Source organism: Rhizobium sp. RM (genome assembly GCF_013390595.1).
GTDB lineage: Bacteria > Pseudomonadota > Alphaproteobacteria > Rhizobiales > Rhizobiaceae > Agrobacterium.
In genome coordinates, this window is sequence record NZ_JACAWV010000023.1 from 344951 (window position 1) to 402621 (window position 57671).

At 56.8% G+C, this 57671-nt stretch carries 52 protein-coding genes (1 of these 52 cut by a window edge); 23 read left to right on the plus strand and 29 right to left on the minus strand.

Annotated features, from left to right (window positions below; genetic code table 11):
• Nucleotides 1-186: 186 nt before the first annotated feature.
• The 4 genes from HWX89_RS24225 to HWX89_RS24240 form a co-directional block, all read right to left on the minus strand.
• Nucleotides 187-804 (minus strand): alpha/beta hydrolase, encoded by a 618-nt coding sequence (locus HWX89_RS24225; protein WP_138792864.1) that lies wholly within the window; start codon nt 802-804, stop codon nt 187-189.
• 241 nt (nt 805-1045) lie between these two features.
• Nucleotides 1046-2257, minus strand: a complete 1212-nt coding sequence (locus HWX89_RS24230) for an acyl-CoA dehydrogenase family protein (protein WP_138792865.1) — start codon at nt 2255-2257, stop codon at nt 1046-1048.
• A complete protein-coding gene (locus HWX89_RS24235) occupies nt 2254-3285 on the minus strand; it encodes an ABC transporter substrate-binding protein (RefSeq protein ID WP_138792934.1) in 1032 nt (343 codons plus the stop codon). The genes HWX89_RS24230 and HWX89_RS24235 overlap by 4 nt, the downstream gene beginning before the upstream one ends.
• Before the next feature lie 106 nt (nt 3286-3391).
• Complete coding sequence (locus tag HWX89_RS24240; RefSeq protein ID WP_138792866.1) at nt 3392-4999, minus strand: ABC transporter substrate-binding protein; 1608 nt, start codon at nt 4997-4999, stop codon at nt 3392-3394.
• Nucleotides 5000-5263: 264 nt separating this feature from the next.
• Between HWX89_RS24240 and HWX89_RS24245 the strand changes: the two genes are divergently transcribed.
• The 7 genes from HWX89_RS24245 to HWX89_RS24275 are packed head-to-tail and all read left to right on the plus strand — an operon-like array spanning nt 5264 to nt 12543.
• Complete coding sequence (locus HWX89_RS24245; protein ID WP_138792867.1) at nt 5264-6253, plus strand: ABC transporter permease; 990 nt, start codon at nt 5264-5266, stop codon at nt 6251-6253.
• On the plus strand, nt 6250-7263 hold the full coding sequence (locus tag HWX89_RS24250; protein WP_138792868.1) for an ABC transporter permease: 1014 nt from the start codon (nt 6250-6252) through the stop codon (nt 7261-7263). Before HWX89_RS24245 ends, HWX89_RS24250 begins: the two co-directional genes overlap by 4 nt.
• Nucleotides 7260-8258 (plus strand): ABC transporter ATP-binding protein, encoded by a 999-nt coding sequence (locus tag HWX89_RS24255; protein ID WP_138792869.1) that lies wholly within the window; start codon nt 7260-7262, stop codon nt 8256-8258. Before HWX89_RS24250 ends, HWX89_RS24255 begins: the two co-directional genes overlap by 4 nt.
• Nucleotides 8236-9171, plus strand: coding sequence for an ABC transporter ATP-binding protein (locus HWX89_RS24260; protein ID WP_138792870.1), 936 nt, complete (start codon nt 8236-8238; stop codon nt 9169-9171). The genes HWX89_RS24255 and HWX89_RS24260 overlap by 23 nt, the downstream gene beginning before the upstream one ends.
• Before the next feature lie 19 nt (nt 9172-9190).
• Nucleotides 9191-10246: an aldo/keto reductase gene (locus HWX89_RS24265; RefSeq protein WP_138792871.1), complete on the plus strand. Its 1056-nt coding sequence runs from the start codon at nt 9191-9193 to the stop codon at nt 10244-10246.
• Nucleotides 10247-10305: 59 nt separating this feature from the next.
• The gene (locus tag HWX89_RS24270) at nt 10306-11547 is read left to right on the plus strand and encodes an acyl-CoA dehydrogenase family protein (RefSeq protein WP_138792872.1); all 1242 of its coding nucleotides are present in this window, start codon (nt 10306-10308) and stop codon (nt 11545-11547) included.
• 21 nt (nt 11548-11568) lie between these two features.
• Nucleotides 11569-12543 carry a LysR substrate-binding domain-containing protein gene (locus HWX89_RS24275; RefSeq protein ID WP_138792873.1) on the plus strand — a complete coding sequence of 325 codons (975 nt, stop codon included), beginning with the start codon at nt 11569-11571 and terminating at the stop codon, nt 12541-12543.
• 15 nt (nt 12544-12558) lie between these two features.
• Here HWX89_RS24275 and HWX89_RS24280 read toward each other — a convergent pair whose 3' ends face one another.
• The 8 genes from HWX89_RS24280 to HWX89_RS24315 all read right to left on the minus strand — a co-directional run bounded on the left by HWX89_RS24280 (nt 12559) and on the right by HWX89_RS24315 (nt 22269).
• Nucleotides 12559-13911 carry an LLM class flavin-dependent oxidoreductase gene (locus HWX89_RS24280; RefSeq protein ID WP_138792874.1) on the minus strand — a complete coding sequence of 451 codons (1353 nt, stop codon included), beginning with the start codon at nt 13909-13911 and terminating at the stop codon, nt 12559-12561.
• Nucleotides 13912-13980: 69 nt separating this feature from the next.
• Entirely contained in the window at nt 13981-15576 is a 1596-nt protein-coding gene (locus HWX89_RS24285; RefSeq protein WP_138792875.1) for an ABC transporter substrate-binding protein, read from the minus strand.
• Between the two features lie 30 nt (nt 15577-15606).
• Nucleotides 15607-15957 carry a DUF3088 domain-containing protein gene (locus tag HWX89_RS24290; RefSeq protein ID WP_138792876.1) on the minus strand — a complete coding sequence of 117 codons (351 nt, stop codon included), beginning with the start codon at nt 15955-15957 and terminating at the stop codon, nt 15607-15609.
• Nucleotides 15958-16237: 280 nt separating this feature from the next.
• Nucleotides 16238-17833, minus strand: coding sequence for an ABC transporter substrate-binding protein (locus tag HWX89_RS24295; protein ID WP_138792877.1), 1596 nt, complete (start codon nt 17831-17833; stop codon nt 16238-16240).
• A gap of 20 nt (nt 17834-17853) precedes the next feature.
• Nucleotides 17854-19059 (minus strand): M20 aminoacylase family protein, encoded by a 1206-nt coding sequence (locus HWX89_RS24300; RefSeq protein ID WP_138792878.1) that lies wholly within the window; start codon nt 19057-19059, stop codon nt 17854-17856.
• Nucleotides 19060-19151: 92 nt separating this feature from the next.
• A complete protein-coding gene (locus tag HWX89_RS24305; protein WP_138792879.1) occupies nt 19152-20321 on the minus strand; it encodes an LLM class flavin-dependent oxidoreductase in 1170 nt (389 codons plus the stop codon).
• Nucleotides 20312-21208 carry an NAD(P)H-binding protein gene (locus tag HWX89_RS24310; protein ID WP_138792880.1) on the minus strand — a complete coding sequence of 299 codons (897 nt, stop codon included), beginning with the start codon at nt 21206-21208 and terminating at the stop codon, nt 20312-20314. Before HWX89_RS24310 ends, HWX89_RS24305 begins: the two co-directional genes overlap by 10 nt.
• An 8-nt stretch (nt 21209-21216) precedes the next feature.
• Nucleotides 21217-22269: an ABC transporter substrate-binding protein gene (locus tag HWX89_RS24315; protein WP_138792881.1), complete on the minus strand. Its 1053-nt coding sequence runs from the start codon at nt 22267-22269 to the stop codon at nt 21217-21219.
• Between the two features lie 297 nt (nt 22270-22566).
• Here HWX89_RS24315 and HWX89_RS24320 point away from each other — a divergent pair, with 297 nt between their 5' ends.
• Nucleotides 22567-23493: a dihydrodipicolinate synthase family protein gene (locus HWX89_RS24320; RefSeq protein WP_138792882.1), complete on the plus strand. Its 927-nt coding sequence runs from the start codon at nt 22567-22569 to the stop codon at nt 23491-23493.
• 66 nt (nt 23494-23559) lie between these two features.
• On the opposite strand, the gene HWX89_RS24325 is transcribed toward HWX89_RS24320, so the two are convergent.
• From HWX89_RS24325 to pxpB, 8 genes are read right to left on the minus strand one after another with little or no spacing between them, the layout of a single operon-like run.
• Complete coding sequence (locus HWX89_RS24325; protein ID WP_138792883.1) at nt 23560-23973, minus strand: VOC family protein; 414 nt, start codon at nt 23971-23973, stop codon at nt 23560-23562.
• A 44-nt stretch (nt 23974-24017) separates the two neighbouring features.
• A complete protein-coding gene (locus tag HWX89_RS24330) occupies nt 24018-25193 on the minus strand; it encodes a M24 family metallopeptidase (protein WP_138792884.1) in 1176 nt (391 codons plus the stop codon).
• Nucleotides 25194-25222: 29 nt separating this feature from the next.
• Complete coding sequence (locus tag HWX89_RS24335) at nt 25223-25861, minus strand: GntR family transcriptional regulator (protein ID WP_138792885.1); 639 nt, start codon at nt 25859-25861, stop codon at nt 25223-25225.
• A gap of 10 nt (nt 25862-25871) precedes the next feature.
• Complete coding sequence (locus HWX89_RS24340) at nt 25872-27113, minus strand: hydantoinase/carbamoylase family amidase (protein WP_138792886.1); 1242 nt, start codon at nt 27111-27113, stop codon at nt 25872-25874.
• Complete coding sequence (locus tag HWX89_RS24345) at nt 27110-28057, minus strand: NAD(P)-dependent oxidoreductase (RefSeq protein ID WP_138792887.1); 948 nt, start codon at nt 28055-28057, stop codon at nt 27110-27112. Before HWX89_RS24345 ends, HWX89_RS24340 begins: the two co-directional genes overlap by 4 nt.
• On the minus strand, nt 28054-28704 hold the full coding sequence (locus HWX89_RS24350; RefSeq protein ID WP_138792888.1) for a GntR family transcriptional regulator: 651 nt from the start codon (nt 28702-28704) through the stop codon (nt 28054-28056). Before HWX89_RS24350 ends, HWX89_RS24345 begins: the two co-directional genes overlap by 4 nt.
• Nucleotides 28701-29669: a 5-oxoprolinase subunit C family protein gene (locus HWX89_RS24355; protein ID WP_138792889.1), complete on the minus strand. Its 969-nt coding sequence runs from the start codon at nt 29667-29669 to the stop codon at nt 28701-28703. Before HWX89_RS24355 ends, HWX89_RS24350 begins: the two co-directional genes overlap by 4 nt.
• Nucleotides 29666-30415: a 5-oxoprolinase subunit PxpB gene (gene pxpB, locus HWX89_RS24360; RefSeq protein WP_138792890.1), complete on the minus strand. Its 750-nt coding sequence runs from the start codon at nt 30413-30415 to the stop codon at nt 29666-29668. Before pxpB ends, HWX89_RS24355 begins: the two co-directional genes overlap by 4 nt.
• A gap of 207 nt (nt 30416-30622) precedes the next feature.
• Between pxpB and HWX89_RS24365 the strand changes: the two genes are divergently transcribed.
• From HWX89_RS24365 to HWX89_RS24400, 8 genes are all read left to right on the plus strand, one after another.
• Nucleotides 30623-31396, plus strand: coding sequence for a LamB/YcsF family protein (locus HWX89_RS24365; protein ID WP_138792891.1), 774 nt, complete (start codon nt 30623-30625; stop codon nt 31394-31396).
• Between the two features lie 14 nt (nt 31397-31410).
• Nucleotides 31411-32265 carry a D-amino-acid transaminase gene (locus HWX89_RS24370; RefSeq protein WP_138792892.1) on the plus strand — a complete coding sequence of 285 codons (855 nt, stop codon included), beginning with the start codon at nt 31411-31413 and terminating at the stop codon, nt 32263-32265.
• Nucleotides 32266-32598: 333 nt separating this feature from the next.
• Nucleotides 32599-34389, plus strand: a complete 1791-nt coding sequence (locus HWX89_RS24375; RefSeq protein ID WP_353505720.1) for a mechanosensitive ion channel family protein — start codon at nt 32599-32601, stop codon at nt 34387-34389.
• 184 nt (nt 34390-34573) lie between these two features.
• Nucleotides 34574-35197: a TetR/AcrR family transcriptional regulator gene (locus HWX89_RS24380; protein WP_138792894.1), complete on the plus strand. Its 624-nt coding sequence runs from the start codon at nt 34574-34576 to the stop codon at nt 35195-35197.
• Between the two features lie 28 nt (nt 35198-35225).
• Nucleotides 35226-35669 (plus strand): SRPBCC family protein, encoded by a 444-nt coding sequence (locus HWX89_RS24385; RefSeq protein ID WP_138792895.1) that lies wholly within the window; start codon nt 35226-35228, stop codon nt 35667-35669.
• Between the two features lie 381 nt (nt 35670-36050).
• On the plus strand, nt 36051-37037 hold the full coding sequence (locus HWX89_RS24390; protein WP_246705268.1) for a TRAP transporter substrate-binding protein: 987 nt from the start codon (nt 36051-36053) through the stop codon (nt 37035-37037).
• A 77-nt stretch (nt 37038-37114) separates the two neighbouring features.
• A complete protein-coding gene (locus HWX89_RS24395) occupies nt 37115-37648 on the plus strand; it encodes a TRAP transporter small permease subunit (protein WP_138792896.1) in 534 nt (177 codons plus the stop codon).
• Between the two features lie 3 nt (nt 37649-37651).
• Nucleotides 37652-38953 carry a TRAP transporter large permease gene (locus HWX89_RS24400; RefSeq protein ID WP_138792897.1) on the plus strand — a complete coding sequence of 434 codons (1302 nt, stop codon included), beginning with the start codon at nt 37652-37654 and terminating at the stop codon, nt 38951-38953.
• Nucleotides 38954-39003: 50 nt separating this feature from the next.
• Here HWX89_RS24400 and HWX89_RS24405 read toward each other — a convergent pair whose 3' ends face one another.
• On the minus strand, nt 39004-39990 hold the full coding sequence (locus tag HWX89_RS24405; protein WP_138792898.1) for a GlxA family transcriptional regulator: 987 nt from the start codon (nt 39988-39990) through the stop codon (nt 39004-39006).
• A 131-nt stretch (nt 39991-40121) separates the two neighbouring features.
• Between HWX89_RS24405 and HWX89_RS24410 the strand changes: the two genes are divergently transcribed.
• The 3 genes from HWX89_RS24410 (at nt 40122) to HWX89_RS24420 (ending at nt 42319) form a co-directional block, all read left to right on the plus strand.
• Entirely contained in the window at nt 40122-40949 is an 828-nt protein-coding gene (locus HWX89_RS24410; RefSeq protein WP_138792899.1) for an alpha/beta fold hydrolase, read from the plus strand.
• A gap of 66 nt (nt 40950-41015) precedes the next feature.
• Nucleotides 41016-41807, plus strand: coding sequence for an SDR family NAD(P)-dependent oxidoreductase (locus HWX89_RS24415; RefSeq protein WP_138792900.1), 792 nt, complete (start codon nt 41016-41018; stop codon nt 41805-41807).
• Nucleotides 41808-41818: 11 nt separating this feature from the next.
• Nucleotides 41819-42319, plus strand: coding sequence for a hypothetical protein (locus HWX89_RS24420; RefSeq protein ID WP_138792901.1), 501 nt, complete (start codon nt 41819-41821; stop codon nt 42317-42319).
• A gap of 77 nt (nt 42320-42396) precedes the next feature.
• Here HWX89_RS24420 and HWX89_RS24425 read toward each other — a convergent pair whose 3' ends face one another.
• The 8 genes from HWX89_RS24425 to HWX89_RS24460 all read right to left on the minus strand — a co-directional run bounded on the left by HWX89_RS24425 (nt 42397) and on the right by HWX89_RS24460 (nt 52195).
• On the minus strand, nt 42397-43209 hold the full coding sequence (locus HWX89_RS24425) for a DUF481 domain-containing protein (RefSeq protein ID WP_246705269.1): 813 nt from the start codon (nt 43207-43209) through the stop codon (nt 42397-42399).
• A gap of 76 nt (nt 43210-43285) precedes the next feature.
• Nucleotides 43286-44353: a linear amide C-N hydrolase gene (locus HWX89_RS24430; protein ID WP_138792902.1), complete on the minus strand. Its 1068-nt coding sequence runs from the start codon at nt 44351-44353 to the stop codon at nt 43286-43288.
• 252 nt (nt 44354-44605) lie between these two features.
• Nucleotides 44606-46123: a 2,3-bisphosphoglycerate-independent phosphoglycerate mutase gene (gene gpmI, locus HWX89_RS24435; RefSeq protein ID WP_138792903.1), complete on the minus strand. Its 1518-nt coding sequence runs from the start codon at nt 46121-46123 to the stop codon at nt 44606-44608.
• A gap of 202 nt (nt 46124-46325) precedes the next feature.
• A complete protein-coding gene (locus HWX89_RS24440; protein ID WP_138792904.1) occupies nt 46326-47576 on the minus strand; it encodes a dihydrolipoamide acetyltransferase family protein in 1251 nt (416 codons plus the stop codon).
• A gap of 3 nt (nt 47577-47579) precedes the next feature.
• Nucleotides 47580-48593: an alpha-ketoacid dehydrogenase subunit beta gene (locus HWX89_RS24445; RefSeq protein WP_138792905.1), complete on the minus strand. Its 1014-nt coding sequence runs from the start codon at nt 48591-48593 to the stop codon at nt 47580-47582.
• Nucleotide 48594: 1 nt separating this feature from the next.
• Nucleotides 48595-49827 (minus strand): 3-methyl-2-oxobutanoate dehydrogenase (2-methylpropanoyl-transferring) subunit alpha, encoded by a 1233-nt coding sequence (locus tag HWX89_RS24450; protein WP_138792906.1) that lies wholly within the window; start codon nt 49825-49827, stop codon nt 48595-48597.
• A gap of 52 nt (nt 49828-49879) precedes the next feature.
• On the minus strand, nt 49880-51007 hold the full coding sequence (locus HWX89_RS24455) for an acyl-CoA dehydrogenase family protein (protein WP_138792907.1): 1128 nt from the start codon (nt 51005-51007) through the stop codon (nt 49880-49882).
• A 9-nt stretch (nt 51008-51016) separates the two neighbouring features.
• Nucleotides 51017-52195, minus strand: a complete 1179-nt coding sequence (locus HWX89_RS24460) for an acetyl-CoA C-acyltransferase (RefSeq protein WP_138792908.1) — start codon at nt 52193-52195, stop codon at nt 51017-51019.
• A gap of 210 nt (nt 52196-52405) precedes the next feature.
• On the opposite strand from HWX89_RS24460, the gene HWX89_RS24465 reads away from it, so the two are divergent.
• From HWX89_RS24465 to HWX89_RS24480, 4 genes are all read left to right on the plus strand, one after another.
• A complete protein-coding gene (locus HWX89_RS24465; RefSeq protein WP_138792909.1) occupies nt 52406-52879 on the plus strand; it encodes an Lrp/AsnC family transcriptional regulator in 474 nt (157 codons plus the stop codon).
• A gap of 80 nt (nt 52880-52959) precedes the next feature.
• Nucleotides 52960-54132, plus strand: a complete 1173-nt coding sequence (locus HWX89_RS24470) for an isovaleryl-CoA dehydrogenase (protein ID WP_138792910.1) — start codon at nt 52960-52962, stop codon at nt 54130-54132.
• An 8-nt stretch (nt 54133-54140) separates the two neighbouring features.
• The gene (locus HWX89_RS24475) at nt 54141-55742 is read left to right on the plus strand and encodes a carboxyl transferase domain-containing protein (protein WP_138792911.1); all 1602 of its coding nucleotides are present in this window, start codon (nt 54141-54143) and stop codon (nt 55740-55742) included.
• 7 nt (nt 55743-55749) lie between these two features.
• Nucleotides 55750-57671: the 5' portion of an acetyl/propionyl/methylcrotonyl-CoA carboxylase subunit alpha gene (locus HWX89_RS24480; protein WP_138792912.1), read on the plus strand. 67 nt of this gene lie beyond the right edge of the window; the window shows 1922 of its 1989 coding nt (coding positions 1-1922); it begins with the start codon at nt 55750-55752; the stop codon falls past the right edge of the window.

Sequence of the window (57671 nt, forward strand, 5' to 3'; positions counted from 1 at the left end):
AAGGGTAGAAAGAAAGCGGCGGCACGCGAAGAAACCATTTTCCATATTATCGATAGGAAAGGAATAACTCGGTCAAAAACAATCAAAACGAGAAGATTAATTCACTATGCCAATTTATCTGCATTAAAAAATCCCGTAGGTTGTATATCGTACCCTACTGGGGATCAAACCCTTTGCTCAGTCTTTTTATCGGGGCAGAGCCTCGGTATAGGCGCGGTATGGAGGCGGTAATGTGTGGCGGTCGCGCCCGATAGCTGGAATGTTTTCGACAGAAACGCTCTTCAATCTGTCGAGCAATCCGTAGCCCTGCGACCAGCGTCCGAAGCCGCTGGCAATGTTGATATGCCCGACATCGCCGAGATTAAGGAGATCGCTGCCCCAGGCGGCGCTTGTTGATGCTAGCTCTTCCGGCTCCATGTAGGGGTCAGACATGCTACCAACAACAAGGCTCGGAAACGGGAGCGGATCGGTCGGAAACTCACCAAACCGCACGATGCATGGATGGAGCGCCTCGACCTTTTGAAGGTGGGCGGGTGCGACTAACAACGCAGCCTTTATCTTGGCAGCAAGGGGACGCGCAGCCATATTGGCGACCAACAGGCAACCAAGGCTATGAGCAACGATGTAGGCGCCGTCACTAGCCGCGATCGCATCCTCCAGCCTCACCAGCCAGTCCTCTAGGACCGGGCACTGCCAATCATCCTGATCGACTAGGCTCGCGTCCGAATGATCCAGCAGCCAGTGCCGCTGCCAATGTCCTTCATCCGAACCATTGAGGCCAGGCACGATCAAGGTGGTACACATGTTTGCTCCGTGGATTGCTTGCGTCCCACAGCCAAGATGATGAATTCCACTATTTTAGTCGACTATTACATTTTCATGCGCCCGAGAGATCGGGAAAAAAGCATCCATTCATTTTCAAAAGCGTGAAAAAAGCATCGCTTCAGATTTCTGCGATGAGCGAAACCGGCAAACTAAGTGTGATATCTCTCAGTCGGCGAGACGCTTGCAAGGCGCCTGAAGGCGCCTGCAAGCTCCAATCTTGTTAGCGAACTGTATGACGCACGTCAGCGGGGTTTTCGGCCGCGCTTTTCCTGATCAGTTCACGACCGATGATCGTACGGATCATATGGCTCTGCGGCGCATGTGCTCTTGCAGTGATCGCATTCCGGTGATGGCGCTCCAGATGATAATCCCGGCGCAAACCGCGATTGCCGCCAAGCTCCAGTGCCAGATCGGTGATCGTTACCGCATTCTCGATGACCACATGGCGCACGGCCAGCGCATCGGTGCCGACCTGCTTCTTGTCATCGATATCGCGCCCGACAGAGGTCAGAAGGCGCCTGTTGGCGGCAATCAATACCTCGATTTGCCCGAGCGCTTCCTGAATTCTCGGTATCGATGAAAGTGGTGCGCCGAGGCTCGCCGGCACATGGCCGTTCAGATGCTTTAGCAGATCGTTGCGGGCTGAGACGGCGACGCCATGGTAGACAGCCGCCAGCATAACAAAGAAGTTATACCCGTCGACCTCATCCCGGCGAAGAGGCTCACTCGCTGGCTGCTCGGCAACGACGTTTTCCAGAGGCACCCGGACGTCATTCAAAAGCAAGTCATCACTCGCGGTCGCAAACATGCCTGTCGCGTCCCAGGCCTTCTCACGGCCGATACCACCGAGGTCGAGAGGAACTAGCAACTGGATCAGTCGCGGCGTCTCCTCATCCGTTGTCGCCAGAACGATCGCCCATTTCAGACCGGGTAGCCCGGTTACGAAACTCTTGCGACCGTTGACGACCCAGGCCTCTCCTTCGATGCGCGCGCTCGTCTCCGGCAAGCCACCGTGGGCTGGAGAACCAATGCCTGGCTCGGCCTGCGCATTATTGAGCAAAGCCGTTCCGGAAAGATTCGCCGTCAAGACTTTGGCAGCAAGAACATCAGGCCACTTGCCACGGCGAATGCTGCCGTGAACACTATAATGCATCGCGAGAACAAGGGCGGTAGAGGGGTCACCTTCAGCAATCGCAGCGATGACAGCCTGGGCTGTCTCGATCCCTTCGCCCCACCCCCCGGTTTCTTTAGACTGGATCAGGCTGAGAAGGCCTGACCTGAACAGCTCGACAAAATTCTCTGCAGGAAATTCACCTGTCCTGTCGTGAGCGGCCGCGGTCGTACCGAAGCCCTCAGCAAGCGATCTGGCAATATCGACCGGGTCTAAAGTGGGCCTTTGTGACGACGCCACTGCGGAAATCTGGACCGTCATGCAACTGCCCTTTCATCCGCCGGGACAAAACGGTCATCGATCCAGGTGTGAATGTCGAAATTGTCCTCAAGAAAACCCCATTCGTGCAGGAAATCCTTGTAGTGGCTGATGGCCGCTAGGAGCTCCTTGTCGAGGCCAAGGCCGAGATGGCGATGAACATCGGGGCCATTGGCAGCCAGAACCTGTTCTTCAGTGGCACCGGCTTCACGCGCAATGAAGCGCCTTGTCTCTTCCGGGTGCTCTTCTGCCCAGATAGACGCCTTGCGGATTGCGTCAACCAGGCGCTCGACAAGATCCGGACGTTCATCGGCCAGGCGAGCATCAACTGTCAGAACCCGCGGCGAACCCGAGTTAATGCGGATTTTCGGGTCGGGATGAAACCCGAACTCAATCACCTGGACTGCGCCAATCAGATTTGCTGCAGAGACACCGGCCGTCCCTTTGACAAAGATCGCATCGACCTCCCCGCGCAAGAGTGCAGCGATCTCCTCTCCGAACGATTGTCGGCGCTTCAGACCGAACAGCGAAGGTCCCTCCTGCGTTTCCAACACGGAATGGTCCTGGACAATGTCGATAAGCTCAACATCGCCGATCCGCAAACCTCCAAGAGACAAGGCCGAGACGACGCCCTTCAGCGCCGTTGCCCGCATGAAATCGACAATGCCCTCCGGCCTGCGCGGTACGCCAATGCGGCGCCCCGCTAGATCAGCAACCGTTCGAATACCTGTTTGCGGCAGCGTAATGATAGCCTGAAACTCGTCCGTCCATGTAATGCCGACGAGACGTGTATTGCGTCCTTCCGACCGGGCGCGAATGGGCGGTACGTTGCCACCGTGCCTGAATGACCATTCCAGCGTGTGGTTGAAATGGCTTTGCCTGATGGAACGATCCGGCGAATCGATGATCGATTTCAGGGCAATACCGACATCGCCAAAGGTTTTTTCGAGATAACCGAGCTGGACGGCCAGACCGACCGGGGTCGGAACCGGGCAGCGCGTATACCAGATTTCAGATAGTGGAGTGCTCATCGCTTGACCCTTCATGACAGGCGGAACATCGACAGCGTCTGATGTCCGCGAATAGACCATTTGCTGAAGGCCCGCCGTTACCGGGCGGGCGATATTGCTGTTGAGTTCAGGACGCAACGATGTGCGCAAAGGCAAGGCTTCCTGAGACCCCTTCAGCCCCGACCGTGTGGCCCGATATCCGTTTGTTGAAGATGGTAATCTCAGGGGCAGCGACGATATCGATCGCAGGGACATCCTCGATCAGGATCTGCTGGATCTCTTTCCACTGCGCAACGCGTTTGTCCGGATCAATTTCGACCGCCGCCGCTTCCAGCAGGGCATCAACCTTCGGGTTGCTGTAGGCCGCACCATTGGAAAAAGGCACGCCTTTCTTGAAGTTCTTTGACCAATAGAGACGCTGAACACCAACCGTCGGATCGAACAAATTGCTCATGCCCTCATAGGCAAAATCGAAATCGCGATCGGTGTAGATGCGTTTCGTATAGGTCGCGAAGTCCTGAGTACGCACCGTGACATCAATGCCGACCTTCGCCAAAGCCTGACGGATATAATCCGCTCCGCGCGGATAAGCCTCGGTACTCGGAACGTAATCCAGATTGAGCTTGAAGCGAATTCCGTTTGCGTCTCGTTTGTAGCCTGCATCATCCAGCAGCGCTTCCGCAGCTTTGAGATCGATCGGATAGGTTTTCAGATCGTCGACAAACCATCGCGTCAGCTTTGGGTTGATAGGCCCGGTGATCGGCGATCCGTATCCGTAATTGACAGTATTGAAGATGACGTTGCGATCAATCACATGGGCAAACGCGCGACGAACGCGCACATCCTTGAACACCTCTTTCTCAAGATTGAATTCAACGCGGCTGATGGAATTTGAGTACTGATAGCCATTGGTCTCAAAAGCCAGGTCCGGCAACTCCTTCAGCCGATCGAGGTCACTGTAGGCCACCGGCGTGCTTGGTGCGAGATCGATCTCCCCGGTTTCGATCGCAATAGCTCGGGCGGCCGCGTCCGGAATGAAACGAACGATAAGTTGATCGATGTAGGGGCGTGGCGCATCCCAATAGTCTGGATTGCGCTCATAAACGACATGGCTGCCACGCACCCACGCCTTGAATTTAAACGCTCCCGTGCCGATTGGTGCCAGATTGACCGGGTTTTCGGTCACCTTCGTCCCTTCATAGAGATGCTTGGGTACGATCGGCGTTTCAGCGGCTGCGAGCGCGGTGATCAGGTAAGGTGCGGGCTTCGATAGAACCAAGACTGCCGTCAGCTCGTCCGGAGTTTCCACATCAGTCAAATTCAGGAACGTGTTGCGCCCGCGCGGATGGACCTCCTTGAGGGTCCGGATTGAGAACGCGACATCGGCAGCGGTAAACGGCTTGCCATCATGCCACTTTACACCAGACCTCAGATTGAAGGTGTATCGCAGGCCATCGTCACTGATCGCCCAGGATTTTGCCAGAAGTGGTTGGGGGTTGAGGTCGAAGTCGTAGGTCAAAAGCCCCTCGGTGACCTTCGGCGATACATAGACGGAGTTGTAGGCGGTGTGGGCGATCGTTGTCAGAACAGGTGGCTCGGATGATATCAGCAACGTCGCAGTGCCGCCGCGTGCCGGCTCAGCGGCACCCACCTTCAAACCCGACAGTGATGCCGCGCCGAGCGCGACCGATGCCAGAAGGAAACTCCGTCTCGTCGTGCGATTGAAATCAGTCATGCGATATCCTCTCCTTTTGAGCGGTAAAAACCGGCAAACCAAACGCTGGCGCATTGAGAGAAGTTTCTTTCGTCATTGAGAGCCGTCGCGCCAAAAAACACTACAATTCACATTTTGTAGAAATTATCTTTTCTAATGCGGGTTATTTCCTGTAATTTAAGGAAAATAATTCCATTACTCTTTGACAAATTCCATAAAATTAGTCAACTAATGGCGCACTCCAGATGGAGCATAAGCGACTTGGACGGTTACGGATGGGAGCCGATGTCAAATTCGAAACGGATTTTCTCTCAGGCACGTCGTGTCGCCATTCAGGCGGTTCCGACAGTCCTTGGAATTGTCATTCTGAACTTCTTTCTGCTGCAACTCGCACCGGGCGACGCAGCCGATGTCCTCGCTGCTGAAGCTGGTTCGGCGACGGTGGAGACCATGGCCGAAATCCGCTCGCGCTTCGGACTGGATCTGCCTGTTCTTCATCAGCTGATGAACTATCTGGGCAATCTGGCGCAGTTCAGCCTCGGTTATTCTCCGCGCTACGGCATGCCTGTTGCAGATCTCATCGGCCAGAGACTACCCGGGACCCTTGCGCTGATGGGCGCAGCACTCGGGATCGCCATCGTCGCAGGCGTATTCCTTGGTGCGATCATGGCGCTTTTCTCCGGCAAGCTGCCAGACCGGATTATCTCGATCGGATCTCTGATCTTCTATTCCGTGCCGGGGTTCTGGATCGGGTTGATGCTGATCCTGACATTTTCGGTAAAGCTCGGCTGGCTTCCGTCGGGCGGGGACAGCACGATTGGTAGCAGTCTCACAGGCTTTGATGCGGTCGTCGACAGAGCCCGCTATATCGTCCTACCGGCTTTGTCGCTCGCCTTATATTTTCTGGCGATCTATGCGCGGCTGACCCGTGCCGCGATGCTGGAGGTCAAATCGCAGGACTACGTCCGCACGGCACGCGCGAAGGGTGTTTCGCCCTGGCGGCTGACAATTCGCCATATCCTGCGCAATGCACTCATTCCAATCACCACGATGGCCGGCATGCATATTGGCGGCCTGCTTGGCGGCGCCGTCGTCGTCGAGACAGTCTTCAGTTGGCCAGGCCTCGGTCGGCTGGCGTTCGAAGCCGTCATGGCCCGCGACTTCAGTGTCCTGCTTGGCATCCTGCTCCTGTCCTCTCTGGTCGTCATTGTCGTTAATGTAGCCGTAGACCTCCTGCAGGCATGGCTAGACCCTCGCATTGGAGAAAGCCGATGAGTTCCACGAACACCACCGCGCTCCTGCACGCTCCCGAGATCACCGCTCAGGCAAAGGCCGGCACGCTCGACACCCAAAACGCCTTGCCCCCCAAGGAAGACAAGACCTGGCCTTACCTTCATGCCCCTGACGCCCTGTCGGCCAGGACCGCATCGGTACCGCGCAGAGGATTGCGGCGGGAAATCAAGGTCTTCCTGAAAAACCCGAATGCGATTGTCGGGTTGCTCTTCCTTGCGACCGTAATCGTCACCGCACTTCTCGCCCCGCTTCTCTATCCCGGCGATCCCCTGGAGATGGTAGCGCGTCCGTTCCTTTGGCCCGGTCAGAACGGAGCCTATCCGCTTGGCACGGATTCCATGGGCCGCGATGTGCTGGCCGGGATTGTACATGGTGCACGCATCTCTTTGACCGTCGGCGTCGTTGCCACGCTGATCGGGCTCACGATCGGCATTTCGGTCGGCGCCTTTGCCGGATATTTCGGCGGCGTCATCGATGACGTCCTCGTCAAGCTGATCGAAATCTTCCAGACATTGCCAAATTTTGTACTGCTCGTTGTACTTGTCGCCATTGCCCAGCCATCAGTGACGACGGTGACTTCCGCAATAGGCATCATTACCTGGCCCTTGGTCGCCCGGCTGACGCGCGCCGAATTCCGCGCAATCCGCGAAAAAGATTACGTCCTGGCGGCCCGCAGTCTGGGATACGGACACGCGCGGATTGTCTTCACCGAAATCCTGCCCAATGCCCTGCCTCCCATCATCGTGACGTCGTCGGTCATGGTCGCCGGTGCTATCCTGATGGAAGCAGCATTGTCCTTTATGGGCCTCGGCGATCCCAACCGTGTCTCCTGGGGTTCGATGATCGGATCGGGACGCGACGTGATCAGAACCGCCTGGTACCTCACCGCACTGCCGGGCCTTGCCATCGTCTTCACCGTCATATCGCTGAACCTCATCAGTGACGGGCTGAACGACGCCCTCAACCCGCGCTTTTCGGAGGAACGCAGTTGACCCCTTTGGTGGAAGTCCAGGATCTGTCCGTTGGCTTTGGTACGGCACAGCCCGTAAAAGGTGTGAGCTTCAAGGTGCACTCCGGTGAGATGCTGGCAATCGTTGGCGAAAGCGGCTCAGGCAAGTCCCTGACGGCCCTCTCTCTGATTGGACTGTTGCCATCGAACGCAAAGACCGGTGGCCGCATTTTACTGGAAGGTAAGGATCTTTTACCTCTTTCCGAGCGCCGCTGGCGGTCTATTCGCGGCCGAGACATCGGCATGATCTTTCAGGAGCCGATGACCTCGCTCAACCCTGTGCTGACGGTTGGCGAACAGATCATTGAGGTCCTGCGCATCCACGAGCGCATTAATAAGCACGAGGCGCGCAAACGGGCAATCGAACTCCTGGAACTCGTCAACATTCCTGAAGCGCGACGCCGTGTCGACGACTACCCGCATCAGCTTTCAGGGGGCATGCGCCAGCGTGTGATGATCGCCATCGGCGTCGCCTGCAACCCGAAACTGCTGATCGCCGATGAAGCGACAACAGCGCTCGATGTCACGATACAGGCACAAATCCTACAGCTCCTCGACAATCTTCGACGCGACCTCAACATGGCCGTTGTGCTTATCACACACGACCTCGGCATCGTCGCACAATGGGCTGATCGGGTTATGGTGATGTATGCGGGACGAAAGGTGGAAGAGGGCTTGCCGGAGCCCGTGTTTTCCCATCCCTATCATCCCTATACGCGGGGATTGCTTGCCGCCTCGCCAAGAGCAGAGGACGGACAACACTACCGGGATGGTCCACTGATCGAAATCCCGGGGTCCATCGTCTCCGCAACGGGTGAACGAGGCTGCGCCTTCCGTCCGCGCTGTCCGGACGCCCGCGGTTTCTGCGGGCAGTTTGTTCCCCCGCTCCGCTCCATTTCCGAAGGGCGTTATGCCGCCTGCCCGTTCGTATCCGAAATTTCAGGGGAGGTCTCCGATGGCGCTTTTGTCAGTGCATAAACTGTCCACCGAATATGCTGGAGGGCGCGGAACGGTTCGCGCCGTCGATGACGTCTCCCTAGAGATCGAGGCCGGTGAAACCGTTGCGCTGGTGGGAGAATCCGGCTGCGGCAAGTCTTCGCTCGGCAAATCTTTGATGCGCCTTGTTGAACCGTCCTCGGGACAGGTCGTGTTCAATGGCGCCGACGTAACGGCGATGTCATCGACTGAACTGCGTAGCATCCGCCGGCGCATACAAATGATCTTTCAGGACCCATTCGCCTCTCTCAATCCTCGCCAGACAGTCCGCACGATCCTTACTGGCCCACTGAAAGTGCACGGCATCGGCGACAGGCGGCAACAACAGGAAATTGTCGAGGCAATCGTCGCGCAGGTCGGTTTGCCCGAGGATTCCCTCGATCGTTATCCGCACGAATTTTCCGGCGGTCAGCGTCAGCGCATCGGCATCGCCCGTGCCCTGATCCTCGAACCTGAACTGGTCGTCTGTGACGAACCGGTTTCCGCGCTCGATCTATCGATACAGGCGCAAATTCTCAACCTTCTGGTAGAGATGAAGAGCCGGCTTTCGCTGTCCTACCTCTTCGTCTCGCACGACCTGTCCGTGGTCCGTTATTTTTCTGATCGTGTGCTCGTCATGTATCTTGGAAAAATTGTTGAAAGCGCACCGACTGCGCAACTGTGGGCGGCACCTCGCCACCCCTACACCCGTGCCTTGCTGGCTGCAGTCCCCGACCCTTCACGCCGCAAACAGACCGCACCGATTTCGGGCGATCTTCCAAGTCCTCACAACCCGCCATCAGGCTGTCGCTTTCACACCAGGTGCCCATTGGCGAGCGACCTCTGTCGCGACAAGGCACCAGAATACCAGTTCTTCGGCAAGAACCACGCTGTGGCTTGCCATCACGCACAGTAACCTCAAGGAGTACTTACCAATGGTCGACTATCGTTATCTCGGGCGCAGCGCGCTGAAAGTTTCACCGCTGAGCTTAGGCACCATGATGTTTGGCGGCCCGACACCGGACGAGACTGCATTCCGGATCATCGACAAAGCCCGCGAACAAGGCATCAACTTCATCGACACGGCGGATGTCTATCACGACGGAAAGTCCGAGGAAGTTGTGGGCCGTGGCATCAAGGCACATCGCGATCATTGGGTGCTGGCGACGAAATTCGTCAACTCGCACACCAAGGGCCCGAACCTTGGCGGCCATTCGCGTAAATGGGTCATCGAAACAGTTGAAAACTCCCTGCGGCGTCTCAATACCGATTACATCGATATCCTCTATTTCCACCGCGCCGTATTCGATGCTCCGCTGGAAGAGCCGGTTCGTGCCATCGCCGACCTGATCCGCGCGGGCAAGTTGCGTTACTTCGGCGTTTCGAATTTCCGTGGCTGGCGTATCGCGGAAATATCGCACCTCGCAGATCAGCTTGGCATCGATCGCCCTGTCGCCAGCCAGCCGCTTTACAACATCGTCAACCGCACGGCGGAAGCCGAGCAACTGCCGGCCGCCCATCATTATGGTCTCGGCGTCGTTTCCTACTCGCCACTGGCGCGTGGCGTTCTGACTGGCAAATACCAGCCTGGTCAGGAGCCTGGCGCCGACACACGTGTTGGCCGTGGCGACAAGCGCGTCCTGGAAACGGAATGGCGTCCAGAGTCTGTTGAAATCGCCCAGAAGGTTGCAGCGCATGCCGCTGCCAAGGGCGTCTCCGCTGCGGACTTCGCGCTTGCATGGGTGCTGAACAACAAGTTCGTCACCGCCGCCATCACCGGCCCCCGCACAGAGGAGCACTGGGACAACTACGTTCGCGCCCTCGACGTCACGATCGATGCCGACGATGAGGCACTGGTCGACAGCCTGGTCACGACTGGTCACCCCTCGACACCCGGCTTTAACGATCCAAGTCACCCGGTCGAAGGTCGCGTTCCGCGCAATCTGGCACCCGCGACACGCCCGGCTGTAAAGCCCCGCGCCGTCGCGTGACAACGGGCCTGCGGCAGGAAACGTGCCGCAGGCTTTTCCAATTTTCAAGGAATAGCGCGATGTCCAAGACCAATATAGTGACGACCGGCACTGCTTCCCCCTCCGAGGTGCCGAGCCGCGACGAAATACTGGAGAGGGCGAAGGAAATCGCAGATTACGCGGCCAAGAATGCTGCGTTGCGTGAACGGGAGCGGGTTCTGCCGTTCGATGTTTTCAAGCTGATCAAGGACGCAAAACTCGGAACTCTGCGTATTCCGGAAGCCAAAGGCGGACCTGGCGGATCAATCTCCGACTACATTGAAGTACTGATGATCCTCGGGGAGGCGGACAGCAATATCCCCCATGCGCTGCGCAGCCATTTCAACTTCACTGAACATCTCGCCCTCACACCTGTCGAACTTGAAGATCGCCGGCACCTCGAAAGCGTTCTGGCAGGCAAGCTTTTCGCAGGCGCCAGCACGGAACAGGGCACCAAACGACCGGGTGAAATCACCACACAACTGAGTACCGATGGCGATCGCTACAGGCTGAATGGCAGGAAGTGGTACGCGACCGGCACAGCGTTTGCAGACTTCGGCACTTTCAGTGCTGTCGACGAAAAGGGCGACCCGATCGGTGTCTTGATACCCCTCGACCGCGAGGGCATCACAATCCTCGACGACTGGGACAGCATGGGCCAGAGGATGACTGCAAGTGGTGGCGTTCGACTCGACAATGTGGAGGTACTACCGCACGAACTTACGACACGGCGGCTTTCCAGCCAGGTCGGGCGTCACTCATCTGCCCTGCGTCAGCTTCATCTGGCCGCATCGGCAACCGGTGCTGTTCAAGGCGCGGTCAATGATGGCATTGATTACGTTCTCAAGCAGGCTCGCACTACCCTTCACAGCTCAGCCGAGATAGCCAGCCAGGACCCGTTCGTTCAAAAAACTGTCGGTGAACTGAGTGCTGGCGCTTTTGCCGTCAAAACACTCATTCGAGAAGCTGCACGAACACTCGACAAGACAGCTGCCGCGTTTGCCGCAGGCGAGGAAGAGGCAATAGAAGCCGCATTGCTGGAAGGCTCACTTGCGACGGCGCGCACGCAGATTATTGCCTCCCAGATTTCCCTGAACGTGGCGACAAGCCTCTTTGAACTTGGCGGCGGCTCGGCAACCTCGGCGGAACGGAACTTCGACCGGCACTGGCGAAATATCCGCACCGTCTACAATCACAATCCACTGCTGCACAAGGCGCGCGTGGTTGGAGATTACTTTCTGAACGGCACCACAACGCATCTTAGGGAGGGCCGGGTTTTCTGACGCCGGCGAAGAGTAAAGCCCATGCCAACAGAACTCGCCTCCTCCTCCAACACAGTCGCAGCTCTGCGGCTGCCAACCCTTTCCCGATTGCCGCCGCTGACAGCTTTGCGAGCATTTGTCGTCGCCGCCAGACATGCGAGCTTCGCGCGCGCCGCCGATGAGCTGCATGTATCGACGACCGCAATTGGACAACAGGTCCGCATCCTCGAAGGCCACCTCGGCCAGCCCCTGTTCAACCGCCAGCGTGGAGAACTCAGGCTGACAGATGCTGGGGCTGCTCTTTATCCTGGCCTCGCAAACGCTTTCGACACAATGATCGACAGCATTTCCGATCTATTGCGTTCGGGCTCCAGACCAAGGCTTCGTATGTTGGTCTGTCCGTCCTTGGCGGCACGCTGGCTTGCACCTCGGCTTGGCAACATCAGCCAAGCTCTGGGCGATGTTGAGCTCTCGGTCGAAACAACCGTGAACGGGCCGCTTGGCCTGCAGCAACTTGATGATGTCGACTGTGCCATCGTCGCAAGCGATGAACGTATCCCGGGCTTCACCTATGAGCCGCTTTTCGATGATGCGGTCATTGCGATCTGTGCCGCGGATTTCGCTTTGCGCCACCAGCTAGCCGGTGAGCCCGAAAGACTAAAGCGCAATTCCATTCCGATACTGCGCGGCGCCGACCCCGATCCTGTATTTGAATGGCCACATTGGTTGCGCGCTAACGGCATCCATTCCCGCATACCCACGACGGGTCCGCGCTTTACCCACCCGCAGGTTCTCATTGAAGCAGCCGCTGCTGGCCATGGCATTGCGCTTGTACGATATTCTCTTGTGGCCGGAGACCTGAAGACGGGTCGCCTGGTTTCTCCATTCGGCACGCCACAGCCTACGGTCAATCGTTATCATCTCATCGCAAGCCATGAGAGGCGGCGGCAGCCAGAAATAACCTCACTCATCGCTATGCTGCGCGAGGATGTCCCCTCTTTTGCCACCGCCGCCTGACGCGCCCGTCCCACTTCAGGCGCGAATTCTGCTTGTTTCATTGATGGTGTGGATGTTCTGCGGCCGTGGCAGGCCATAGTGGTCGCGAAGCGTGTCACCGGAATAGTCGGCGCGAAACAGTCCACGCTTTCTCAGAAGTGGCACAACCTCATCAATGAAGATATCAAATCCGCCCGTGAGCCACGGCGGCATGATATTGAAGCCATCGGCAGCTCCTTCCCGGAACCAGGTCTCGATCCAGTCGGCGACCTGTTCTGGGGTTCCTGCAATGACCTTGTGGCCGCGACCGCCAGCAAGCCGGTGAAGCAGTTGCCGAATGGTCGGGTTTTCACGATCGATCACATCAAGCACCAGTTGATGCCGGCTGCTGTCTGCACGGGCTCTCGTCGCTTCCACAGCCTCGCTTGGTAGCGGCTTGTCGAGATCGGCATCACCAAGATCGATACCTGTGATCCTGGTCAGTTGTGTCAGCGAAAAAGCGGGCTGGATGAGATCGTTGAACTCGGCTTCGAGCTTTTTCGCATCTGTTTCCGTACCGGCAATAAAAGGACTGATCCCCGGCAGGACCTTCACATGGGCCGGATTGCGACCAGCACTCGCAACCCTCTTCTTGATATCCGAATAGAATGCCTTTGCGCTTTCAATTGTCTGATGCGCGGTGAAGATCGCTTCGGCATATTGGGCGGCAAACCCGCGCCCGTCATCTGAGGAGCCAGCCTGTACATAGACTGGCCGACCCTGCGGCGAACGCGACACATTCAGCGCACCCTGGACACGATAGAACTCGCCTTCGTGATTGGCGGGGTGAATACGATCGGTATCGGCGAAAAGCCCGCTTTCTTTGTCTGCAACAATAGCGTCGTCTTCCCAACTGTCCCATAGCTTTGTTACGACATCAACGAACTCGCTCGCCTGTCGATACCGATCCGCATGCGACGGGTGTTTTTCAAGGTTAAAGTTTGCGGCGGCCGCATCCACTGACGTGGTCACGATGTTCCAGCCGACGCGACCGCCACTGATGTGATCGACGGATGCAAACAGGCGCGCGAGGTTATAGGGCTCATAATAGGTCGTGGACGCGGTTGCGATAAACCCGATCTTCTCCGTGACAGCCGAAAGGGCGGCCAGCATAGTGATTGGCTCCAGCCGGTGTTTCGCGGAGTATCTGATATTCCCGTCGAGAACTGGCGCATCGGCAAAGAATATCGCATCGAGCTTTGCCGCTTCAGCACGCCTTGCGATATCCTGATAAAGCCGGATATCGGTGACGCGATGCGGTTCGGACTGCGGATGCCGCCACGCAGCCTCATGATGGCCGCCGGGATAAACAAATGCGTTGAGTACGAGTTTTTCGGACGATCTTGCCATGAGATCCTCATCCTTTTGCCGTTTGCGGAAAAATGTGGCGCGTCCGGACAATCCGACGCGCCGCAGTCATCAGGCTTCTTTCGCGAGCCAAGCTTTGGCGAGATTGCCGCTTAAGCCCTCAGCACCAACGGCGTAGTCCTTGACCTTGACGTTTCCGACCACCGGCTGAACAGGAGATACGAGGTTGATGACCGGGAGATCCTTTGCAACGATGGCCTGGAATTCCTTGAAAAAGGCCGCGCGCTTCTCGATATCGGGCTCCACAGATGCAGCCTCCAACAACCGGTCTACCTCCGGGTTCTCGTAATGGCTGGCATTGGAGAACGGCAGTCCGATCTTGAAGTTCTTGCTCCAGTAAACACGCTGCACGCCGGCAGTCGGATCGAAGGTGTTCGAAAGCGACTCGACCGACAAGTCCCATGCCCGATCAGTATAGACCACCTTCACATAGGTTCCGAAATCGAACTTCTGGATTTCGGCTTCGATGCCGATCTTGGCGAGAGCCTGGGCTATGAAATCCGAATAGGTCTGAGGGTTGAATGGGTTCGTCGTCACACGCAACTTGAAACGCTTGCCGTTTTCCTTGCGTGGGAAACCCGCCTCATCCAGGAGTTTCTCGGAAAGCGCGGTGTCGAACTTCGCAAAGCCGATATCGGGATTGTGAAATTTCGGCAAACCGGGGCTGATCGGCGTTGGAGACGGAACGGCATATCCGTAAAGCACCACATCGATGAGCGCGGGAACATCGATCGCATGTGCGATTGCCTGCCGCACTTTGAGGTTTTTCAATATCTCGTTTTCGAGATTGATGACGAGCTGGTTCTGTTGGCCCGCATAGGCATAGATGCGATCATCCACCTTAAGGTTTGGAACTGATTTCAGTCGCTCGAGGTCAGCAAGCGCGACTGGGTTTGGGCCAATATCGCCCTCTCCTGTCTCGAGCGCTGCGGCACGCGAACCTGCATCGTTGATCAGACGGATGATAACTCGTTCCAGATAGGGACGCGGCGCATCCCAATAGTCCGCATTCCGTTCTAGCAGGATATGGCTGCCTGGCACCCACTCCTTCAACACGAACGGTCCACTACCTATGATTTGCTCCGGCTTCGGATTATCTGTCGGCTTGAACGTTTCGAAGATGTGCTTCGGCACAATCGGCGATTCCGATGATGCGAGCGCTGTGATGAGCCCCGGTGCAGGCTTCGCAAGCTTGACACGCGCAACCAGCGGGTCTGATGAATCGACACTCTCTACCTGTGAAAAGGTTGCGCGGCCGCGGGGATGTGCTTCCTTTAGGCGCAGGATAGAGAACGCGACGTCTGCAGAGGTTAGCGGCTTTCCGTCATGGAATTTTGCCCCAGGCTGCAAATGAAAAACATACTCCAGTCCGTCTGCAGAAACCGACCATTCCTTCGCGAGACTTGGCTTTGGAGAAAGGTCGTAGTCGTAGGTGAGAAGTCCATCGTAAATCTTCGAGCCAATAAATTGCGGACCGCCCGCACTGGTGTTGATCGCGACAAGCTGCGTCGGCTCGGGGAAATAGACAATCTTCAGCGTCCCGCCGGAAACTGGCTCTTCCGCTGCTGCAAAAGCACCGCCGGGAAGTGAGACGATAGTGCCGGCAGCAAGCGCAATCTTGTGAAACTGACGTCTGGAAAGGTTCATCTTTGTCTCCGAAAAAAGTAGGGCCGTCCTTCAGTGGAGGCGCGGAAATCCGTGGCGATCAGCCAGCAATTCGAGAATGCGTTTGGTGTCCCGCACAAAGCGTCTGTCTCCATACGCGGCGGCATCATCCGGGGGATTTTCGCCCAAGATCAGGAGTGGCAACGACTGATTGTTCTCCCCGACCTCGGCAATGACAGCAGCCCGTGGCCTTTGGAAATCGACCCGCTGGATATCCAGCGAAGCAGCAATTTCAGGGAACGAAGCGAGCAATCCTTCAACCTGATTGCAATGCGGGCAGACAAACCGGACACCTGGTTGTTTGGGATCTTCGAAACCGGGAGAAATCAGAAAAAGTGTATCTTTGGCCATGCCATCCATCATTGCTAACTGCGATGGAGCGAGAGTGCCGGGAGGTTGGGAGAGCGTCCAGAAACGTATTCTTGCCTCGAAAAGAAGAATAAATTTGCGAACCAGCCACCCAGAAACGGCTTTCTTCAGAAGAATTTTCCGATGCGAATTTATTCCGGTACCGCTCTCCATCAAGCAATGCGATTGCCGGAAATTTCAAAGGGACGCGAATGCCGAAAACCGTCGCCAATCAGGCCGAGGCATAAAAAAACCCGGCGAAAACGCCGGATTCTTGGGAAAGAGGCCTATGACCTCAGCTTTGGGGCTGTTTCCAGGCGTTGGCGAGGTCGCCGTAGGCGATATCGATGGTGGTCACAAGCGATTGCAGGCTGGCATTTCGCAAGATGACCGTCGGTAGCGCGACAATGGAGAAGTTCGGCAAATCATCACCGGTGATCGTTTGGATCTCCTTGAATTGCGCCGCGCGCTTTGTCTCGTCCACCTCAACGGCCGCAGCACGGAAAAGGTCATCGACTCTAGGGTTGTTGTAGTGCGCTGCGTTGACATAAGGAGCCGGGTTCTTGATCCCGTCCGACCAGTAGAGGCGCTGGACCCCGGCCGTCGGGTCAAACAGGCGGCTGATCCCGTTTACGTTTATGTCGAAGCCGCGCTCAGTATAGACCCGCTTGATGAATGTCGCGAGATCGCCTTCAAGGATCTCCACCTTCACTCCTATCTTGCCGAAAGACGAACGCAGGTAATCGGCAGTTTTGCGGAAGGCATCCGATGGCAGGAATGCAAGCCTCAATGTAAATCGCGTGCCATCCGCCCCCTTCGGGAATCCAGCCTGATCGAGCAGCGCATTCGATTTTGCGAGGTCGAAGGGATAGTTGAAAGGCGCCTCATCATTATAGGCAGTGAACACCTTGGGGATGTTCGAGCCTGCCGGTTTTGCCGTTCCAAAAAAGATTGCGTCATTGATAAAATCACGATCGATCGCGTGCGCCAGCGCGTGGCGCACCTCTTTCTTGGCCAGAACCGGATTTTCGAGATTGAATTCGAAGACTTCGGCATTGTTCAGATAGGCATCGGTATAAACTTCGACGGCGAGTTTGGGGTTTTGCCGCAACCGCTCCAGATCGCCGTAAGACACATCCGCCGCGTAATCCGCTTCACCGGTTTCGACGGCAATCGTCGCAGATGCCGCATCGGCAAAAAAGCGCGCGACAAACCCGTCGAGATACGGCAGTCCTGCCTGCCAATAGTTGGGGTTACGCTTCAATTTGACGTAGCTACCGCGTTTCCATTCCTCAAAGACGAAGGGACCGGTACCGATCGGGGCGTTGCCATTCGGGCTTTCGTTGAAGTTTTCCGACGGATATGCGTGTGCTGGCAGGATTGGCGTCTCACCGCCCGTCAGTGCCCTTAACAGATAAGGCGCGGGCTTTGACAATACGACCACCGCAATATGGGGTTCAGGTGTTTCCACATCGGCAATATTGTCGAATGTGATGCGCCCGCGAGGGCCAACCTTCTTGAAGGCAAGCAAGGAGAACTTCACATCCGTCGCGGTGAAATCCCTCCCGTCATGCCATTTCACGCCTTTACGCAAACGGAATGTATGACGCAGACCGTCGGCAGAGGTTTCCCAGCTTTCTGCCAGGACCGGATGCGGATTGAACTCGCTGTCAAAGCGCACCAGACCTTCCAGGATCTTTGTTGAAATCGCTCTGGTACGGGTATTGCTGTCGGAGAGCGGTACGAGCGTCGTTGGCTCACCAAGACCGGCAAAGGTCACGATGCCGCCCTTTGAAGGCTCGTCGGAGGCGGCAAACGACACGGATGGGAGCAATGCTGCTCCACCAAATGCGGCTGTCAAAAGCAATGTCTTACGTCTTGTCAAATCCATGATTGTTTCCTCTTCGTGTTTTATGCCGGAACCGCCGTGAGGCGCTGCTCGATCAGACGCGCAAACAATGTGGCCCCCACCGGCAAGATCGCGTCGTCGACAATGAAACCTGGGTTATGCGCAGGAACGTTTCCCGCATGACCAAGCGTGAAAAAGGCACCAGGAGCGTGCTTCAGGAAGTCTGCGAAGTCCTCGCTGCCCATGAAGCGACCAGGCTCGGTCGAAACCCTTGCGTCGCCCAGGACATCGCGTGCGACCTCCGCAACGATATCGACAGACGCGTCGTCGTTGGTGAGGACCGAGAAAATGTCTCTGATATCGACGTCCGCTGTCAGGCCGTGGGCGGCAGCAACATGTTCCGAAATCGTTGCGATCCGCTCGCGGATCGTCGCGCGAACTTGATCGGAAAACGCCCTCACCGTTCCGGCAATCGACGCCGTTTCTGGGATGACGTTGTAGGCCGAACCGGCCTCAATTCGAGTGATCGATAGGACCGCTGGATCAATCGGCGAAACGTTGCGGCTCACGATCGTTTGCAATGACTGGATGAGTTCGCCGATTGCCGGTACCGGGTCATGGGAAACATCCGGATGTGCGGCATGTGCACCTTTGCCCTTCAGCCTAATATCGAAGAAGTCAGCACCAGCGAGAATTATGCCGGGAGAGACTTTGAGGTGGTTGGGCGCGGCATGTGAGGAGTTATGCAGTCCATAAATCTCATCGACGGGAAAGTCCTTGAACAACCCATCGGCGATCATGGCACGCGCACCGCCAAGACCTTCTTCCGCAGGCTGGAAGATGAAAACGACGGTGCCGGCGAAATCGCGAGTTTCGGCCAGATAACGCGCAGCCCCCAAAAGGATCGTCGTGTGCGCATCGTGACCGCAGCCATGAAATTTGCCGGGATAGATCGAGGCATAGGGCAAACCCGTCTCCTCCGGCATCGGCAGGGCATCCATGTCGGCGCGCAGACCAACCGAGCGATTACCCGCATGTTTTCCACGCAAGATACCGACCACGCCTGTTTTGCCATATCCGCGATGCACCTCGATACCCCAGGACGCAAGTTTCTCGGCGACGATCCCGGAGGTTCGAACCTCTTCAAAGCCGATTTCCGGGTGCTGATGCAGATCGTGACGGATCGACACCAGTTCGGGAATGTAGGTAACAATCCTGTCGATGACTTTCGGTGCTGGGGTGTTTGTGGGGTCTACGGCGATATTCACGGCATATCCTTTGGCAATAGAAGTCCCTGCCGCTACCGGAAGGTGGCGAGTGATCAGGGACGTTTGATGGTGAAACAGAGGTGGCGAAGGCGTCAGAGCCTTAAGCCGGCCTCTTTCATCAGTGGCAGGATCCGGTCGGCGAAATATTCGAGGTCTTCCCGGAAATCGTAGAAATTGAGCTGAACGCCGTCGATCCCCGCTTTCTTGAGGCCAATCAACTGTTCAACGACCTGTTCAGGCGAACCGATAATCTCGATATTGCCGCCGAGATTGCGTCCCTGCTTGTGGCGCGCATCGCCACGTCCCCGCCAGGCATGCGCATCGCTCTCATAATTGTTGGTAGCAAAAGCACGTGTACCCGGCTGTGGCTTTCCTGCCTCGATGGCGTCAGCATACGCAAAGGCTTCAGCTTCAGTATCACGGCTGACAATTATCGGATTGATGAGTGTCTTGACCTGACGGCCATGTGCGATTGCACGGTTTTTAACATTGGCGACATGGGCCGGGAGTGTTTCCAATGCACTATCGATGTGCGCGCCACCAGGCGATGTCACGAAAACCAGGTCGGAATGACGTGCGGCAAAGTCAATCCCGGCAGGCGAACCCGTCGCGGTTACCAGAGGTGGACGACCAAAGGACGGCTTTGGTGTGATCCAGCCGTTGTTGACCGCCCAGGGATTGAGCTTTCCTTCGTAGGAGTAGTTTTCGGTTTCACCCCACAATCGGTGCAGCACATCAAACAGTTCACCCGCCATGTCGTAACGTTTGTCGTGTTCGATCCTTTGCCAACCAAACATCTCATGCTCGATGGCCCGGTGCCCGGTGACGATATTAATGCCCCAACGGCCATTGGCGATGTGATCCAGTGTCGCCCCGTATTTGGCGAGATGGAGGGGATGCAAGGGGCCATAAAGGACGTGGATGGTCGAAATTAGCAGGATGCTTTTCGTAACCGCCGCCATAGCACCAAGCGCGATAAAACTGTCGAGGGAGGAATCACCGTCATAGCCGCCCTTCGGCAGCCATTGCGTGCGACTGAAGGCGATTTCGAAACCCAGCTCCTCAGCGCGTTTGACCAGCTCGACATTGTAATCGAATGTCCAGCTATTGCTCGTTGGCAGGCTGGAAAAGTTGATATCCTGCAAATTGAGAAAGAGCCCGAGCATCAACGGCTGTTGTGCAGCACGGCTTAACGGGCTTTCCTCAAAATCGAACGGTGCCTTCAATTCGAGTGTATCGCTGACCGGCGCTGTCAGTGCCATGATTTTTCTCCCTTCGGATTATGTGTAGGAATGTCGGCGCCTGCCAGGCGCGCGCTGAGGTAAGCGTCCACGGTGCGTGGTTCGCGGCCGGTGATCCGACGAACGTCATCACTCAACGAGGACGCCAAACCTTCCGCGATCAGCACGCCGAACTCACCAACTGCCTTTTGCTCAAAGGCGCCAGGATGTAATGGCAGCGCGGTGCGAACGGTCTGAGACACGCCGATCGGGCGATGCAAGATACGCGCGGCAATCCGCCCGATTTCGAGTGCTGTCAGCGCTTTGCCACCCGTCAGGACAAAGGCACCGTTCAACGGTGTCTCTTTCGTCAATGCCGCAACGGAAACATCCGCGATATCATCCGCATCGATGTAGGAGACGGCGGCACCGGAGTAACGGTCAGGCAAATCCTCCCGGCTGAGAATTGCCGCGATTGTGGGCTCAAGTGCGACCTGCATCCACGCATTGGGTCTCAGGATCGTGTGTGCGACACCGCTTTCAGCCAGATGGGCTTCCACCAAGGCGTGAGCCGATCCGGAAACCGAGCGATCTGCATTTCGTATCGTCCAGTCCGAACCGGATACCTTGACGATACGCTCGATCCCGGCAGAAGCTGCAGCATCAACTGCCGCGTTTTGATGTGATGCCAGCGCTTCGCTGATCGGCGACAGCAGAAAGAGTGCATCGATATCAACCAATGCCTCTTTCAAGCTGGGTGGATCCGCAAAGTCACCTTGAGCGACCTCCACAGCATCTCGCCACAAGCGACGCGCCTCCTCTGGTCTGCGCGTCAGAATGCGCACCTCGGAATTCTTTTTCAGAAGGCGCTCGACGACAAGTTTTCCGAGTTTGCCTGTCGCTCCTGTGACGAGAATTCTCCGAGCCATGTCCGACCTCACAAATCGCGGGACTGATGTGCCGCCAAGGGGCGTGCATCAACCCAATCAAGAACGTCGAAATCCGCAGATATGAAGTGCCACTCCAACAGGAAGTCCTTGAAGTGCACGATCGCTTCTACCTCTGCCGGATCGAGAGTGAGGCCAAGGTTTTGACTGACATTCGGACCATTGGCGGCGAGCACCGCATCCTCGCTTACGCCAATTTCACGCGCGATAAACCTGACGGCGTCGCCGGGATTTTCTTTCGCCCAGCCGGAGACCCGCTGCACCGTCGCGACCAATTCCGTTACGAGGTCCGGACGTTCATTTGCAAAAGTCGCGTCGACCGTGAGTGGTCGCGGCGTGCCGTTGTTGATGCGAATTTTCGGGTCAGGGTGAAATCCCGTCGACACGACAACAACAGCACCGATGAGGTTGGCGACCGTTATCCCCTCCGCACCCTTGACGAAAAACGCATCAATGTCACCGCGATGCAGAGCTGCAATTTCCTCCCCATAGGGAAAACGCCTTTTCAGCCCAAGAAACCGCTCGTCATCTGGACGGAGCAAGACCGACTCGTTTGCAACGAGGTCGACAAGCTCGACGTCGCTCGTTCTCAGCCCGGAAATCGTCAGCGCTGAAACAATGCCCTTTAACGATGTCGCGCGCTGAAAATCGATTGTCTCGTTCGGCCTTCTGGGAAGCCCAACACGCCGCCCCTTCAGATCCGCGCCATTGCGGATACCGCTCGCGGGCAATGCGATAACAGCCTGAAACTCGTCTGTTCTTGTCAGACCGATCAGGCGTGTCTGACGACCACCCGATCGCGCCCATATTGGTGGAATGCTACCCCCCTGCCGAAACGACCACTCCAGACTGTGATCAAAATGGCTTTGGCGGATGGAAGGGTCTGCCGCATCGCGTATTGAGGAGACATGGATGGCGTGGTGAGCGAAGTTTTCCGCGACCCAACCAAGTTGAACGGCGATCGACAACGGCGTCGGCGCAGGACAGCGTGTATACCAGATTGTCTCCGGTTGGAGAGTTTTGCGTAGTGCCGCCTCGACCATGTCATATCCTCAGTGATGATCATGCGCGATAGGCTATAGGCTTAAAAATATTTTCTATAGATAAAGTGTACTATTTAAATTGCCCACTGGAGAATTCGGTTCCGCATAGATGGCGCTTAGCGTCGTAATCCCGGATCAGCTTCTCGTGTGGAGCATGTGACTGCGTGCAACTGGGACTGAAAGAACGGTTGTATATTGTTTCCACGATTATATTCAGTATACCATTGGTATGTTTTATTCGCAGAGCGATCAAATTGCTCCAGACGCAAGTCCCGTCCGTTCCAGAAGGAGACCACCGTGCCATTGATTTCTACGGAGACGAAGGGTGTCTTCGTCATCGCTGTAACGCCCTTTCACGAAGACGGCGCTCTCGATCACGAAAGCATCGATCGCATGGTCGACTTTTATTACGAGAAAGGTGCCGATGGCCTGACAATCTTGGGCATGATGGGTGAAGCACCCAAGCTGACACAGGCCGAATCCATCGAAATAACCCGGCGCACCCTGAAACGTTCACCAGGCAAAGCGGTCGTTGTCGGCGTATCAGCTCCGGGTCTGGCTGCTATCGGTGAACTGACCAAGGCTGTTATGGATATGGGGGCAGCGGGCGTCATGGTAGCGCCGCCATCAAACCTGCGAACCGACGAACAGATCATTACCTATTACCGTAATGTCGTTGAAACCGTCGGCACTGAAGTCCCTCTCGTCCTGCAGGACTTTCCGCTATCGACAGGCGTTCAGATATCCTCAAAAACACTCGGCGTTATTTTTGAAAACCACCCCAGCATCGTCATGCTGAAACACGAAGACTGGCCGGGTCTGCAAAAAATAACAGATCTGCGTGAGGCCGAAGCCAGAGGGCGCCGCCGTATCTCGATACTCTGCGGCAACGCCGGCGTCTTCTTGCCGGAAGAAATGCAACGCGGCGCTGACGGTGCGATGACAGGTTTCGCCTACCCGGAGATGATGGTCGATGTCGTGCGGCTCAGCAACGAGGGCAATCATGACGCCGCACAGGATATGTTCGATGCCTATCTGCCGTTGATGCGCTACGAACAACAACCGGGCATGGGACTGGCGATCCGCAAATATGTGCTCGCACAACGTGGTGCGATTGCTAATGCTGCACAACGTCGTCCTGGAGCGGCCCTCAGCCCACGCGCGGCTAACGAAGTTGACCGGCTGATTGACCGCCAGACCCGTAGGCTTGCCAAGCTTGCCTGATTGGCACGAAAGAGGGATGAAGAGATAGGCGATGTCTCAACACCACCTATCTCCGCCATCTTCATCTCATTGAGCAAATACGCCGTCGAAGTCCTTGAAACCCTTGACCTCGATCGGATTGCCGCTCGGATCAAAAAAGAACATCGTGCGCTGTTCGCCGGGTTCTCCTTCGAACCGCACGACAGGCGGTATGTCAAAGGCAATACCGGCATCTTCGAGGCGTTTTGCCAAAGCAAACCAGTCATCAAGGCGCAAAATGACACCGAGATGCGGCATCATCACCATATGGTCCCCAACCTTGCCGGTCCGCGTCACTTCGAATGGCTTTCCGAGATGAAGCGAAATTTGATGACCAAAGAAATCGAAATCAACCCAGGTGTCGGTGGAGCGGCCTTCCTCACAACCCAGCACATCACCATAGAAGCGGCGAGAAGCATCAAGGTCGGTGACGTGATAGGCAAGATGGAACAATGAACGCATGGCTGTCTTCCTTTGGAGGGTAAAATCAATCCGGACCTGCCGGATTATCGGATGCTCATATCGCGCGGCAGGCTGGAAAGAGGCTCTATGCCATTGTCTGTCACGATGACCGTTTCGGATGCGCCAACGGTCCAGACGCCGTAACTGCGCAATGTGGCTGGGAGGTGAAAGACCATTCCGGGTTCGATCAAACGCTCAACGCCAGAAAAAAGACTAAGCAGAGCGCCCTCGCCCCAATCAGGTGCAAACGCAATGCCCATGGAGTACCCGATGCGCTTGCGAAACGCAGCTTTGTAGCCGGCCTCATCGATGATCTTTTGCGCCGCCTCGTGTGGCACGGAGCACGCGACGCCTGGACGCATGACCGACAATGCAGCATCCAGCGCTCTCAGGGCGCAATCCATCATCCGCCTCGCCTCGTCAGGCGGGTTACCGATCCACGCACAGCGCATCAGCGCGGCGTGATACCGTGCATGGCTCCCAGCGAGCTCGAGAAAGATGGGATCGCCATCTTCGAGCTTTCGCCGCCTCCACGTCATGTGTGGAAGTCCGCTGCGATAACCGGACGAAACCAGGGGCTCCATCGCCATCGTTTCGGAGCCTGCGAGTGTTGCTGCTTCCAGCATCGCTGCCGCAACGGCATTTTCATCCGATCCGAGGCTGCAACACGACAATCCGGCCATCAACCCCTTTTCCGCATATTTCGCGGCTGTCCGGATGGCCTGCAATTCGGCAGATGACTTGATGATGCGCAACGGTGGCAAGACAGCCGACCCATCCTCGATTGCGGCAAATCCCGCTTTCTTTGCAATGTCTGCAGCGAACCGCGGCGAGACGAACCAACCGTCCAGCTCCATCGCCAGACGACTTGCACCAATGCCACGAAGCACGCGCGAAAGAGCCTCTGCCGGGTCCTCACCGTCCTGGTAGCTGACGATATCGTCGAGCCAGGTGTTGGCGACGGCACCGGGCATTTCAAGTTGCCGGACGAGCAGCACCGGCGGCCCGCCTGTCGGCATAATGAAGGCTTGAAACGCAAAATATCCGGCAGTCTGACGACCCGTCAGCCAGTAGATATTCTCAGGGCTCGTGACAACAAGGGCGTCAAATCCGGCCTTGTCGATCGCAGCACGCGCCCGTTTCTGCCGCTCAGCGAACTCCGCCGCAGGAAATGCGGCCTCGCAGCCCTGAAAACCTTTATATTCATGCACTGTCGTCATCGATCCAGGATTGTCCTGCGCCATCTGCCTCATGGTCGGGAAAGCCACCCGAGAAAACGGTTCTTGGCACTGTCGAAATGCGCCTCCATGGCAGCGGCTGCCCGGGGGGCGTCACGCTCCTCGATTGCGTCGATCACGGCAATATGCTCCCGGGCCTGATCAGCAAAACGATCATGGGTTCGGGTAATGGTACAGCGCCGTGCAATGCTGCGCAGTTCGTTCAACATCCCGGGAAGAAGTGCGAGGCCCGCGGCATCTGCCACAGCCTCATGAAACCGGTCGTCATCCATCCAGAAATTGTCGAATGCAGTGTCCTTGCCGTCGGCATAATCCTGCATGACCACACGCGAGGTGTTCAAAGCGTCAGTGAACGGACGTTCTGCCGCACGCGCAGCGGCCGCTGCTTCCAGAAGCCGTCGGATCTGGATGATCTCGAGAAGCTGTTCCAGCGTGACAGGCCGAACCATCAAGGCGCCATTGGCCAATCTGGAGACAACTCCCTCTTTTTCAAGTCGGGAAATGGCTGCCCTGAGCGGCGTGCGGGAAATGCCGGAATCACCTGCGAGCGTCCGCTCTGTCAAAAGGTCGCCCGCCTTGAACGTTCCTTGCAGTATGCGCTGTTTGAGATCCTTGTAGGCCTGCTGAGCCAAGGTTTCCTTTTCACTCATGTCGCCCCCTTCAAAGACCCGACCATGCACGGTGAAGAACCTGTACGGCCAATGCTAGATCGGCCGGGTTCATCGCCTCATCCGGATTGTGGCTGCCATTCCAGTTGCGCAGGAACACCATGACGGAATCCCAGCCAGCCTGTGCGAAGGCCGCCGCATCGTGGCCACCACCGGACAACATTGTCCGCGGTGAGAGGTTCATTTTTGCTGCGGCACCGGAAATTTCAGCAGCAAGACCGCTGGACAGTTTCGTTGGCTGGCTGCGAGATTGCGGCCCCAAAATGAAACGCACACCCCGGGCCTTTTCGATGCGCGCGATCTCGTTGAGCAGGACAGTATCTACCCGGTCCAGGACCCTATCGTCGTCGCTTCGGATATCGACACAGAAATCCAGGCGACCCGGGACCTTGGCGAAGGCATGTTCATTGCTGGCCGCATCGACCCGGCCGAAGGTCACGGCGAGATCTTGACCATCCTGCAAGACACGCTCCCAAGCCGCGTCCATACCCACGACAAGATCGGCAAACGCAAACACCGCATCTGACCTCGCTTCGCGCGGTGCACCGCCCGAATGCGCCCAGGCGCCCTCAATCGTTGCCTTGCGATAACGCAAACCGCCACGCACGCCGTGGACGATGCCGAAGGCTTCGCTAGCATTATCGAGGACTGGACCCTGCTCGATATGCAGCTCAACAAACCGCGCCGGCGCCAAGCCAGGCCCCCGCAGGACAGCCTCCGGATCTCCTCCAAGTTCTGCCATGTGATCGGCGAGTGTGCGTCCAGTATCAGCCCGCAGCGCTTGCATTTCTGGTGCGGTCAGCCTGCCGAGCGCGGCACGCGAACCGACGTACGAGACCGGAAACCAGACACTTTCTTCCGCCCGCGTCACCGTCACCACTATATCGCTTGACGGAACTTCACCGCTTTTGACGAATGCCGCGGCCAGTGCCACGGCGCCTGCCACCCCCGCCTGTCCGTCAAAAGCACCGCCCATAGGCACGGTGTCGAGGTGAGAGCCAATATAAAGCGGCGGGGCGGTTCGATCCTTGCCCGGCAGGCGCGCAAACAGGTTGAGCGCCGGATCACGCGTCACCTCGAGACCGAGCACCCCGCATTCCTCTGCAACAATCTGATGTGCGGCGCTTTCCAGTGCACTGTAAGATGGACGGGTAAAGCCTGGTCCCGGTTCGGATATCGCATTGATGCGATCTATCATCCGGTCGATCGTGTCCTTGATGAAAACCTCTGTCATGCCAGCAAACGCTCCGGTTCATTGAGTGCCGTCACCGGACGTTCTCCAGAAAGCGCGGTCAGAACATGCCTCGCCGAGCCGATGGCGACACGTTTCAAGGCTTCCAGCGTGGTACCCCCGAGATGCGGTGTGAAGATCACCCGTCCGCTGGCAGCAAGAGGACCAATCGGTGCATCGTGGGAATAAACATCCAGCCCCGCAGCTGAGATACGGCCGTCGGCGACGGCATCAGCCAACGCGTTCTCGTCGACCAGACCGGCACGCGCTGTGTTGATCAAAATGGCCCCTTTCTTGATCATGGAAAGGGCTTGTTGGCCAATCAGTTCGCGGGTCTCCTGCCTGAGTGGAGTGTGAAGCGACACCAGATCGCATTGGCGCAACCCATCCTCGAGTGTTGGTGCCCGCTCGAAACCGTCGATGTCGGCAACGCGTGGCGAATACACGAGAACGCGCATGTCCAGTGCCGCTTTCAGCATCTTGCCGAGGCCTGCACCTGTTGCGCCCCAACCAACGATAAGTGCCGTTTTTCCAGACAGCTCCGAAAAGGTCTCACGCTCGCGAAAACCGAAAAGACCTGCACGCTCATCACGATCAGCTGCGGCTATACGACGGGCGGCCGCAAGCGCGAGCCCGAGTGCCAGTTCGGAAACGGAGCGAGCATTGGCGCCAGGTGTGTTGCAGACCAGGATTCCTCGTGCCGTCGCTGCCTCCTTGTCAACCGCATCGTGCCCGGCACCGTGTACCACGATAACCCGCAGCCGATCGGCCGCCTGTATCGCTTCCGCCGACAAACCTCTGTCCCGCGTGATAACGGCATCGCACCCCTGAACATACTGCGACACCACGGCCATGTCAGGGCTCGGGCATATCACCGGTTCAACGCCCGCGGCTTTCAAGATCTCCAGACCGTCGGAGTGGACCGGTTGGACAATAAGACACTTCATCCCTCGTCTGTCCTTTCGGGAAATTGCTCCAGTTTTGCGAGAACGGCGTCACGCGCGTGTACTATGTGGTCTGCCATTATCCGGCCGGCCTCATCTCCACGGCCGTCACGCAGTGCCGCAATCATGGCTAGATGCTCATCGCAGCTTTTCAGAAACCGGTCCGGAACCTGCGTGTGGTCAAACATGCAGGTGCGACGGCGCAAATCCTCGATCATAGCCGCCATTGTCTCGCTGCCTGTGGAAAGGGCGATCGTTCGATGAAACTCGTCATCCACCTGACGCTGCTCATCATCCTCACCCGGGCCGTTCTGCTGCAGGTGCCTGACACGCGCCTCCAGACCATCAAGGATGCCTGGCGCGACCGCGGTTGCGTGCCGCGCACAATAGGATTCAAGCACCTGTCGTAAAAAGAAGATTTCCTCGACTTCCTTAGAGCTTAACAGGCGGACCCTCAGAAACCGGCCATCCTGTGAGACCAAACCTTCCGCCTCGATACGCTTGATCGCCTCGCGTACGGGTGTGCGAGACATTTCAAGCGCTTCGCCCAGCTTGGCCTCCTGCAAAGCGTCGCCTGGCGTCAAAGCGCCTGACAGGATCATCTGGATGATTTTGCCATAGGCTTGCTTTGCAAGCGGTTGCGTCGTCATGGCATGTCTCCTCGAACATTTTGCCGGTTCGGCTTTGTTACCAGATTCCCCAACACGTTGCGCAACGCAGCACGCTCGAAAATCAGCAACGCCTCCGCCTCATCTTGCGAGACGTAGTTGAACCGCACGCTGCGGCCGCTTGTAACCTGCGCAAGCCTTGGGAGATCGACGGATGCAACCGTGCCTATCTTCGGATAACCACCTGTGGTCTGCCGCTCCGCCATCAACACGATCGGCCGGCCGGATGACGGAACCTGAATGGAACCGGCAGACGTCCCGTCGGAAACGATGTCATGGCCACGCTCGGCATGAATTTTCTGTCCATCCAGTATTTGTGCCATCCGGTCTCGCGCAGCAGAAACAATGAAGTCCGCCTGCGTGAAGGCCTTGCGTGTCTCTGCTGAGAAATAGTCGTCCTGTGGACCCGGGACGACCCTGATCGGGCGCACTGATCGTCTCCACATACCACTCAACGCCATCTCGTTTTTCGAATGGGCTTCGTGAAGAGACAAGCGATCTCCTGCCTGCAGCCGGCGGCCGTCCAAGCCACCGACACCGCTGCGCAAGTGTGTGGAGAGCGAGCCAAGCACGGATGGCAAGTCTATGCCACCCGCGAACGCCAGATACCCCCACACGCAGTCGCGCAAAGCACCGATATGCAATTGCTGCCCCGGCTCCATCCTGTAGCTTTCCCACGGGTGCAGGGCCGTCCCATCGAGATGAATGCTGACATCGCCGCCCGTTACCGAGAACAGTGCAGGTTGCGAGACGGAAAACCTGCCACCGACACCGGCAAACTCCAGAGCGGCCGCATTGCCATGATTGCCGACGAGTGCATTGGCAATCCGGAAAGAGGGCGTATCCATTGGGCCGCAGCCGGATACGCCCGCATGGTGCAGCCCTTTCCGCCCAAGATCCTGAACGGTCGCCATCGGCCCGACCTGATGAATATCGAGCACATTCATGGCTGCAACCCCATGATGTTTTCACCTGCGGCGATAGCGCGATCGAGCTCGGCCCCCTCGCTCTCGCTGACAGGACGAAATCGAACGCGGTCACCTGCCTTCAACAGGAAGGGTTGAAGCCGTTGCGGGTCAAAAAGCTTGAGCGGGGTACGCCCGATAAAACGCCAACCACTTGGCCCGGCAACCGAGTTGACGCTCGCCTGCTTGCCGCCGATACCAACGGCACCCGCCTCGATGCGTTGACGCGGCGTCGCAAGGCGCGGTGTGTGCAGGGCCTCCGGCAAGCCGCCGAGATAAGCAAATCCTGGAGCAAAACCAATCATGTAGACGCGGTACTCGACAGAGCTGTGCATCTGAATAAGGGCATCGGGCGACAAGCCCTTCATTCCCGCCAACTCTTCGAGATCGAGACCGACGGTTCCGCCATAGACGACAGGAATTTCGAATTGACGGGATGGACGCGCATCCGCAATCAGCGAGGACAGACGCTGAAGCAATGCTCCAGAAAGCATCCGGCCCCGAACGATTTCAGGATCATACATCACCATCAGGGATCGGTAAGTCGGAACGAGCTCGTCAATTCCGTCGATGGGATTGACGGCAAGATCATCAGCAAGAGCAATAACGCGCGCGCTTACGCTTTCATCGATCTCGTCGGACAACTCAACAGATATGGCGCTATCACCGCAAGCAAGAATGCGCGGAAACTTGTCAGCCTCTCGAATCCGTATTTCCTTACCGGTCATGCACGCTCGATTCACGATATTAGTTTCATCGATATATTTCAGTATACCAGCAGTATGTCAACGATAACAGTGTGGTGAAGCGCTCGGCTCCTGAATCTGAAACCACGCGACAAGCTCGCTTGAATTTTGAGTATACCACCTGTATGTCCGAATGGATACATCTGCGGCGCGCACCGCGAAACGCTCAACAATAAGGGGAGCCGACCGATGGCAACAATCGATCTGAACTGCGACATGGGCGAAAGCTTCGGTGCCTGGACGATGGGCGAGGATGCGATCATGATGGACCTGATCACCAGTGCCAACATTGCTTGCGGCTTCCACGCCGGAGACCCGGTCGTGATGCGCGACAGCATTCTGGCAGCCAAGGCACGCGGAGTTTCCATCGGCGCCCACCCGTCATTCATGGATCTTTACGGTTTCGGTCGACGCCGCATCTATGGCGAACGCCCCGCCGATGTAGAGGCGCAACTGATTTATCAGATTGCCGCAATGCAGGGCATGGCGACATCGCTTTCCTGGCCCATGACGCACGTCAAAACCCATGGTGCTCTGGGCAACATCGCCGCCATTGAACCCGAACTTGCCAAGGTCTGCGTGAGCGCCATCAAGGCTGTCGATCCGTCGCTGACCTTTATCACCCTACCTTACTCCGAAACGATGAAAGCAGCCGAGAAAGCCGGGCTGCGCGTCGCCTGCGAAGTCTACGCCGATCGCACCTATGACGATAATGGCATGCTGACCTCGCGACAGACCGAAGGCGCAGTCATTCACGATCCGGCGCAAAGCGTCGAGCAGGTCTTGTCGATGGTCTGCGACGGGATTATTCCAACGACGGGCGGCAAGAAACTGCCGGTGGAGGCTGCAACGATCTGCGTTCATGGCGACACCCGCGGCGCGGCGGAAACTGCGCGCGCACTCCGCACGACATTAACACGGCACGGGCTGGAATTTGCCCCCTTCGCCAAACCAAACATCTGAACCGGAGATCCGCATTGACACGTACAGTTTACCTAAATGGAGAATGGCTTCCCGAGGCTGAGGCAAAGGTTTCAATTTTCGATCGCGGCTTCCTTTTCGCCGACGCCATTTATGAGGTCACTGCCGTCATCGGCGGCAAGCTCATCGACTATGCCGGCCACTCCGCACGCCTGCAACGATCCCTTTCCGAACTTGGCCTGACCAACCCGCTTTCGGCAGATGATTTGCTTACGGTTCACAGGGAGATCGTGCGCCTCAACAATATCGATGAAGGCCTCATCTATCTTCAGATTTCGCGCGGCGTCGCTGATCGCGACTTTGCATTCCCGGTCGACGCCAAACCTACAATTACACTGTTTACTCAGGCCAAGCCTGTTCTGAACAATCCGCGCAGTGCGACAGGAATAAGCATCGCCACAGTGCCTGACAGACGATGGGAGCGACGCGACATCAAGACCGTTCAGTTGCTTTACCCGTCAATGGCGAAGATGGAGGCGCTTTCTCGCGGCGCAGACGATGCCTGGCTTGTCGAAGACGGCTACGTAACCGAAGGCAGTGCTGCAAATGCGCATATCATCAAGAAGGACGGCACACTTGTCACCCGGGAGCTCTCCACTGCTCTTCTGCATGGCATCACCCGCGCCAGTATTCTAGACCTCGCCGTACAGGCAGGAATTCCGGTTGAAGAGCGTGCCTTTACGGTGGAAGAAGCGAAGGAAGCGGCGGAAGCCTTTGTGACATCGGCAACCAATTTTGCCACATCCGTCGTCAAAATCGACGACACAACGATTGCGGACGGGAAACCCGGCCCGATCGCTGCCAAATTGCGCGATCTCTACATTGAAAGCAGACTTGCCTCTGCAATCTGAGCACTAGCAAGACAATCATCTTGAGGACCGGCGCGAAAGCGGCGGTCCGTTCTGTTACACCAGCCATGCCTCCGTAATACATAGCCGGCCACGCACTAGAGACGCTGATTTTCCTTATATTCGTTATTGTTAATTAACAAACAAATCGTATTCGTGACCAGGGGAGAATATCATGGCCCTGCACACGATGACTTTGGGATTCGACGGTAGCGCGACATGAGACGGATTAGCCTAATTCTTGTGCTCTTGATAATGCCTGCGAATTCTCATGGTCAGGATGTCGCACGCCCAGCAAAGGTCGATGATCTCGTCCGCCTTCTTCAGGACCCCGAAGTGAGATCTTGGATCGAACGCGCTCCAGTCGCTTCGACGGTGAGCGAGACCGATCCACTCGACGTTTCGGCTTGGCAGGAATCGACCGGCAATCGGATTCATAACACCCTTGCTGCTGTCCCAAGCATACCTTCTGAGTTGGCAGGGGCCGCCGCCCGAATCCGACAGGACGCCATGTCGGGGACGGGAGCACCAATCTTCCTTTTTCTGATGGGGCTAGCTGCCGCAGGATTGATCGCCGAACGCTTCTACAGGCGATCACGTCAACGCAGGCTTGACCTTGTTGAGCGGATGCTCGCGGTGGGTGTTTTCTCCGTGACCATGGCCGTTGGTTTCTTTGTATTCAAATGGCCGCCGGTTGCCGGAAGCGTTCTATTCGTGGCCATCGTCGGAATTGTTGCGTACCGCTTCCTTTCTGCAGCATTCGCGTCAACTCCCTTGCAATCACCGGTCCGTTTTCGGCTTCGATTGTTCTCCGGAATACTGATCGTCGCTGTGGCTCTGGCATCCTTGGGGATGACTTTGTCCATCCCGCCGCAAGTGTCAGCCGCAATCGCCCTTTGCTTTTCAGCCATTCTGATGGTTATCGCAGTTGAGGGTGTCGTCTCGACATCGCAGAGAAGTCCCCGAATGCGGTTGGCATTATGCCTCGCTCTCGTGGTCGCCTGGAGTCTCTGGTTCTTCGGATTGAAGGGACTGTTCTGGCTTCTGATCTATGCGCTCGTCTTGCCTGGAATTTTGCGTGTGGTCGGACGGTCGGCGGAAAGCCTTGGCGGGACAGAGCCCAACAGCACAAAACGTGTTCTGATCGTGCGTGGCAGTAGAGCTGGCGTGATCGTACTTGCTATGGCTTGGTTATCGTTGGTGTGGCAGCTTAACCCTAATTCTCTCGTGCACATTAGTCCTGCGGTCACGGCACTAAGCTATGGTCTTCTAAAAAGCGTTGTCATCCTCCTGCTTGCGGACCTCGTCTGGCATCTCATTCGCTCGTGGATAGACCGGAGCCTTTCCGCGTCCGCAGACGCCGAGGCTGACGCAATGCATCTGGCTCGACGCTCACGACTTCGAACGCTGCTTCCCATACTTCGGAACGTGCTTGCCGTGGTCGTCGCAGTCATTGCTGGGTTGATCGTGCTCTCCGAACTTGGCGTCGAGATCGGCCCCCTTGTCGCCGGGGCAGGGATTTTTGGCGTCGCCTTGGGCTTCGGTTCGCAGACACTCGTCAAGGATGTCATCAGTGGCGTGTTTTACATGCTAGACGACGCTTTTCGAGTTGGTGAATATATACAGTCGAAAAGTTACAAAGGAACAGTGGAAGGCTTCAGCATCCGTTCCGTTCGTCTGCGACACCATCGCGGACCGGTATTCACGATCCCATTTGGTGAACTCGGTGCGGTACAGAACATGAGCCGTGATTGGGGTGTCGTGAAGTTCAGAATCTCGCTTGGCTATGGAACTGATGTTGAAAAGGTCCGGAAACTTACAAAGAAGATCGGTGCTGGTCTGATCGAAAACCCGGAATTCGGAGAACTCTTCATCGAACCGCTAAAGATGAAGGGTATCGAGGAATTCGGAGATTACGGCATACAGGTAAGCTTTGGAATGACGCTCCGCCCCTCACCCATGCAGTCTTTCGTTCGACGACGCGCGAATTTTCTTCTGAGGGAAGCTTTCAAGGAAAATGGCATTGAGTTTGCCACACCTTCCGTACATGTCGGCGGTGACGAGAAAGGTGCAGCAGCTGCAACCGTGATCATGGCCCATCAGGCAAAAGAGATACAAGCGCCCTGAAATTGAATGACCTGGCGGCCAGCAATTGCCGCCAAAGAAAATCCCGAGCTTTGCAGAAGAAACTCAGGATGTAATCCATCTTGCCAAATTCCTTGTCGTTTATCCTCGAACCCGTAACAAACTAAGGATTTGCCTTGATTAAATACCAACTAGTCTGTATTTAATTTATTCAGAGGAGATTGGGATGGCACGCAGGCAAAATCCATCGACGAGACCGAGTCTGCTGGAGGCAGCCTTTGCGGTTATCCGAACCAAGGGCTACACCGCGACAACGGTTGATGACGTCTGCGCAAAAGCCGACTTGTCAAAGGGTGCGTTCTTCCATCATTTCTCCAGCAAGGAAGAAATGGCGGTTGCCGCAGCGGACCACTGGTCGCAAGTCACAGGAGCAGTATTTGAAGCAGCGCCCTATCACAGTGCCGCCGACCCGCTTGATCGTCTGCTGGCCTATATCGAGTTCCGAAAGCATCTGATCGCAGGAGAACTCCCTGATTTCACCTGCTTTGTCGGCACGATGGCGCAAGAGGTCTACGAAACGAGTGCGCCGATCCGGCAAGCCTGCTGGAATAGCATTTCGGGTCATGCCGACACACTCGTTCCCGACATCAAGGCGGCCATGGCTGAACATCGGGCGATCGGTTCATTTACGGCAGAAAGCCTCGCCCTGCACATCCAGGCTGCCATCCAGGGCTCCTTCATTCTCGCCAAGGCAAGTGGCGACCCGAAGCAAGCCGTCGAAAGCCTCGGCCACCTTCACCGGTACATCGAGCTATTGTTCGGCCGACCGGCAGTTGGCCATAAAAATTGACTGACCTTGAAACCAATGGGAGGAAATCATGCCAAGCACTATCCGTCTACATCGCGTCTTTTCGACCAAACCCGAAAAGCTCTATCGTGCATTTATTGAACCGGACGCCATCGCCAGTTGGCTCCCACCGTTCGGCTTTACGTGCACGGTTCACGAACTGGATGCAAAGGTGGGAGGCAAGCACCGGATGTCATTCAGGAACTTCACCACGGGCGACAGTCACTCATTCGGCGGCACCTATCTCGAACTCGTGCCTGGTGAGCGCCTTGTCTACACCGACAGTTTTGAAGATCAGAACCTGCCAGGCGAGATGAAAGTGACGATCAGCCTGAAGGCCGTTCCGTCCGGGACTGAGGTCAACATCGAGCAACAAGGCGTGCCAGACATCATACCCGCTGATGCGTGCTACCTCGGTTGGCAGGAATCGTTGCGAAAACTCGCCAAACTCGTTGAACCGGACATTACGCAATAATCCACCATCACTACTCACTGGCCGCCTCATGAAAAATTACAGGCGGCCAGCGCTGCATTTGCGCCTGCTTGAGCGTGTCTGCAAAGACAGGAGCCAGCCAATAGCGCCCATGCTCCCCTATCCGAGAAAAACCTCTTAAGCCCCTGCTTTTCCGTTTCCTTCTTTGTTTTCGACACGGTGTTTGCGCAAGCGACTGACGCGTGACGCCATGCCTCCATGCGGCCACAACCCTTCTCGCAGAACAAATATTCATCACCTTATTGCGTCGCACAAAAAACGACCATATAGTCCTGATGCTCGGAACACGGCTGGTGTACCGAAATAAATCGACGCCAGATCGATCCTGCTACATGCGAGCCAGAAACAATAATGAAGGGGTTCATGACGATGAAAAATGCAATTCTTGCCGGGTTGGCTCTGACGCTTGCCAGCTTTGCAACCTCTGCTTTTGCCGAGACAGCCTGGGACATGTCAGTCGTATGGCCGGAGGGTAATTTTCACACCAAGAATGCGATGAAATTTGCCGACACGGTCAAGACCGTAACTGGTGGAGAGGTTGTCATCACCGTTCACTCCGGCGGTGCGCTCGGCATCAAGGGGCCTGAAGGCATGACCGCCGTACGCGACGGCATTGTGCCGATAGCAGACATCCTTATGAGCCAGCAGGTGGGCGAGGCACCCGTGCTCGGCGTCGAGACGCTGCCTTACCTGGCGCCGACAATGCCCGACCTTGCCCTGTTGCACAAATTCTTCCGCCCCAAGATCGAGGAAGTCGCCACCTCGATGAACCAGAAGCTTCTCTACATGGTTCCGTGGCCAGGACAGGCCGTTTACTCACCCAAACCCATCGAAAAGATTGAAGACGTCAACGGGCTGAAAATCCGCGTCGTCGATTCCAACGGACACAACTTCTTTCATGCGCTGGGAGCCCTCCCCGTCCAGATGCCATGGGGCGAAGTCGTGCCGTCGCTTGCCGCGGGCACCATCAATGGTGTCACCACCTCTTCATCTTCGGGCGTCGATGGCGCCTTCTGGGAGTTCATGAAGGACATGAGCACCTTCAACTGGCAGGCATCATCCAACATCGTCACCGTCAATCTCGACGCCTGGAATGCATTGTCTCCAGAACATCAGGCAGCCATTGAACTCGCCTCCAAGCAGCTTGAAGGCGAATTCTGGCTTGTGAGCCGCGCCGAAGACGAAACCAAGCTCGCTACACTGAAAGAAAAGGGCATTACCGTCACCTCGCCATCGCCGGAGCTCAAGGCAGCGCTGATCGAACGGGCCAAACCGCTATGGGACGACTTCCTCAAGCGCGTGCCGGATGCCGCACCTTACGTTGAAGCCTACCTGAAGGCACGGAACTAAGTTTCTCCTCGTCGGACATGAAGGGGTAGCCGGTCCGCCGGCTGCTCGCCCCATTCTGCGCATTCTGGAGAAGCATCATGCACAGACCACCCAATCCTGCATTCAATGCCATCATTGACCCGATCGATCGCCTGACCGAGGTTGGCAACACACTCGCCGCCATCTCGCTGCTTGGTATCTTCACTCTCATCGCCTGCGAGATATTTCTCAGGAACGGTGTTGGCTATTCACTACCCTTCGCTTGGGATGTTGCAGCCTATCTGATGGCGGCCAGCTTCCTTCTTGCTGGTGCAAGCGCTCTGAAATCCGGCTCCCACGTCCGCGTAACAGCAATCGGCGAGATGCTGTCTTCGTCCGGTGCGCGCTGGCTGGACGTCGTTGCCTGCCTCGTCGGTCTCGCTATCTGCGTTGCCCTATCCATCGCGCTCACCGACATGGCTTTCCTTTCCTTTCAGCGCGGCTCGACCTCCTCGTCCGTCATTCGCATTCCGCTTGTTTATCCGCAGGTCGCCCTGGCAGCCGGCGCGATCATCATGAACTTGCAAATGCTGGCCCAATTGTTGCGGCTTCTCCGCGGTGAGACCCTTTCAACCGGCCCAGGACTGGAATGAACCATGGGAAAAATTACCTTCAGCCTGCTCGGCCTGATGACACTCATTCTGGGAACCGGCGTCTGGATCGGACTTGGCCTTGTCGGTACGGGGGCTGCCCTCGCAGCACTATTTCGCCCGACCCTGCCTTTGTTCAAGCTTCTCGCCCAGCAGGCGTGGAACACACTTGTTTCGCCGGAAATGTTGGCACTACCACTGTTCATCTTCATGGCGGAAATTCTGTTCCGTACGAAGATCTCCGAAGCGCTCTTTTCCGGCCTTGCCCCTTGGCTACGCCATGTACCCGGACGCCTCGCACACATCACGGTGCTTGGCTGCACACTTTTTGCGTCTGTCTGCGGTTCTTCTGCCGCCACGACGGCAACGGTTGGGCGCATCACGGCCAAGGAGTTGATCTCACGCGGCTATAACCGCGACCTTATCACCGGTAGCCTCGCGGGAGCCGGAACCCTCGGCTTTCTCATTCCGCCATCAACGATCATGATTATCTATGGGGTCATGGCTGAGGAATCGATCCTCAAGCTTTTCATGGCCGGTATTCTTCCAGGTCTCCTGATGGCCGCTTCCTACATGGGCTATATCGGCATCAGGGCGTTGATGAACCCTGCGCTTGTCGGAGAAGCGCTTCCACCCACGACATTCCTGCAAAAGCTTATCGCATTGAAGGACCTAGGACCGCTGTTGCTGCTTATCATCGGCGTGGTAGGCTCCATGTATGGCGGTATAGCCTCGCCAACCGAAGCTGCAGCTGTCGGTGTGGGTGGAGCAATCATCATCGGTGCTCTGCAGAAGACGTTGACGTTCAAAAACCTGATGCAAGCTGCAAAGCAGGCTGCTGACTCCTGCGCCATGATCGGCCTCATCATGGTAGGAGCCATGTTCCTCTCGACCGTTATCGGTTACCTTGGCATGCCACGTTATATTGCGGGTACGATTGAAAGCTGGGGGCTGTCGCCTTTCATGCTCATCCTCGTCCTGCTGATCTTCTACATCATCCTCGGAACGGTCATGGAAGGTCTCGGCTGCATTGTCATGACGCTGCCGATTACCCTGCCTCTGGTTATGGCCGCAGGCTACAGCAAAGTCTGGTTCGGTATCTTTATCGTTATCGTTGTGGAGATGGCACAGGTTTCTCCGCCTGTCGGGTTCAATCTGACCGTCATACAACGCCTCACCGGAGACAGCATGGCTCGCATCACCCGCGCCACCATGCCGTTCTTTTTCATCATGTGCGCATTCGTACTGCTGATCGCGCTGTTCCCGGAAATCGTGTCGATCGTTCCGGACATGATGGCGAAGAACTGAGACGAAGCAAAAAACCGGCCAGTGGAAGAAACTGGCCGGCGATGACACTGTCAGGCTGCAGCCATGACAGAGTTGCTCGAAAACCGGCTGCGATATTCTCCAGGCGAAAGACCGAGAATGCGATGGAACACGCGCCGAAATGCGGCCGCGTCCTCATAGCCGACGGACCACGCGATCTGATCGACCGATCGCTTGGTGAATTCCAGCAGTTCGCGGGCCTTGCCGACGCGGAGATGTTGAACATATTCGATCGGCTTCATCCCAGTTGCAGACTTGAAACGCCGCAGGAAGGTCCGCTCCTCGAGCCCGGCCTGATCTGCCATATCGGACACGCTTGTTGCACGCCCGGCACGCGCCTGAAGCCAATGTTGCACTTTCAGGATAGACTCATCGCCATGCGTCAGGCGTGGCGCGAAGCTGCTGTAGTGTCGCTGCTCGCGGCCTGACGGATCGATCAGCAGAAATTTTCCGGTTTCGATCATTACCGATGGCCCCAGAAGCCGGTCCACGATGCGCAAACCAAGATCGGTCCATGCCATCAACCCGCCAGCCGTGATGATGTCACCATCCTCGATGACGATCTTGTCGATCTCGACGCGGACGTCCGGAAAACGTTCGCGAAAACGCTCCGCAAACAGCCAATGTGTTGTGGCTGGGCGACCGGCCAGCAGGCCTGTCGCCGCGAGAATGAACGATCCTCCACAACTCGCGGCCAACGTCGTGCCCTGTGCGTGACGGTCGAGCAGCCAGCGAGCGTAAGGCGCAGCTTCTTCGACTTCGGCGGGCCCCGTCAGCCTGCCTGGCACCACCAGTATGTCCGGATGTCCAGCCGCATCAGGACTGGTGTCGTAACAGCGGCAAAAACTACCGTTCTCTTCCATGCTCCAATGGCTGACACGTAACTCCGGTCCGCCACGATCCTTGGAAAATAGTGACGCGATGGCAAAAAGGTCGGTTATGCCGTGCACCATGGCAATCTGACAGCCCCGGTAGAGAACAAGGCCCACCTCCAAAGCACTCCCTGAAGCTCCTGCCATCTCTGTTTTCCCCTTTTTGTCAGTTTTGGCTCGTCTTCTGTCAGAAGCGCCAATCCTGCGCTCGCTGGCTCCAGAGTATCTCTATTCCCACGGGACGCAAGCAAGCTCCCTGAACCAAAGGAGAGAGAGAAATGAGCACGATCACCACCAAAGACGGCACGCACATCTACTACAAAGACTGGGGCTCCAAGGATGCTCGGCCGATCATCTTCTCGCACGGCTGGCCACTCAGCGCCGATGCCTGGGACGCGCAGATGGTGTTCTTCGCCAATCACGGCTTCCGCACCATTGCCCATGATCGTCGCAGCCACGGTCGCTCCGATCAGGTATGGGATAACAACAACATGGACCAGTATGCTGATGACCTTGCTGAACTGATCGAACAGCTTGACCTGCACGACATTATTCTGGTCGGCCACTCAACTGGTGGCGGCGAAGTGACCCGCTACATTGGACGCCATGGAACAGCGCGTGTCGCCAAGATCGGCCTGATCGGCGCTGTACCGCCGCTGATGCTGAAAACGGAAAGCAATCCCGGAGGTTTGCCGATCGACGTCTTCGACGGCATCCGCAAAGGCACCTACGACAATCGCAGCCAGTTCTTCAAGGATCTGACAATACCCTTCTACGGTTACAACCGTGACGGCGCGGTCATCTCCGAAGGTATTCGCGAAGAATTCTGGCGCCAGGGCATGATGGGCGGCCTCAAGGGTCAACTCGACAGCATCCGGGCCTTTTCCGAGAGCGACTTTCATCAGGATCTGAAGGCTTTCGACAAGCCGACGCTGGTCTTGCACGGGGATGACGATCAGATCGTCCCGATCGGGGCGTCGGCACACTCGACGGTCAAGATCGTCAAGCACGCTGTCCTGAAGGTCTACGAAGGCGCCGACCACGGTTTGACGCAGACACATCAGGACCGCTTCAACGCCGATCTGCTCACCTTCATCAAAGCCTGAAACACCAACGGCAAAGCACTGGCGCCTTGAGGCGCCAGCCCGCCGCTTTCAAAAGGAACATTCGAAATGACCAAGGAAACATTTCTCGTCACCGGCGCATCGGATGGTATCGGCGCCGTTTATGCCGATCGTCTGGCAGGGCGCGGTTACAATCTGGTGCTTGTCGCGCGCCGCGCTGAAAAACTGCAGTCGCTGGCTGCGCAACTCAAGAAGGTACACGGTGTCTCGGTGGAGGTTTTGGCCGCTGACCTTTCGAACGCCCAAGGTCTCGAAAAGGTAGAAAACCGCCTGCGCGAAGACAGCCAGATCACTGGCCTCGTCAACAATGCCGGCATTGCGGGCGAAGGCAACATAACCGAACTCGACCCGTCCTATGTCACTGGCATGATCCACCTCAATATCCTCGCCGTCACCCGTCTCACAGCAGCGATCGCCCCACGCTTGTCTTCCCGTGGTAAAGGCACGATCATCAACATCACCTCCGTCACGGCACTCATGCCGGCCGCATTCACGGCGGTCTATCCAGCGACGAAAGCTTTTGTACTTGCTTTCACGGAAGCACTGCAGGCACAGCTCGCTCCCTCCGGTGTCCGCGTCCAGGGCGTTCTGCCGGGAATTACACGCACAGCAATCTGGGAAGAAGAAAAACTCAGCACCATCCCTGCCGCAATGGTCATGGACGTCAACGACATGGTCGATGCTGCCATGGTTGGTCTCGATCTCGGCGAAGTCCTGACCATTCCCTCGCTGCCAGACAGCGCCGACCTTGAAACCTATCTGAGTGCGCGTTCGGCTTTGCGACCCAATCTGTCGCTTGCAAATCCGGCCGCCCGCTACAGCATCACCGCAGTAAAGTAGAGGGCACCGCCATGATCCTCGGACTGACAATTTCCCAATTCACTTTATTGCATGTCGCCTTGAGCTTCATCGGCATCGCTTCCGGCCTGATCGCGCTGCCGGCTTACGCATCCGGAAAGTGGATGCCGCGCATGACCGGTCTTTTTCTCGCGACGACCCTGGCGACAACGCTGACGGGATTTCTCTTTCCCATCAGTACATTTACCCCGGCACTTGGGGTAGGCATCATTTCCACCATCATTCTGGCGGCCGCACTCGCAGCCCTTTATATTTACAAGCTCAACGGCAAGGCACGAGTAATCTACGCTGTCACGGCGACGACAGGCTTATATCTCAATATGTTCGTTTTGATTGTTCAGTCATTTTTGAAAGTCGAAACGCTGAACGAGCTTGCTCCGAACGGTAACGAACCGCCGTTCCTCGTTGCCCAAAGTGTGCTTTTGCTCGCCGCAATCATTCTCGGTCGCAAGGCATCTACGACGAGCCGACATCTCGGGATATTCGTGAAATGACTGGCCAGCCCCCTTCCGCAGAGCTCCCCAACAGGTCGTTCTGCGGAATTTACATGAGGGAAGCTCCGGTTCTAAAATCAGAAACGATAGGTCAAGCCGAGAACGGGGCCTTTGAGCGTTGAATCGAACACGTGGCCATCAGAATCATAGTCCACGTCGAGAATTTTATAACCCGCAGACACTGAAAGGTGGTCGGTAAACGCATAATTTGCCGTGGCAAGCGCCTGCCAGGTGTGATCCGATCCCGCTCCAAAACCACCGATGTCGGCCTGCGCGTGAACAGAGAATTTCGGTGTAACTTTGTAAAATGCCCGGAAACCAATCACCGGATCGACCCAGCCGAAATCCTCTCCGTAACTGCGTGAAAATGTGCCGTAATTGACAGTCACATCGTTGGAAATATGCCAGATACGCATGCCGGCAAGGACATCGAGCGTCAGATCCTGATCATCGTAGACCCGGTATCCACCTTTCAACGTCGCAGAAAACTGGACCGTATCGACGTCCGCACTCAACCCAGGCGTCGCCCCAATGACAGGAAGCGCGCCGATCACATGGCTGTCCGTCGTGTTGACGTACATCATGTCGCCGGAGAAAACGAGACGGTCATATCGCCCCCAAACGTCAAGGAAACCTCCGACATTGAGGTGATCCATCACGTCCGAGAAGGACTTTTCGACCGAGATTGTCGGTCCACGGCGAAATGGGGAGATATCGCCTTTGAGCCCTGCGGCCCAGAGATACGGGGTAATCTGCAAAGCCCAGCCTGGCGGAAGGCTGCTATCTTCGGTTACGCCAGCTACCTCTTGCGGCAACGATGGATCAGCCGCCTCGGCGCTGACTGCCAGCAACGGCAAAAGCACCAAAGCCCATTTCAAACCATTCCCCATTTATACGCCCTCTCGTTCCACCAAACCGCTAGGAATCGGACGGGCGAAACCGCCCGACAACCACGCTATCATTCTGTCAGAGCCCTTGAAACGGGAAAGGCTTTGCGTCCTCGAAATCTGCCGTTGCATCACCGGAAAATGTGTGGACCTGATCTGTGCCAAGATCGAGCCGTTTAACCTTGCCCGTCTCCTTCGAAAAATCGATCTTCTTCAGATCGACCCAGAATGTATTGGGCGTCATGGCGGATTCGAAGAAATAGAGCTTGCGCTTGTGATCGTAGACGGTGCGCCACCGGGTGGACGAAATCTCCGGCTGGTCCGGTGAGGAAATACCAAGCGGAACCGAGACGTTGCGGATCACTCCGAAAACGCTCGCGAGCAACCGGTTCGGCTCACCGCTTTGCGGTATTGCATTCACATAGAAGGCTGCGCGTGTGAAACGATCGGCAGCCCGGTTCGTACCAGGCAGCATGACGGTACCACCGATGTCCTGCCAATAGGACGTTAACGCGAGTTGCTTGTCATAAGTCGGGGAGTTGGTCATGACCTGGTACTGGCGGCCATGATGGATGACCTGCTTTCCGTCGATATATTCGATAATGGCACTGTCGCCACTTGAATCGGAAAGAGACAGATGCAGCGTCGTCAGTCGATCCTGCCCCGGCACATTGTCCGTGACTATCGTGAACGGCTGCGTCTCCAGAACCTCGACGGCTTCCGCGACCGTGGCAAAGCGATCAAGGACATATTGCGCCCAGGCAGCAATGGTCAGGCCGGGTTTGCTGCTCGCCTCAAACTTCGGATACTCCGATTCAGTCAGCCACAGGACATTGGCGACGAGCCCGGCTTCGTTTGCACCGTCGGTTGTTGAAACATCATAGCCCGTCGTCACCACGGACCCATATTTGGCAGTCCATTTCAGGGAATTCGGACCTGCTTCTCCGTTGCGCTCGATACCACGAGGCAGGATGTAGAGATTGCTGCCAATATCGTATTTCCAGTCCATCGATCGGGCGGTGACAATGTTGTCATCCTGCCCAAGGAACACGAACCGCGTGCATGCGTCTGCTGTTAGCGGTGACGCGACGGCATAAAAACCAGCCAAGCCGAACGTGAATACGCTCCGGAACGCTTTCGAAATCATCGACAACCCCCTGACGAAAATGATCGCCAAAGGACAATGGATTTCCTTCTATCGTCCTCAGGCGATGCGAGAGTGCACCAGGTTTACGACAACCTCAAGATGAGAACGACCTAATCAAACCCCTGATTATCTCCACACATTCAGGCAGTCATGTTCCGGCCATAGCGTCATCATCGCATGGGTATTACTGAAGATGTCAAAAGCTGAAAAGGAATGGCTCGCGAACGCAAAGGTATTCACGAGCCATAACCATCACTTTTCGATCAGGCTTTTTCCAGTCATTTCAGCAGGTTGCGGCAGGTTCATGAGTTGCAGGATCGTCGGCGCGACATCAGCAAGAATACCGTCGCGCACCGTTGCACCGTTCGGTCCACCGAACAGGATGACCGGCACCGGATTGGTGGTGTGTGCCGTGTGCGGTCCTCCGGTTACCGGATCGACCATGGTCTCGCAATTGCCGTGATCGGCGATCACCAGCATGGCGCCGCCAACCTTTTCCAGCGCTGCAACAACTTGCGCCAGTCCGCGATCTACTGCTTCGCATGCCTTGATTGCGGCATTCAGGTCACCGGTATGCCCAACCATATCTGGGTTAGCGTAATTGGTGACGATGAGATCGTAACCCTTGCCGATCGCCTCCACGAACTTCTCCGTGACTTCAGGCGCGCTCATTTCCGGTTGCAGATCATAGGTTGCAACCTTCGGCGACTTCGGCATGAACCGATCTTCGCCCACTTCCGGCTCTTCCTTTCCGCCATTCAGGAAAAACGTCACATGCGGATACTTTTCCGTTTCTGCCAGGCGGAACTGGCGCAATCCGTGACTTGCCACCCAGGCACCCAGAGTGTTGGCAATATCACGCTTGGGATAGGCCGTGGCCATGAAGGCATTGTGTTTCGTGGAGTATTCCACCATGCCCAGCAGCGCAGAAAGTTGCGGCTTCTGACGCGCAAACCCGTCGAAATCTTCGGCACCGATGGCAGACAGGATTTCACGGGCGCGGTCCGCGCGGAAATTGAGGCAGAACAGGCCGTCACCGGCCTTGAAGCCTTCATACCCACCGATCACAGTTGGCAGGATGAATTCATCCGTCACGTTGTTTTTGTAGCTTGCCGTAACGGCGCTGACAGCGTCTGGCGCATGTTCGCCCTTGGCGAGAACCATCGCATCGTAGGCTTTTTCGACACGCTCCCAACGATTGTCGCGGTCCATGGCATAATAACGCCCGATCACGCTTCCGATGCTGGCCCCCTCGGGCAAGCTGTCAACAAACGTCTGCACGAAGCCCTCTGCCGATTTAGGGGCAACATCGCGTCCATCTGTCATGACGTGGACAATGACCTTCAGCCCAAGATCCACCAACAGTTTGACGGCCGCCTGAGCATGCACGATATGGCCATGCACGCCACCATCGGAAATAACGCCCATAAGGTGCGCGGCACCGCCGGCAGACTTTACCTTCGAGGCAAAATCCAGAATGGAAGCGTTCTTGAAAAAGCTGCCGTCCTCAATGGCAAGGTCAATTTGACCGAGATCCATCGCAACGACCCGGCCCGCACCGATATTGGTGTGACCAACTTCGGAATTGCCCATCTGCCCCGTCGGCAGTCCGACGTTCGGTCCAAAAGTGGTGAGCGTCGCATGTGGGCACGTCGCAAACAGCCGGTCCATGGTTGGGGTGTTGGCCAGGGCGGGCGCGTTGCTCGACCGATCCTCGCTCAGCCCCCAGCCATCGAGAATGGTCAGAACAACGGGTTTCGGAGTGCTCATGAATGGACCTTTTCTTCGTTAATCGTCTGCGGGCGACAAACAGAAAGGCCGCCGGAGCGTGCCCGTTCGCCGTTTTGTCATGGTGAGAAGCAGCCTTCCCGTTCCCACTCTTCTATACTCGAAGACCATGAACGCAAGCCCATATCGTTGCCGGATCAGCCTTCACAGATCCGACGTCCCTGGGCATGACGGGCAGACGATATCAGTCCTCGATGAAGATCAGTGCCGGTTTTTCCAGCAAGGTTTTGATCTTCTGAATGAAGACTGCGGCATCCCAGCCATCCACCACCCGGTGATCGAAACTCGACGACAGGTTCATCATCTTTCTCGGGACAAACTGACTGCCGTCCCAGACCGGCCGCGTGACAATCTTGTTGACCCCGATGATGGCGACTTCGGGATGGTTGATGACCGGTGTAGAGGCGATACCGCCCAATGCACCGAGCGAACTGATGGTAATTGTCGAGCCGGACAGTTCCTCACGTTTGGCAGTGCCGTTGCGAGCGGCCTCGGCAACACGGCCGAGTTCTTCTGCACATTCCCACAACCCGCGCGCTTCTGCATGGCAGACGACCGGTACAATGAGACCAGCCGTGGTCTGTGTCGCGATACCGATGTGAACAGCGCTGTAGTGATTGATCACCCCGGCCTCATCATCGAAGGTTGCATTCATTCCGGGTTGATCAGAAACCGCCCGTACCATTGCGCGCATCAGAAAAGGCAGGATCGTGAGTTTCGGTTGCCCACTCCTGCGCTTGCCGTTCATGATGGCGCGCAATTCCTCAACGTCAGTGACATCGATTTCCTCGACATAGGTAATATGGGGAATACGCGAGACCGAAAGCACCATCTTCTCGGCAATCTTGCGCCGTAACCCTGTCATCCTCACCTGTTCAACCGCACTATCGCCGGGCGATGCCCGAAGACGCTGCTCAGTTGTGGAGCGCGACAAAAGGAACGCATCAAGATCGGCGTGTGTGATATGCCCATCCGGACCAGTCGGCTTGACCTGATGGAGATCAAGATCGAGATCGTCGGCACGTTGGCGGACAGCGGGAGAGGCGAGCGGTTTATGATCGTCCTGCAGTACCGGCGGGACATCGGGTTTAATATCGGCAACGGGTGGCGGTGTTTCCATTTGCGCGGGCTCATCAAGAGCAAGTACGGCATCTTGTGCCTCAGGCTCGTCCTCTGCGACCGTCGCAGCGTTAACCTCGGTCTCTATGCGCAGCAGTGGCGCCTTAACCGCGACTGTGTCTCCAATTTCAGCGGCGATCCAGGTTACGACGCCTGAAACCGGCGATGGAATTTCGACTGTCGCCTTGTCGGTCATCACTGCGGCAAGGACCATATCTTCATGGACCGGATCACCGGGCTTGACGTGCCATTCGACCAGTTCGGCCTCCGCGACACCTTCCCCGACATCGGGCATAGTGAGAACGTATTCCGTCATCCTTCAGGCCTCCATGACGTCTATAAGTGCACGCCCGACACGGGCTGGACCGGGAAAATAGTCCCACTCCTGTGCATGCGGATAAGGCGTATCCCAACCGGCGACGCGAACGATCGGTGCCTCCAGATGATAGAAACAATGTTCCTGAACCAATGACACGACTTCCGCGCCGAAACCGGACGTAAGCGTCGCCTCGTGGACCATGACACAACGTCCGGTCTTGGCGACCGAGCGCGTGATGGTTTCGAGATCAAGCGGCAACAGACTGCGCAAGTCTATCACCTCGGCATCAACACCTGTCTCCTGCGCTGCCGCCAACGCAACATGCACCATCGTTCCATAGGCAATGACCGTGACGCCAGCGCCAGCACGCCTCACGGCAGCCTTGCCGATGGGAATGGTATAGTGCTCGTCCGGCACTTCACCCAGCTCATGTTTGGCCCACGATGTTACAGGCCTGTCGTGATGCCCATCGAATGGGCCATTGTAGAGGCGCTTCGGCTCCAGAAACATGACCGGGTCAGGATCTTCGATCGCTGATATCAGCAGGCCCTTCGCATCATGCGGGTTGGATGGAACGACGACTTTCAGACCGCAGACATGTGTGAAAAGCGCTTCCGGACTTTGGCTGTGCGTCTGACCACCGAATATGCCGCCACCGGTTGGCATGCGCAAAACGATCGGGCAGGTAAAATCACCGTTAGAGCGGTAGCGGATGCGTGCAGCCTCCTGGGTGATCTGATCGTAGGCGGGATACATGTAATCGGCGAACTGTATCTCGACACAGGGACGCAGACCGTAGGCAGCCATACCGATCGCCGTTCCGACAATACCGGATTCACTGATCGGTGCATCGAAACACCGGGTCTTGCCGTATTTTGCCTGCAACCCCTGAGTTGCCCGAAACACGCCGCCGAAGTAGCCGACGTCCTCACCGAACACGACAACATTGTCGTCACGTCCCATTGATACGTCCATAGCGCTCCGGACGGCTTCGATCATTGTCATTCTTGTCATATCAGTACCCCGCCTTTTCACGCTGGCGACGAAGATGCGGTGGCATTTCGGCATAAACACCTTCGAACATGTCCTTCGTCGGGGGTTTGCCACCGGCATGCAGGGTCCCGTGGCTTTCTGCCTCGCGCTGCGCGTCGATCACCTCGTCCATGATTTCGGCCTCCGCCTGCCGATGCCGCTCCTCGGACCAGACATCCCTGAGAACAAGGTGTTTTTTCAACCTGAGAACCGGGTCGCCAAGAGGCCACACTTCGGATTCCGTCTTGGGCCGATACGCACTCGGATCATCGGACGTCGAATGTGCTCCGACCCGGTAGGTGACATACTCGATCAAGGTTGGACCGAGATTGCGACGCGCACGTTCGGCAGCCCAACGCGCCACCGCATAAACGGCAAGATAGTCGTTCCCATCCACCCGAAGTGCTGGAATACCGAACCCGAGACCTCGGGCGGCGAAGGTCCCCGAACCACCACGTGCAATTCCCTGGAAAGTGGAGATAGCCCATTGGTTATTGACGATGTTGAGAATGACGGGCGCCTTGTAGGTAGAGGCAAATACCAGCGCTGAGTGGAAATCCGATTCCGCCGTTGAACCGTCTCCAATCCATGCAGCCGCAATCTTCGTATCGCCCTTGATTGCGGAAGCCATGGCCCAACCGACCGCCTGAACGTATTGCGTGGCAAGATTACCGGAGACGGTAAAAAAGCCGTGCTCTTTCGAAGAGTAGAGGACCGGCAACTGCCGCCCGTGAAGCGGGTCGTGCTCGTTGGAGAAAATCTGGTTCATCATCGTCAGAAGCGGATAGTCGTCGGCGATCAAAAGACCGGCCTGTCGATAGGTCGGGAAATTCATGTCGCCTTTGGACAGCGCCTTGCGGAACGCGCAACTCACCGCCTCTTCGCCGAGATGCTGCATGTAGAAGGATGTCTTGCCCTGCCGTTGCGCCATCAGCATACGTGCGTCGAACGCGCGAAGCCGCATCATGTTTTTAAGCCCCGTCAGCAACTCTTCATCTGAAAGGAGACCCGACCAGGGGCCAACCGCCTCTCCCTTTTGATTGAGAACACGGATGATCGAATAGGCCAGATCGCGAATGGTCTCCGGCGCGGCATCCACCTCCGGACGAGGGACGGCCCCTGCCCTTTGCAGTTTCACATTGGAAAAATCTGGCTGATCGCCCGGACGAACTGCCGGTTCGGGAACATGCAGGCTCAGGCGGGTGGTTTCGGTCATGCGTTTTTCCTCCTTTCCACCGCCGTCTCTCCTCCAGACGGCGAAACAACTGCTAGAGATTTCGCGCAATCACCATGCGCTGGATATCGCTTGTCCCCTCGTAAATCTGGCAGATGCGCACATCGCGATAAATCCGCTCCACCGGATAATCCGCCATGTAGCCGTAACCGCCGTGGATCTGGATGGCGTCGGAGCACACCCGTTCGGCCATCTCGGACGCAAAAAGCTTCGCCATGGAGGCCTGCGAAAGGCAGGGCTCTCCCGCTTCCTTCAGAGCTGCGGCATGCAGGACAAGCTGGCGCGCCGCCTCGATATTGGTCGCCATATCCGCAAGCCGAAAGGAAACCGCTTGATGGTCAACAATCGCTGTTCCAAAAGCCGAGCGCCCGCGCGCGTAATCGCGGGCAGCCTCAAATGCGGCTTGGGCCATACCGACGGCCTGAGCAGCAATACCGATGCGACCACCCTCCAGATTGGCAAGCGCGATCCGATAGCCTTCTCCTTCTTCCCCCAGCCGCAGTGCGGCGGGGACGGCCATGTCCGTAAAGGCGATCTGGCACGTGTCTGACGCGTGAAGGCCAAGTTTTTCCTCTACTCTCACCACCTCGTAGCCTGGCGTATCTGTTGGCACGATAAAGGCGCTGATGCCCTTCTTTCCGGCATCGGGATCGGTAACGGCAAAAACGATGATGACGTTGCCATTCTTTCCCGAGGTTATGAACTGTTTCGCACCGTTCAGGACGTAGCGATCGCCGTCTCGCCGGGCCCGGGTTTTCAGATTGGAAGCGTCCGACCCCGCCTGCGGTTCAGTCAGAGCGAAGCCGCCTATCCATTCGCCGCAAGCGAGTTTCGGCAGAAATCGCTCTTTTTGTTCGTCCGTTCCGAATTTCAGGATCGGCACGCAGCCAACAGAGTTGTGCACGCTCATAATGGTGGAACAGGCACCGTCAGCGGCGGCAATTTCCTCAAGTGCCAAGGCATAGGCGACGGCACCGGTGTCCGATCCCTCGTAGGCCTCCGGTACAAGCATGCCAAGGAAACCGAGGTCGCCCATTTCTTTCAATTCACTCTGCGGAAAACGGCTCTCCCGATCGCGTAAGCTGGCACCGGGCGCCAGACGTTCTCGGGCAAAATCGCGGGCCATTTCTCTGATCTGCTGCTGGGCTTCGTTCAATATCATGATCAGCCCTCAATGACGTTCGACGGCGAAAGCTGTGGCCTCACCACCGCCAATGCAGACGGCAGCAACGCCGCGCTTCAGTGCGTGCCGCTTCAATGCGGAAAGCAGCGTGACTATGATCCTTGCCCCGGACGCCCCAATCGGATGGCCAAGCGCGCAGGCACCACCATGCACATTCACCTTATCGTGCGGCAGATCGAGATCGCGCATGGCGGCCATTGCCACCACGGCAAAAGCTTCGTTGATCTCAAACAGATCGATTTCACCCAATTGCCAACCGGTCCTATCCGTAAGCCGCCGGATAGCACCAACTGGCGCGGTCGGAAATCTCGCCGGAGCATCCGCAAATGTTGCGTGCCCCGCGATTGTCGCCAGCGGCTGCAAGCCGCGCCTGTCGGCGTCGGAGCGGCGCATAAGGACCAGCGCCGCTGCACCATCGGAAATCGAGCTGGAGTTAGCGGCCGTCACCGTTCCGCCTTCGCGAAAAGCAGGTTTCAACAATGGAATCTTTTCCGGCCTTGCCTTGCCAGGCTGTTCATCGACATCGATCTGCCGGCCTGAGGTATTCGAGACGGCCGCTATCTCTTCTGCGAAAGCGCCGTCGGCGATGGCACGACGAGCACGCCCCAGCGAGGTCAAAGCATAATCGTCCTGCATGCTGCGTGTGAACTGATAGGCTTCGGCACAATCCTCGGCAAAGGTTCCCATGAGACGACCCTTGTCATACGCGTCTTCAAGCCCATCGAGAAACATGTGATCCGTCATCTTGCCATGGCCGAGACGGTATCCCGAGCGGGCCCGATCAAGGAGATAAGGTGCGTTGGTCATGCTCTCCATGCCGCCGGCGACAACGATGTCAGATGTTCCGGCCGCGATCTGATCATGCGCCAGCATCGTCGCTCGCATCCCTGATCCACACATCTTGTTGATGGTGACAGCACTTGTGGAATGAGCAATGCCTGCGGCGATCGCTGCCTGTCGTGCAGGCGCCTGTCCCTGACCAGCGGTCAGAACGCAGCCCATTGCGACGTCGTCGATTTCAGAAAAAGAAAGCGTTGATCGCTGGACGGCAGCGCGGATCGCTGCAGCCCCCAGATCTGAAGCCGCAACCGTACCAAAGTCGCCCTGGAAACCGCCCATCGCAGTGCGAGCGGCCCCGACGATAACCACGGGGTCATGCACAGTCACTTTCCACCTCCCTGGAAAGAGCCCGAACCTTGACCGCAACCTCCTCCAGGCTGCGACCGATCCATTGTTGTCGAACACACAGTTCTGACAACTTCGGATGGTGAACGCTATCACTATCTCGAATTCATTTCAAAGCTATTTTGATTGACAGTTTTGCACTTCGCGATATCTTTGATCCAACAATGCCCGATATCATAGAGCAAATGATCCATGATTGAGCTCGACAGTTTCGACCAGAAGATTTTGCATGTGCTTGGCGACGACGGCCGTATAAGCTGGCGTGATCTGGCCTCGCGCATCGGCCTTTCCTTTACACCCACCTTGCGTCGCGTTCGAAAGCTGGAAGAAGAGGGCATCATTCGCGGATATACGGCTGTATTCGACGAGAACCGTCTGCTCGGTAACATGGGCGTCTTCATTTCGGTGACACTCGAACGGCAGATCAAGGAAGCACTGACCACCTTCGAACATCATGTCGCCTCTATTCCGGAAGTCGTGGGCGGCTATCAGACAAGCGGAAGTTCCGACTATCTCATTCATGCGATGGTGCGAGATCTGCCACATTACCAGCAGCTTCTGGATTTTCTGACAACTGTTCCCGGTGTCTCTCGTATCCAGTCCAATTTTGCCATTAAGACATTCGTGCGCCGCTCGGCTGCATTTACAGGGGGCGACGACGCATAAAGGGAGTGCCGGTGCGGAGGAGGTACTGGCAGTTCACAAGAGGGCGGTGAGGAAGAGCCGCCGGAGGAGGAACATACGCGATGAGCTCGAACCTCGCCGCCATTTTCGATGCCGACCTTGCGCCGGAAATCGCTGCCCTGCGCGAAAGTGTCCGGGCTTTTGCCGATGACAGGATTGCTCCTCATGCCGACGCGATCGATCGGGAAGATAAGTTTCCGCGTCAACTCTGGCCAGAGATGGGCCGCTTAGGGCTGCACGGCATCACCGCCTTTGAAGAATATGGCGGTGCAAATATGGGTTATCTCGCCCATTGCGTGGCGATGGAGGAGATCAGCCGCGCTTCCGCTGCGATCGGTCTATCCTATGGCGCCCATTCCAACCTTTGCATCAACCAGATTCATCGCTGGGGACGGGACGAACAGAAACAGCGTTATCTGCCAAAACTGATCTCCGGCGAGCATGTCGGTTCGCTTGCTATGAGCGAAACGGAAGCCGGGTCGGACGTTGTTTCGATGCGGCTGAAGGCAGAGCGAAAAGGCGATCATTATATCCTGAACGGCTCCAAAATGTGGATCACCAACGGGCATGAGGCTGATACGCTGGTGGTCTATGCCAAGACGGATGTGTCGGCCGGCCCACGCGGCATTACCGCTTTTCTCATAGAGAAGGAGTTTCCCGGTTTTCGACCTGCGCAGAAGCTCGACAAGCTTGGCATGCGCGGCTCTCCAACTTCGGAACTGGTTTTCGAAGATTGCGAGGTGCCGCAAGACAATGTCCTTGGCAAACTCAACGACGGTGTAACCGTGTTGATGAGTGGTCTCGACTACGAGCGGGCAGTGCTGGCAGCAGGTCCGGTCGGCATTATGCAGGCGGCCATTGACTTGGTCCTGCCCTACAGCCGCGAACGCCAACAGTTTGGCAAACCAATCGGTGAGTTCCAGCTTGTGCAGGGAAAAATTGCCGACATCTACACGGCGATGAACGCCTCGCGGAGCTATGTTTATGCCGTTGCAAAAGCCTGCGACAGCGGCCGCATCACGCGGCAGGATGCGGCAGGCGCCATCCTGTTTGCCGCTGAACGGGCAACGCAAGTCGCACTCGACACCATCCAACTGCTTGGGGGGGCGGGCTATGTCAATGAAAGTCCAGCCGGGCGCCTCCTACGGGATGCGAAGCTTTACGAAATCGGCGCCGGCACCAGTGAAATCAGGCGGATGCTGATCGGACGTGAACTTGTCAAAGGCAATATGTGAGGCGAACCATGAAGCTTTCATCCAGCCTGTTACGCGACCCCTCGTTTGCCGCCAACACCAGCTTCATGTCCTCGCTGGTCCAAGACCTGCAACACCATGTGCAGCAGATATCGCAGGGAGGCGGCGAGAAATCGCGCGTGAAACACCTGGGGCGCGGCAAACTTCTGGTCCGTGACCGCATCGATGCCCTTCTCGATCCGGGTAGCCCCTTTCTGGAGTTGTCGCAATTTGCCGCGCACGCCGTCTATGATGAGCCCGTCCCCGCAGCCGGGATCATCACCGGCATCGGGCGCATTTCCGGTCGTGAATGCATGGTCGTTGCCAATGACGCGACGGTCAAAGGTGGGACCTACTATCCCTTGACGGTCAAGAAGCATCTTCGAGCCCAGGAGATTGCCCGCGAAAACCGGCTTCCCTGTATCTACCTGGTGGATTCTGGCGGAGCAAACCTCCCCAACCAGGATGAAGTCTTTCCGGATCGCGATCATTTTGGCCGGATTTTTTTCAACCAGGCGACCATGTCGGCACAGGGAATTGCCCAGATCGCCGTCGTGATGGGAAGTTGTACGGCGGGTGGCGCTTATGTCCCTGCCATGAGCGACCAATCCGTCATTGTCAAAAATCAGGGTACGATTTTCCTCGGGGGACCACCTCTGGTAAAGGCCGCCACCGGCGAAGTCGTCACCGCTGAAGAATTGGGTGGCGCAGATGTGCACTCACGCCAGTCCGGCGTTACGGACTACTACGCGCGTGACGACAGGCACGCCCTGGCCATCACCCGCCAGATCGTCGCGGGCCTCAATCGCAGCAAAAAAAACCAACTCGAAATCCGACCTCCAACCGAGCCACTATTTCCACCTGACGAGCTTTACGGCATCGTTCCGGCCGATACACGCAAGCCATTCGAGGTTCGCGAAGTTATCGCCCGGCTGGTGGATGGCTCAGAATTCGATGAATTCAAGGCGTTGTATGGGACAACTCTGGTTTGCGGCTTTGCGCATATTCACGGCTATCCGGTCGGCATCATCGCGAATAATGGCATCCTGTTTTCTGAATCAGCTCTCAAAGGCGCGCACTTTATAGAACTGTGCTGCCAGCGCGGCATCCCGCTCGTCTTTCTGCAGAACATCACCGGGTTTATGGTCGGCCGCGCCTACGAAGCTGGTGGCATTGCAAAAGACGGGGCAAAACTTGTCACCGCCGTTGCCTGCGCGCGCGTTCCCAAGTTCACAGTCATTATAGGCGGCTCTTTCGGCGCTGGGAACTACGGGATGTGCGGCAGAGCCTACTCCCCACGCTTTTTGTGGATGTGGCCGAACGCGCGCATTTCGGTGATGGGCGGAGAACAGGCAGCATCAGTGTTGGCACAGGTGCGCCGTGATGGCATCGAAGCAGATGGCCGTCACTGGTCAACAGAGGGCGAAGACGCGTTTAAGCAGCCGATCCGGGAAAAATACGAACGTGAGGGACATCCCTATTACGCCAGTGCACGCCTTTGGGACGACGGCATCATCGACCCGAAAGACACACGCCTGGTTTTAGGGCTCGGGCTTTCAGCAGCGTTGAATGCGCCGATCGAACCCACCTCCTTCGGCACGTTCAGGATGTGAGGTCGTCATGTTTTCCAAAATACTGATTGCCAATCGTGGCGAGATCGCCTGCCGGATCATCCGAACCGCCCGAAAGATGGGCATCACAACAGTCGCGGTCTACTCCGAGGTTGATCGCAATGCCATGCACGTGGCAATGGCCGATGAGGCCTTCGAGATTGGCCCCGCCCCAGCCCGCTCATCCTATCTCGATGGCGCTAAAATCATTGAGGCCGCACAAAAGAGCGGTGCGCAGGCCATTCATCCCGGCTACGGTTTTCTTTCTGAAAATGCCGACTTCGCGGCGGCTTGTACCGAGGCCGGGTTAGTCTTCATAGGTCCCCCAGCCGCCGCCATAATCGCTATGGGCGGTAAAAGTGAAGCCAAGGCACTTATGGCAACGGCGGGTGTTCCTGTTGTTCCGGGCTACCACGGAGACGAACAGGGCCCCGAAACCCTCCAAGCAGAAGCTGATGGCATCGGCTACCCGGTATTGATCAAAGCCTCCGCAGGTGGTGGTGGCAAGGGTATGCGTGTCGTCAAGAAGCGGAAAGAGTTTGCCGCGGAGCTTGCTGGGGCAAAACGTGAAGCGCTCGCCGCCTTCGGCGACGATCGTATGCTGATCGAGAAATATCTGAGCCAACCGCGGCACGTGGAGGTGCAGATTTTCGCCGACGCACATGGCAATTGCGTTTCTTTGTTTGAGCGTGATTGTTCGATCCAGCGGCGGCATCAGAAAGTCATCGAAGAGGCGCCGGCCCCGGGTCTTTCTGATAGCCTGCGCACACGAATGTACACTGCTGCCATCGCAGCGGCACGCGCCATAGATTACCGCGGCGCTGGCACGATAGAGTTTCTTCTCGACAGCTCCGGCGATTTCTATTTCATGGAAATGAATACCCGGCTCCAGGTCGAGCATCCGGTTACGGAATTCATCACCGGCCTTGATCTGGTCGAATGGCAAATTCGCGTCGCCGATGGACAGGCGTTACCGGATGAATGGACTGAACTACGGATCAAGGGTCACGCAATCGAGGCCCGCATTTACGCCGAAGATCCGAGCCATGAATTCCTTCCGTCGACGGGTACGGTCAGCCACCTCATCTTCCCAGATCAAAGCCCTCATCTCCGGATCGACAGCGGCATCCAGGCAGGCGACACCATCTCTGTCCATTATGACCCGATGATCGCCAAACTGATCGTTTGGGACACAGACCGTCCCTCCGCCGTCAAACGAATGCGCCTTGCCCTCGAGAGACTGGCTGTCGCAGGCGTCACCAGCAATGCCGCGTTCCTTGCGAAAATTATTGGCCTGGAAGCCTTCGAGAACGCCGAACTCGATACTGGTTTCATAACCCGCAATGAAGGTGCACTCTTCTCTCTAGAAGAGCCGACGCAATCCGAACTCGCGACTGCGGCACTCGGCCTTCTTCTAGTCCGCACCAAGCGCGTTGGTTCAGACGAAACAGATCCTTACAGCCCATGGAACGTCCCAACTGCCTTTCGCATGAATGCGCCCGCTCGCCAAACGCTGCACTTCAAGGTGGATGGACAGGAGTTGATGTTAGCCGTCACGCATGGTGCCGACACTCTGCTTCTGGATATTGGTGGGAAGAAGGTCATGATCTCCGGCCGTCTCACCGAGGACGGATTGTTAAGAGCTACGATCGGCGACCGGCAAGAAAGCGCCTATTTTTTCTCAGGCGATCATACCCATGATCTCTTCATCAGGGGCAGGCACTTTCGGGTCTGCGAATGCGAACTGGCCGACGACGAGACCAGCAGTCAACCATCAGGTGGGCTGGAGGCACCGATGCCCGGCCTTGTTCGCTCGGTTTTTGGAAAGAAGGGTGCCAAAGTCAAGGCCGGCGAAGCTCTTGTCGTTATGGAAGCAATGAAGATGGAGCATACCATTCGTGCACCGTCAAACGGCAGGGTAACCGCATTCAA

Excerpts from the sequence above, each read along its gene's own strand:
- HWX89_RS24225 (WP_138792864.1), bottom strand. The coding sequence starts at position 804 with ATGTGTACCACCTTGATCGTGCCTGGCCTCAATGGTTCGGATGAAGGA.
- HWX89_RS24230 (WP_138792865.1), bottom strand. The coding sequence starts at position 2,257 with ATGACGGTCCAGATTTCCGCAGTGGCGTCGTCACAAAGGCCCACTTTA.
- HWX89_RS24235 (WP_138792934.1), bottom strand. The coding sequence starts at position 3,285 with ATGAGCACTCCACTATCTGAAATCTGGTATACGCGCTGCCCGGTTCCG.
- HWX89_RS24240 (WP_138792866.1), bottom strand. The coding sequence starts at position 4,999 with ATGACTGATTTCAATCGCACGACGAGACGGAGTTTCCTTCTGGCATCG.
- HWX89_RS24245 (WP_138792867.1), top strand. The coding sequence starts at position 5,264 with ATGTCAAATTCGAAACGGATTTTCTCTCAGGCACGTCGTGTCGCCATT.
- HWX89_RS24250 (WP_138792868.1), top strand. The coding sequence starts at position 6,250 with ATGAGTTCCACGAACACCACCGCGCTCCTGCACGCTCCCGAGATCACC.
- HWX89_RS24260 (WP_138792870.1), top strand. The coding sequence starts at position 8,236 with ATGGCGCTTTTGTCAGTGCATAAACTGTCCACCGAATATGCTGGAGGG.
- HWX89_RS24265 (WP_138792871.1), top strand. The coding sequence starts at position 9,191 with ATGGTCGACTATCGTTATCTCGGGCGCAGCGCGCTGAAAGTTTCACCG.
- HWX89_RS24270 (WP_138792872.1), top strand. The coding sequence starts at position 10,306 with ATGTCCAAGACCAATATAGTGACGACCGGCACTGCTTCCCCCTCCGAG.
- HWX89_RS24275 (WP_138792873.1), top strand. The coding sequence starts at position 11,569 with ATGCCAACAGAACTCGCCTCCTCCTCCAACACAGTCGCAGCTCTGCGG.
- HWX89_RS24280 (WP_138792874.1), bottom strand. The coding sequence starts at position 13,911 with ATGGCAAGATCGTCCGAAAAACTCGTACTCAACGCATTTGTTTATCCC.
- HWX89_RS24285 (WP_138792875.1), bottom strand. The coding sequence starts at position 15,576 with ATGAACCTTTCCAGACGTCAGTTTCACAAGATTGCGCTTGCTGCCGGC.
- HWX89_RS24290 (WP_138792876.1), bottom strand. The coding sequence starts at position 15,957 with ATGATGGATGGCATGGCCAAAGATACACTTTTTCTGATTTCTCCCGGT.
- HWX89_RS24295 (WP_138792877.1), bottom strand. The coding sequence starts at position 17,833 with ATGGATTTGACAAGACGTAAGACATTGCTTTTGACAGCCGCATTTGGT.
- HWX89_RS24305 (WP_138792879.1), bottom strand. The coding sequence starts at position 20,321 with ATGGCACTGACAGCGCCGGTCAGCGATACACTCGAATTGAAGGCACCG.
- HWX89_RS24310 (WP_138792880.1), bottom strand. The coding sequence starts at position 21,208 with ATGGCTCGGAGAATTCTCGTCACAGGAGCGACAGGCAAACTCGGAAAA.
- HWX89_RS24315 (WP_138792881.1), bottom strand. The coding sequence starts at position 22,269 with ATGGTCGAGGCGGCACTACGCAAAACTCTCCAACCGGAGACAATCTGG.
- HWX89_RS24325 (WP_138792883.1), bottom strand. The coding sequence starts at position 23,973 with ATGCGTTCATTGTTCCATCTTGCCTATCACGTCACCGACCTTGATGCT.
- HWX89_RS24330 (WP_138792884.1), bottom strand. The coding sequence starts at position 25,193 with ATGACGACAGTGCATGAATATAAAGGTTTTCAGGGCTGCGAGGCCGCA.
- HWX89_RS24335 (WP_138792885.1), bottom strand. The coding sequence starts at position 25,861 with ATGAGTGAAAAGGAAACCTTGGCTCAGCAGGCCTACAAGGATCTCAAA.
- HWX89_RS24340 (WP_138792886.1), bottom strand. The coding sequence starts at position 27,113 with ATGACAGAGGTTTTCATCAAGGACACGATCGACCGGATGATAGATCGC.
- HWX89_RS24345 (WP_138792887.1), bottom strand. The coding sequence starts at position 28,057 with ATGAAGTGTCTTATTGTCCAACCGGTCCACTCCGACGGTCTGGAGATC.
- HWX89_RS24350 (WP_138792888.1), bottom strand. The coding sequence starts at position 28,704 with ATGACGACGCAACCGCTTGCAAAGCAAGCCTATGGCAAAATCATCCAG.
- HWX89_RS24355 (WP_138792889.1), bottom strand. The coding sequence starts at position 29,669 with ATGAATGTGCTCGATATTCATCAGGTCGGGCCGATGGCGACCGTTCAG.
- pxpB (WP_138792890.1), bottom strand. The coding sequence starts at position 30,415 with ATGACCGGTAAGGAAATACGGATTCGAGAGGCTGACAAGTTTCCGCGC.
- HWX89_RS24365 (WP_138792891.1), top strand. The coding sequence starts at position 30,623 with ATGGCAACAATCGATCTGAACTGCGACATGGGCGAAAGCTTCGGTGCC.
- HWX89_RS24380 (WP_138792894.1), top strand. The coding sequence starts at position 34,574 with ATGGCACGCAGGCAAAATCCATCGACGAGACCGAGTCTGCTGGAGGCA.
- HWX89_RS24385 (WP_138792895.1), top strand. The coding sequence starts at position 35,226 with ATGCCAAGCACTATCCGTCTACATCGCGTCTTTTCGACCAAACCCGAA.
- HWX89_RS24390 (WP_246705268.1), top strand. The coding sequence starts at position 36,051 with ATGACGATGAAAAATGCAATTCTTGCCGGGTTGGCTCTGACGCTTGCC.
- HWX89_RS24395 (WP_138792896.1), top strand. The coding sequence starts at position 37,115 with ATGCACAGACCACCCAATCCTGCATTCAATGCCATCATTGACCCGATC.
- HWX89_RS24400 (WP_138792897.1), top strand. The coding sequence starts at position 37,652 with ATGGGAAAAATTACCTTCAGCCTGCTCGGCCTGATGACACTCATTCTG.
- HWX89_RS24405 (WP_138792898.1), bottom strand. The coding sequence starts at position 39,990 with ATGGCAGGAGCTTCAGGGAGTGCTTTGGAGGTGGGCCTTGTTCTCTAC.
- HWX89_RS24410 (WP_138792899.1), top strand. The coding sequence starts at position 40,122 with ATGAGCACGATCACCACCAAAGACGGCACGCACATCTACTACAAAGAC.
- HWX89_RS24415 (WP_138792900.1), top strand. The coding sequence starts at position 41,016 with ATGACCAAGGAAACATTTCTCGTCACCGGCGCATCGGATGGTATCGGC.
- HWX89_RS24420 (WP_138792901.1), top strand. The coding sequence starts at position 41,819 with ATGATCCTCGGACTGACAATTTCCCAATTCACTTTATTGCATGTCGCC.
- HWX89_RS24425 (WP_246705269.1), bottom strand. The coding sequence starts at position 43,209 with ATGGGGAATGGTTTGAAATGGGCTTTGGTGCTTTTGCCGTTGCTGGCA.
- HWX89_RS24430 (WP_138792902.1), bottom strand. The coding sequence starts at position 44,353 with ATGATTTCGAAAGCGTTCCGGAGCGTATTCACGTTCGGCTTGGCTGGT.
- gpmI (WP_138792903.1), bottom strand. The coding sequence starts at position 46,123 with ATGAGCACTCCGAAACCCGTTGTTCTGACCATTCTCGATGGCTGGGGG.
- HWX89_RS24440 (WP_138792904.1), bottom strand. The coding sequence starts at position 47,576 with ATGACGGAATACGTTCTCACTATGCCCGATGTCGGGGAAGGTGTCGCG.
- HWX89_RS24445 (WP_138792905.1), bottom strand. The coding sequence starts at position 48,593 with ATGACAAGAATGACAATGATCGAAGCCGTCCGGAGCGCTATGGACGTA.
- HWX89_RS24450 (WP_138792906.1), bottom strand. The coding sequence starts at position 49,827 with ATGACCGAAACCACCCGCCTGAGCCTGCATGTTCCCGAACCGGCAGTT.
- HWX89_RS24455 (WP_138792907.1), bottom strand. The coding sequence starts at position 51,007 with ATGATATTGAACGAAGCCCAGCAGCAGATCAGAGAAATGGCCCGCGAT.
- HWX89_RS24465 (WP_138792909.1), top strand. The coding sequence starts at position 52,406 with ATGATTGAGCTCGACAGTTTCGACCAGAAGATTTTGCATGTGCTTGGC.
- HWX89_RS24470 (WP_138792910.1), top strand. The coding sequence starts at position 52,960 with ATGAGCTCGAACCTCGCCGCCATTTTCGATGCCGACCTTGCGCCGGAA.
- HWX89_RS24475 (WP_138792911.1), top strand. The coding sequence starts at position 54,141 with ATGAAGCTTTCATCCAGCCTGTTACGCGACCCCTCGTTTGCCGCCAAC.